This is a genomic window from Roseovarius gahaiensis (assembly GCF_011601345.1).
In the GTDB taxonomy this organism is placed as follows: Bacteria; Pseudomonadota; Alphaproteobacteria; order Rhodobacterales; family Rhodobacteraceae; genus Roseovarius; species Roseovarius gahaiensis.
Genome location: NZ_JAAORB010000003.1, coordinates 167,301 through 222,415, shown reverse-complemented (window position 1 = coordinate 222,415; position 55,115 = coordinate 167,301). Strand labels below are relative to the sequence as shown.

Sequence of the window (55,115 nt, the reverse complement as noted above, 5' to 3'; positions counted from 1 at the left end):
TCTTCACCGACGAGGAATGCTACAACTTCTTCAAGGCAGCAGGATACAAAACCGATTAAACGCGACACGCTCTAAACTCGTGCCAAGTCAGCGACGTTTCGCGGGAAAAAGCGTTACAAATAACGCCCTGCGCGTTGCAAAACCTCAATTTGATAGCCGTCAGGATCGCTAATAAAGAAAAATCTGGCGATCACGTCACCGGCCGGCGCGAAGTCGACAATCTTGCTTGGCGCGAGCCCCGCAGCCTCAAGCCGGGCATGTTCGGCATCAAGGTCATCCACGGAAAACGCAAGATGCCCATATCCATCGCCCAGATCATAAGGCTCGGTGCGCGCCTTGTTGACGGTCAGCTCCAACTCGAATTCCGTCTCCGGGTTGCTCATGTAAATCAGGGTAAACTCTTCAAACGGCAGCCGTTCGGCCACCTCCAGCCCGAACGCCGCTTGGTAAAACGCGACGGAACGCTCCTCGTTCAGAACGCGGATCATACTGTGAATCGCCTTGGCCATGTCGCCTCCTTCAATCCGGTATAGGGGCCGCGCGATGCGCGTCCGTGGCAGATGCTTTCGGTGTCACTCCCACTCCATCTGCTCATAAGTGGTTTGGGCGTTGCGTCCGGCAAGACTGTCGAATTGCTCCAGATACGTCCAGCCGGATTGATCAATCTCAGGCGCATCCATGATGTCGCCGCCGTCTTCGATCAAATCCCCGATCCGGGTGCGCAAGTTGACCAGATAATCATAGGTGTCGGCCTTGGCCTGCTCCAGCGTCGTCGGCTGACCATGGCCCGGCACCACATGCGCGGGATTGAACGCCGCCATCGCCTGATAGGCGTTGATCCAGCTTTTGACATTCGATTGGCCGCCGACACCCAAGATACGCTCAACATAAACGATATCGCCCGTGAACATGACATCGCGCGCCGGCAGCCAGACAAAACTGTCACCTGGCGTATGCGCTTGACCGCGATGCATGATCTCGAAACGCAGACCACCGACCTCAAGCAAATGATCGCTATCAAAGGTGGTGTCGGCATACGACGGCTCGGTGCCTTCCAGCCCCTCTTCGCCAATCAGCTGCCTCAGACCCGTCATCTGCATTGAGCCACGATCCTCGTGATCCGCCACCGCCGCATCCGAGGCAATCACCTCCGCGCCCTGAGCCTGCCAATAGCCATTGCCAAGCCAGCGATGGTCCTGCCCGCCGGTGTTGATCACATGCGTCACCGGCTGATCGGTTATCGTGTCAATCGCCGCGTCGATCATCGCGGCCCCCTTCCATGATCCGCCCGGATCGACCAGAACCACGCCCTCCGGCGTCACCACCACGCCAAATGTGGCATTGTTTCCAAGGTTGTCCGCGTCGCGCTGAACCTTGGGCCCAACAAGCGCCCAGACATCTTGCGCAACGTTTTCGACCTCAAGCGTTTGCGCCGCGACGCTCTGCGGCAGCCCCAAAACAAGAGCCGCAATAAAACACTTCTTTAGCATGGTAATATCCCCCGTCCGGCCATCACCGGTCATTGTGATTGCCACAACAAATACGAAACCGAGAATGTGTTCAAGCGGGCCTTGCGCCGCTCAGGCCCCGGCGGGTTTTAAGCATTTATCCAAACCACCCCTTTGCAAGCCGACCATACGCGCCTATATATCCAGTGTCCCTTCGGGGACTATGGACATAAACGCGCTCGTAATACGCGGATCGGACCCGGGGGCGGTACCCGGCGGCTCCACCAAAAAACCTTTCGTTGAAGGTGGTTATGGGGCCGAAATAGGATCGACGAACGTCTAAAGGGGTTAGCTTTGTCTCGGTGAGATACCACCGTTATCGGTTCGCTAAAGCATAATTGCCAACGACAATAATGCTCCGGTCGCCGTTGCTGCGTAAGCAGTAATAAGACCGAAATCTTAAGCCCAGCCCTCTAGCAAGGTCTGGCGGGGTTCGCAGGCACCTGGCAACAGAAGCCTGCACTTCATACACCCGCGCAAACGTTTGATTTCGTGACATTTTCAAGACAGGCACAAAATCCCTTGAAATGCCGCGCCGGGGTAGTATCACATCCCAATGCGTCCCAGCCTTGCTGATCTTTTCCGCGTTTTCGGCCGTATCGGCTTGCTGTCCTTCGGCGGGCCCGCGGCGCAGATCGCGTTGATGCACACCGAACTGGTAATTCGCCACAAGTGGCTGGAAGAAAAGCAATTTCTGGGCGCGCTGTCGTTTTGCATGCTGCTGCCGGGCCCCGAGGCGATGCAACTGGCCACCTATGCGGGATGGCGTTTGCGCGGGGTGCCCGGCGGACTGATCGCCGGTTTGTTGTTCGTGATCCCCGGCGCGCTGGTTATTCTGGCATTGGCGCTTGGATATGCGCAGTTCGGCCAATTGCCGGTCGTCCAAGCGCTTTTTACCGGCGTAAAGGCCGCCGTGATCATCATCGTCCTACAAGCGCTGTTGTCGCTGGCGCGCCGCGCGCTTACACGTCCGGCCGATTGGGTCTTGGCGCTTTTGTCCTTCGCGGCGATGTTTTTTCTATTGGTTCCGTTTCCACTGATCATCATCACCGCCGCCCTGTGGGGCATATGGTGCGCCGTTCCGGCGTCGGATGATTTGCCGTCCCCCGCGCCGCGCCAACCCCATTTACAGACCCTGCGCACCGTCGCGATCTGGCTGGCACTATGGGCCGCGCCAATCGCCCTGGCATGGATGAGCAACGCAGCGTTTCTGACTGATATTGCTTTATTTTTCTCGAAAATGGCCATCGTCACTTTTGGCGGAGCCTATGCCGTGCTGGCCTATATGACACAAGCTGTGGTCGAAACCCACGGGTGGTTGACGACCGCGCAAATGATCGACGCGCTTGGCCTTGCCGAAACAACGCCGGGCCCGCTGATCCTTGTGACCCAGTTCGTCGGCCTTGTGGCCGGGTTTCAGCAGGGCGGCACGGGGCTGGCCTTGCTGGCCGGGGGTATAACGCTTTGGGTCACGTTCACGCCCTGTTTTTTGTGGATTTTCGCAGGCGCACCGTATGTCGAGGCGTTGCTGGCGCGCCCACGCCTCAAAGGCGCGCTTGCGGGCATTTCCGCCGCCGTCACCGGTGTTATCCTCAACCTATCGGTTTGGTTCGCCCTGCATGTGCTGTTCGACACGGTGTCACGTGGGCCATTTGGCCCGGTGCCCGCGCTTGACAGCCTACAGGCCGTCAACGCCGCTTTGGTTGGCTTGGCGGCGGTTTTGCTGCTTTGGCTGCGGCTTCCGATGGTTGGCGGGCTTGGCCTGATGGCGCTTGCAGGGGCAGGACTTCATGTTGCAACTTGACCCTGCACGAGGGCTCTTTCGTTTTGGATCGAATCCCCTATGCTGACCCCAAGGAGGACAGTCTCACAGATGAACGTTTCGATTGATTATGGAAAACTTATGCATCACGCGATGCGGGGTTTGATCCGCCAAGTGCTGGCCGATGTGCGCGACAATGGCCTGCCCGGTGCCCATCATTTCTTTATCACATTCGACACCCGTCATCCCGATGCCGAGCTGGCCGATTGGTTGCGCGAACGCTATCCCACCGAAATGACCGTCGTGATGCAGCACTGGTATGACAACCTTGAAGTCACCGACGAAGGTTTTGGAATCACGCTGAATTTCGGCGATGCGCCCGAGCCGCTTTATATCCCCTATGACGCAATCAAGACCTTCGTCGATCCTTCCGTGGAATTCGGCCTGCGCTTTGAATCGCAGGATGAAGATGAGGATGCCGATGGCGACGAGCTTGATAGCGCCGCTGACGCGCAGGGCGATGCATCAGACAACGATGACACCCATGATGCCGAGGTGGTTAGCCTCGACAGTTTCCGCAAGTAAAACCCACGCGGTCGGCGCATCCGTCAGCAGCGGTGCACGCCGCGCGATAATGTATTCCATTGCATACAGCATTGATCTTTTTGCTCCAGCCGCTAAGACAGGGCAACCTTTCGCGTAGGAGTATCCGATCATGACCGCTACCCGCCCCGAGACCGACAGCTTCGGCCCACTGGACGTTCCCGCCGACAAATACTGGGGCGCGCAAACACAGCGCTCGATCATGAATTTTCCCATCGGATGGGAGAAACAGCCCGTGGCCATCGTGCGCGCGCTTGGCGTGATCAAAAAGGCCTGTGCGCAGGCCAACAAGGCCAATGGCGATCTTGATCCCAAGCTGGCCGATGCCATCAGTCAGGCCGCCGGAGACGTGATCGAAGGCCGCTTTGACGATAATTTCCCGCTGGTTGTCTGGCAAACCGGATCGGGCACGCAATCCAACATGAACGCGAACGAAGTGATCGCCAATCGCGCCATTGAAATCCTTGGCGGCCAGATCGGCAGCAAAGACCCGGTCCACCCCAATGATCACTGCAACATGGGCCAATCTTCGAACGATACCTTTCCCACAGCCATGCACATCGCCACCGCCATGAGTGTGCGCGACGTGCTGCTGCCCGGCCTCGACAAGCTGCTTGCCGGGCTTGAGGCCAAGGCAGAAGAGTTCAAGGACATCATCAAGATCGGGCGCACCCATACCCAAGATGCCACACCGCTGACCTTGGGGCAGGAATTCTCCGGCTACGCCCAGCAGATCCGCCAAGGCATTGCCCGTATCAAAGCCACCCTGCCCGGCATCTACGAGTTGGCGCAAGGCGGCACAGCCGTGGGCACTGGCCTCAACACCAAGCAGGGCTGGGGCGAACAAGTGGCTGCGAATATGGCCGAAATCACCGGCCTGCCGTTCGTGACCGCCCCCAACAAGTTCGAATCGCTGGCCGCGCATGACGCGATGGTGTTCATGTCCGGGGCCTTGGCCACCGTGGCGGGCAGTTGCTACAAGATTGCCAATGACATCCGGTTTCTGGGCTCTGGCCCACGCTCGGGGCTTGGCGAATTGATCCTGCCGGAAAACGAACCCGGCTCGTCGATCATGCCCGGCAAGGTCAACCCCACGCAGGCCGAGGCGCTGACGCAGGTTGCTGCCCACGTGATGGGCAACGATGCCGCCATCAAGTTTGCCGGCAGTCAGGGCCATTTCGAGTTGAACGTCTACAACCCGATGATGTCCTACAACCTGTTGCAATCCATCCAGCTTTTGGGCGACGCCACCGACAGCTTTACCGAACGGATGCTGAACGGCATTCAGGCCAACGAGGACCGCATCGAGAAACTGATGCGCGAGTCGCTGATGCTGGTCACAGCACTTGCGCCCGAAATCGGCTATGACAATGCCACCAAGGTTGCCAAAACCGCGCACAAGAACGGCACCACGCTCAAGCAAGAGGCCATCGCCCTTGGCTTTGTCGACGAGGCGACATTCGACCGCGTCGTGCGCCCCGAGCAAATGATCGGCCCAAAGGACTGAGCCTGTCATCATAGGCCGTCAACCGGGTGGTCTTGTGGGCCGCCCGGATCACTTGGACTGGACGAATGATAATTTCGGCATATTTTTAACGCATGGGCAACGTCATCAACCTTAACCAGTTCCGCAAGAAAAAAGCCCGCGCTGAACGGCGCGTTCAGGCCGATGAAAACGCCGTGCGCCATGGCCGCAGCAAGGCCGACAAAGACCACGATGCCGCGCAGGCGGAAAAATCCCGCGATCAGCACGAGGCGCACAAGCGCGAAGACGAATGACCGCCCCGCCGCCTTCATTGTTCCCAAAATACTCCGGGGGAGTCGCCGCTTGCGGCGACGGGGGCAGCGCCCCCTGCCCGGCCAGACACTCGCGGCACTGACAATGTCAGGGCGACCCGTCAAACATTCGCTGACCCTGAAGGGTCATCGCACCAGTGTCTCGCTGGAGGATGAGTTCTGGCAGGCGTTTTGCGAGATTGCCCGCCAACAGGAACAACCCATCAATGCGCTTGCCGCGCAGATCGACGAATCCCGCGGCGTTGATATTGGGCTGGCCTCGGCGATCCGCTTGTTTGTTTTGCGCCATTATCGCGACACGGCCACCTAAGCCAAGCGTTGCAGCCGTCGCAGCAAAACCGCGCCAAGGTCAACAGGTGCCGCCGGCCTTGCAAATCTGCCGATACAAATGCCACGTGGCATGGCCCAAAAGTGGCAACACAAGGAACAGGCCCAAAAATCCTGGGATCAGCGCCACGAATGTGGACAGCGCAATAAACGCGGCCCAGACCAGCATCGGGGCCGGGCTGCCCAGAACGGTTTGAAAACTGCTGATCATCGCGGTGACGAAATCCACCTCGCGATCCAGCAACAAGGGCAGCGATACGACGGTGATCATATACAACAACAGCGCAAAGCCCGCGCCCACCGCACTGCCGACCCCCAGCATCATCAGCCCCTCTTGCGTGAGGTAAACATCATAGGACGACGAAATATTGGTCATCGTCGAAAACCCCAAAAACAGCGCAAAGATCATATGCGCCAGAAAGAACCAAAACAGGAACATGATCACGACCACCGCGCAGATCGACGGCAATTGACGCCGCCGTTGATGTGCGATGACACCGAAAACCGCTTTTGGTTCCAGCGGCAGGCCCTGTTCCAGCCGATGGCTGACCTCATACAGCCCCACGGCAGCAAACGGCCCGAACAATGGAAAGCCGACTGCCGCAAAGATCAACCAATAGCTTTGGCCCGTGATCCATGTCACCCAGACCATGAACCAGCCGATGGCCACGTAAACGCCTGAAAAAATCAGTGCATAGCCCGGCGCGCGCTTCATGTCGGCCCAGCCGAGCCGCAACGCCTGTTTCAGCATGTCAAACGTGACCGGCCCCAATTCCGGTGCGCCAAGCGGCTTGCTCTCCTCAATCTCCATCGCGCTGTCTCCTCCCTGTTGGCAAAACCCTAGCCAAACGGGACGGGTGCGCAAAGGTGGAATTCACGATCACATGTTCAACGGGGCGGCGCGGGCCGGTCTATCACTCGTCGCCCTGCGCTTCGGCGCGGGTCTTGCCGCTGACATTCATCGCCAGCGTCGCGGCCATGAATTGATCCAAATCACCATCCAAAACGCCTTTGGTATCGCTGGTTTCGACGCCGGTGCGCAGGTCTTTGACCATCTGGTAGGGCTGCAAGACATAGGATCTGATCTGATTGCCCCAGCCCGCATCGCCCTTGTTGTCATGCGCTTCGTTGATGGCAGCGTTGCGGCGATCAAGTTCTTGCTGATACAGCCGCGATTTCAGGGCCTTCATGGCAATGTCGCGGTTTTGGTGCTGCGACTTCTGGCTGCTGGTCACCACGATCCCTGTGGGGATGTGCGTGATCCTAACCGCCGAGTCGGTGGTGTTAACGTGCTGGCCGCCCGCGCCCGATGACCGGTAGGTGTCGATGCGGATATCGGAGGGGTTCACGTCGATTTCGATATTGTCATCGACCACCGGATACACCCAGACCGACGAAAACGACGTGTGCCGCTTGGCCGCCGAATCAAACGGGGAAATGCGCACCAGCCGGTGCACGCCGGATTCGGATTTCAGCCAACCATAGGCATTGTGGCCGGTGATCTTGTAGGCGGCCGATTTGATCCCGGCCTCGTCGCCGCCGGTTTCTGACTGCAGCTCGACCGTATAGCCGTGCTGCTCCGCCCAGCGGACATACATCCGCGCCAGCATCGACGCCCAATCACAGCTTTCAGTGCCGCCAGCACCGGCGTTGATTTCCAGAAAGGCGTCATTGGCATCCGCTTCGTTGTTCAGCAGGGCCTCAAGCTCTTTGGCGGCGGCCTTTTTGGCAACCGCGCGCAGGGTGTCCTCGGCCTCGGTGATCACGTCTTCGTCGCCTTCCATCTCGCCCATTTCGATCAGTTCGACGTTGTCGCTCAGGTCTTGCTGAATGGAATCGTGGGTGTCCAACGCATCGACAAGGCTTTGACGTTCGCGCATCAGTTTTTGCGCATTGGCCGGATCATCCCACAGCGTCGGGTCTTCGACCCGCGCATTGAATTCCTCAAGCCGGTGCTTGGCGGTCTCCCAGCCCATCCGCTGGCGCAACAACTCCAGCGAGGTTTCGATCTCGGAAACAAGGGTTTGGATTTCGGCACGCATCTTGATGTCCTTGGTCTGGTCAGATGCGGGTGATACCGCAGCGCGCCGGGCCGGGCAAGGTGTGGCAACCGATGCACCGCACGCTTTAATACAAGCCGCCCGAACTCATCGAGCCAAAGCTGGCTTTGCCGCCGACCGTGGCTTTTTCCCCGGTCGAGGTTGTCACCTCTTTCACCTCTTCGCTTTCACCGCGCTCGAACAGCTCGAGGTCGTTGCCCATGGCAAACCCACCTGTCACGCTGAAGCCGAACACAGGCTCTTCACCGTCGCGGAAATACTCGGCCACGACATAATCCCCCTCGGCATCGTCACGCAGGCGTGCGCCTGTAAAGCGGTCGATTTTCAGGAATTGCCCGCCCGGCGGCACTTTGAATGGACCACCGCCGTATTTCTTGATCGCCTCTTGCATGAAGTCCTGAAACACCGGGCCACACATGGAAGACCCATAGGCACCGCGCCCCAAGCCACGGGGCTGGTCGTATCCGATATAGCAGCCTGCAACGATATTGCTGGTAAAGCCGACAAACCAAACGTCGCGCGCATCGTTTGTTGTGCCTGTCTTACCGGCCACAGGCACCGGCAGGTCAATCGCGCCTCTGGCCGTGCCACGATCAACCACGCCTTTCATCATCGACGTCAACTGATAGGCGGTGATCGGATCCATCACCCGTTCACGATCCGATACGATAAGCGGCCCGCGTGTGCTGGGAATGTTCGGATCGTCACACTCGACACAGTCACGCGGGTCATGGGCATAAACCGTCTTGCCATAGCGATCCTGCACGCGATCCACCAATGTCGGCCGCACGCGTTCGCCACCATTGGCAAACATCGCATAGGCCGCCACCATGTTGTAAAGCGTGGTTTCCTCAGACCCGAGCGAGTTGGCAAGAAACCGACCCATATCATCATAGACCCCGAACCGTTCCGCGTAATCCGCGACCACGTCCATACCAACCTCTTGGGCAAGACGGATTGTCATCAGGTTCCGGGACTGCTCGATTCCGGTGCGCAGAGGGGTCGGGCCGTAGAATTTGTTCGACGAGTTGCGCGGCCGCCAAATCCCTTGTGGGGTGTCAATCTCGATCGGGGCGTCGATCACAATCGTCGCCGGGCTATAGCCACTGTCCAACGCCGCGGCAAAAACAAACGGCTTGAAGCTGGAGCCCGGCTGACGTTTGGCTTGGGTGGTGCGGTTGAACACAGAATGCTCGTAGGAAAATCCGCCCTGCATGGCCAAGACCCGGCCAGTGTTGACATCCATTGCCACAAAGCCGCCCTGCACTTCGGGCACCTGCCGCAAGGTCCAACGCAGGAACGCGCCGCTGTCATCGTCCACCATTTTGCGGACCAACACGACCTCGCCGCGTTTGAACGTCTCGAAGAAATCTCCTGGCAGCCATGCAATATCGCTGCGCGGCACCACATGTGGGGCGTTTTCATCCGCGTCTACCCCGTCGATGCCAAGCCGCATTTGCTGGGCTTCGATCTCAAGCACAACCGCCGGGTGCCACTCGCCATCCAGCGTGATATCACGTGGCACGCGGGCCTCGGACAATGCCTTGCGCCACGTCTCTTCGTTTGTCAGGGCCTCTTCGGGCAACACTACGCCGGTGCCACGCCAGCGACCCCGGTCGCGATCGTATTTTTCCAATTGGCGGCGCAGGCCCTCGGCGGCCTCTTCCTGCATCTCGGGGTCGATGGTCGCCCGCACGCTAAACCCGCCGCTGAAAAATTCGCCCTCGCCAAAGTCTTGGCTCAGCTGGCGGCGAATTTCGTCGGTGAAATAGTCGCGTGGCGGAAGGCCCACGCTGAACCGCGTGAAATCGCCATTTTGCACCGAGCGTAGCGGCTGTGCGATCTCGGCCTCATAGGTTGACTGATTGATAAAGCCGTTTTCGAACATCTCTTCGAGGACGAAATCCCGCCGTTGCAGCAACCGGTCACGATTGCGCACCGGGTGGTAATCTGACGGGGCTTTCGGCATTGACGCCAGCATCGCCGCCTCATGCGGGGCCAATTCACGCAGAGATTTGTTGAAGTAGGTTTGCGCCGCCGCCGTCACACCATAGGAATTCTGGCCAAGGAAAATCTCGTTCAGATACAGTTCAAGGATTTTTTCCTTGGTCAGGGTCTCTTCGATCCGGGTGGCAAGAATAATCTCTTTGATCTTTCGTTCGATCCGGCGGTCACCGGACAAAAGAAAGTTTTTCATGACCTGCTGAGTGATCGTCGACGCACCGCGCACGTTTTCCCCGCGCGAGCGGACCGCCTCAAAAATGGCTGCCGCGATGCCGCGCGCATCATAGCCGCCATGCGAATAGAAATTCTTGTCCTCGGCGCTGATAAAAGCCTGCTTGACCAAGTCGGGAATATCGTCGGCCGGTGTGAACAAACGCCGTTCGCGGGAAAATTCGTCGATGATCCGCCCCTCGCTGGAATAAATCCGGCTGATGGTTGGCGGCGTGTAGTTGGCAAGTCTTTCGTGGCTGGGCAAGTCCTGCCCATAGATATGGAAGACCGCAGCGATGCTGAGCGCAATCAACATCAGCCCCAAATTTACAAGGCTGAAGACCGTGCCGAAAAATGTTCCAATAGCCCGTAGCACATCAGCCCCCGTGCGGTTTCACCGTCTCATATAGGCATCTGCGGCAAAACCGTCAAAACACATATTCAATGTTTGTCGTGACCGGCATGTCACTGCCGCACCAGATCGGCGGCGGCGGCATCAGTGATGCGCCATTCGGCCAAAGCATCATGCACCGCCTGCGCCATTTTCGCCCGCCACGCTGGATCGGTCAGATGCGTCAAATCCCGCGGACTGGACATGAACCCCAACTCCAACAGGATCGACGGGATATCAGGCGCTTTGAGCACCGAAAACCCGGCTTGTCGCAAAGGCCGCGAATGCAGCGGCAAGCCGTGATTTGCGATACCTGCGCGGATCGTATCGGCCAGCCGCTCGGCGCGGGGCTGGGTTTCCAGCCGCGCCAGATCCATCAGCACATCGGCCACCACATCATCCTTACCGCGCAGGTCCACCCCGGCCAGCATGTCGGCGCGGTTGTGACGCTCGGCCAAGGCCGCGCTGGCCTTGTCACTGGCGCTGTCGGACAGGGTGTAAACCGTCGCGCCATGCGCGCGCCCCTCGCTTAAGGCGTCGGCATGCAGTGACAGGAACACATCGGCCTGCATCCGGTGTGCCAAGGCCACCCGGCGTTCTAGCGAGACAAAACTGTCGTCCTCACGCGTCAGCGCCACCTCGAACCCACCCGCGCGCAGCAACACCTCCTGCAACTCGCGGGCGAAGGTCAGCATCAGGTCTTTCTCGGCCACTTCGCCAGCCTCGGCCCCGGGATCAATGCCGCCATGACCCGGATCCAAAACCACAACCAGCGGGGCTTCGCCACGCTGGCGGGGACGTTTTTCAGATTTCAGGGAGCGGCCCGGCACAGCCCATCCCGGCAAATCCGGCGCGCCTGCTGATTGCGCGAACGCATCCTGTGTCACAGGCTGCAACTCCAACTCAAGGCGCGCGCGGCCTGTCACCTCGTCAATGCGCAGACCCACCTGCGCCGGGCCCAGTGGCTCGGCCAGATCCAGCACCATCCGCGACCATCCGGGCCGGAACCCACCAACCCGCACGTTCAGCACCTTTTCGCTGCGATTGAGTGCACTTGCGTCCAAACCGCGCCACTCCACTTCGCGGAAGTCCAGCACCAAGCGGCGTGGGTCATCCAGCGTAAAGATCCGGTAAGGCACGCCTTGGCTCAGGCTCAGCCCGATGTCCACATTGCGCCCGCCATCCTCGATGCCGCTGGACTCGGCGTCAAGCCGGGCAAGGCCACTGAAATCGCGATCTTGCGCAACCGCCACCATACCCCACACCGACAGCACCGCCGCCAGAACCACCTTTATCATACCACTCACCCGCTGTTTTGGCCTGCCTTGGTCGTCAGGCTACACCATGGCCGCAGGCAATGCATCAACCCTGCCCGGTCTTCTTGCCATTATAGTCCAACAACGTCCCGTCAAGCCGCGCCACGGTCGCCCATGAACCGCGCCAGCCGCGCCAGACCTTCCTTGATATCCGCTGTGGCACGGGCATAGGAAAACCGGATCGTGCCCGCGCCGCGCACCGGGTCAAAATCCAGCCCCGGCGTCACCGCCACCCCGGCCTTGTCCAGTATCTCGGCGGCAAAGGCGCGGCTGTCATCAGTCAGATGGCTGACATCGGCATAGACATAAAACGCACCATCGGGCGGCGCGATCCGGTCGAACCCGGCCTTGGGCAAGCCGTCCAGCATCAAGGCGCGGTTGGCGCGGTAGACATCCATGTTGGCCTGCAATTCGTCGTGACACTCCATCGCGGCCAAGGCGGCAACCTGACTGGCATGCGGCGGGCAGATGAACAGGTTCTGCGCTAGCCGTTCGATCACGCGCACATGATCCTCGGGCACCACCATCCAGCCCACCCGCCAGCCGGTCATGCTGAAATACTTCGAGAAGGAGTTGATCACATAGGCCTCGTCGGTGATTTCAAGCGCCGTCACCGCCTTGGCCTCGTATTCGATGCCGTGATAAATTTCATCGCTGATGAAACTTGCGCCCTGCGCAGACGCCGCGTCTATCAGGGCCGACATATCATCACGGCCCAGCATGGTGCCCGACGGGTTGGCCGGGCTGGCCACCATCAGCCCTTGCAAGTCCTGCCCGGTCAGATCGGCAGGCACCGGCTGCAGGCGGTTTTCCGCCGCCGTTTCGATATCCACCGGCACAAGATCCAGCGCGCGCAGGATTTGCCGGTAACTGGGATAGCCCGGCGCGCCGATGCCCACCCGGTCGCCCGCATCAAACAGGGCGGTGAACGCCAGAATAAACGCGCCCGAACTGCCCGGTGTGATCACCACACGATCCGAGTTCAGGTCCAAATCATACCATTCACCATACAATTGCGCGATCCGCGCGCGCAGCGCAGGCAGCCCAAGCGCCACGGTATACCCCATCGGCTGATCCGCCATCGCACGCGCCAAAGCATCGCGCGCGCCTTGCGGTGCGGGTGTGCCCGGTTGGCCAACCTCCATGTGGATGATGTCGCGGCCAGCCTCTTCGGCGCGGCGCGCGGCCTCCATGACATCCATCACAATAAAGGGATCGACTTCGGATCGGGTTGAGTTCCGCATCGCTTTGTTCCTAAACTGGTTCTACTATCGGTTCCGTTTCGCCCGGAAAAAGGCCTGCCGTCAATGCACCTTCTTCGCCTTCTTCTTATCAGCGCCCTGATCGGCTTGACGCTGTCCTCCCCGGCGCGGGCGCTGACCCTTTTGCGCGACCCCGATATCGAACACGCCATGAAACAGCTGGCCGCACCGTTGCTGAAAGCGGCCGGGCTTAGCCCGACGCGGGTCGATATCCTGATCATCGACGACCGCAATCTGAATGCGTTTGTCGTCGATCGTGATCATATCTTCATCCACTCGGGGCTGTTGCTGAAAATGGACAATGCGGCGATGCTACAGGCCGTCATCGCGCACGAGGCCGCCCATATCGCCAACGGCCATCTAACGCGCCGAACGCTGAACATGCGCACCGCGCGCAGCGCCGCCGGTTTGGGCGCGGCATTGGCAGCCGCAGCGGCGATCGCGGCCGGTGCTGGCGAGGCGGCGGGCGCAGCCGCCATCGGTGCCTCGAATTCGGCCATGCGAATGTTCATGTCGCACACCCGCGCCGAAGAAAACGCCGCTGACCAATCGGGCCTGCGGTTCATGGCCAATGCCGGGATTGACACACAAGGCGCCGTTGCGGTCATGGATATTTTCCGCGGCCAAGAGGCGCTAAGCCGGTATCGCCAAGACCCCTATGCGCGCACGCACCCGCTGTCGGCGGATCGCTTCCGCGTGGTCCGCCGCCTTGCCGACGCCTATGCCGACAAGGCCCGCGCACAGCCCGTTCATGACTATTGGTTCGCCCGCGCCAAGGGCAAGTTGTCGGCCTTCCAACGCTCGCCGAAATGGACACTGACCCGCGCCGGGGAATCCGGCTATGCCGATATCAAACTGATGCGGCAGGCGGTGGCCCACCACCGACGCTCGCAAACCAACAAGGCGATCCGCGCAATGGACCAAGCCATCGCGCAACGCCCGAATGACCCGTTCCTGCAAGAACTCAAGGGTCAGATCCTGATGGAAAGCCGCAATTTTTCCGCCGCGGTCAACGCCTATGGCCGGGCGGTCAACATGGCCCCCGACAACGCGTTGATCCTTGGCTCTTATGGCCGCGCGCTCATGGCGCAGGGACAAATCGGCAAAGCCCAGCAATATCTTGAAAAGGCCCGTGCACTGGATGGCCGCGACGCGCGGGTGATGCGCGATCTGGCCGCCGCCTACGCCAAACAGGGCGACAAGGGCATGGCCTCGCTTGTCACGTCCGAACGCTACGCCATGATGGGCCGGCTTGAGGATGCCGGGCTACACGCGCAACGTGCATCTGACCTTTTGCCGCGCGGCTCAACCGGCTGGCGCCGAGCGCAAGATGTGTTATCTGCGGCCAAAGCCGCTGAAAAGAAACGGAGATGACCCAAATGAAATTCGCCCCCTTTGCCGCGCTGGCCACAGCCGCTGCGCTGGCCCTTCCCCTGCCCGCGCAGGCGTTTGACCTGACCTCGATGACCGAGGCCGAGCGCGACGCCTTTCACAATGAGATTCGCAATTACCTGATGGAAAACCCGCAGGTGATCATGGAGGCGGTCGCGGTTCTGGAGCAGCGCCAGCAACAGCAGCAGGCGCAAAACGACGTGGCGCTTGTCCAAGACAACGCCGAGGCGCTGTTTAGCGATGATCATTCATGGACCGGCGGCAATCCCGAGGGGGACATCACCCTAGTGGAATTCATGGATTACAAATGCGGTTACTGCAAACGCGCCTTCCCCGAGGTCGAAAGCCTTGTCGAGGCCGATGGCGACATCCGCGTGATCGTCAAAGAATTCCCGATTCTGGGCGAAGAATCGCTGCTGGCAGCGCAGTTTGCCATCGCCACACTGCAAACTGCGGGTGATGAGGCCTACAAACAGGTTCACGATGCGCTGATGACCTTCCAAGGCGACATTTCCGAACCCGCGCTGCGCCGCGTGGCCGAAGGGTTTGACCTCGATGCCGATGCCATCATCGCCCATATGGACAGCGACGAGGTTGGTCAGGTCATCGCCGCTAACCACGCCCTTGGCCAGCGTATGAACATCACCGGAACCCCCACTTTCGTGATGAACGATCAGATGCTGCGCGGCTACGTGCCGCTGGACGTGATGCAGGAAATCGCAGCCGAGATTCGGCAGGAGAGCTGATGCGCCTTGTCTGGCCGTCCTTCAGGGGCCTGCCGCTTGCGGCGGGCCTTATCACCGCGCTGTCCGGTGCAGCGACCGCCGAGACGGATTTTACCGCCCTGACCCCGACAGAACAGGCTATTTTCCATAATGAACTGCGCGAGGTGCTGCTCAGCGTGCCGGGGCTTTTGCCGGATGCGCCCGCGCCGCCGATCAACCCCTATGCCGATGCCATCGCCAATGATCTTGCGCTTTTGTCGGATCGCGAACAGGCGCTTTACGGCCCGCATTTACCGGGTTTTGGCCGCGCCGACGCCGCATTGAAAATCGCCCTGTTCATCACGCCCGATTGCCCGGATTGTGACCTGGCGCAGGACGATCTACGCAAACTGGTCCAAGACTATGACCTGCGCGTCACCCTGATCGACATGATACAGCAGGCCGACCTTGCCCGCGCCTTGGAACTGGATACAGCCCCATCGTACGTGCTGCCCGATAGGATGCTGCGCGGGCATATCCCGCCGATCGTATTGGAACGCTATTTTGAGCAATAAGGCCCTGTCAGACAGTCACCTCAGTCGCTCATCGGCGTCATCAGTTCCACTTCCTCACCATCGCGCACAGCGGTGTAGAAACAACTGCGGCGATTGGTGTGGCAGGCCGGGCCGGTTTGGTTGATCCGCACCAGCAGGCAGTCACGGTCGCAATCGACGCGGAAATCGACCAATTCCTGCACATGGCCCGATGTCTCGCCCTTGATCCAGAACGCCTGCCGCGATCTGCTCCAATACGTTACCTTGCCGGTTTCCAGTGTGCGCGTCACCGCTTGGGCGTTCATCCACGCCATCATCAGAACCTCCCCCGTCTGGGCATCCTGCGCAATGGCAGGAATCAGGCCGCGATCATCGTATTTCAAACTGGCAGGATCGAAGGACATAAGCGAAAACCTTTTGCATCTGGCGTCAGGACTTCTATCTATTGGCCCAAAGACGAAAGGGAAAGTCATGAGCGGCGAAACCGACCTGATCAAGCTGTATTCGGCGCGGATTCTTGAGCTTGCCGCGGATATTCCACATCACGGACGGCTGGAGGCCCCCGAGGCCAGCGTGAAACGCCGCGCGCCGCTTTGCGGCTCGACCGTGACCGTGGATATTTGCACGGAAGACGACACCATCACCGATTACGCGGCCGAGGTGAAAGCCTGCGCACTTGGGCAAGCTGCGGGCAGTATCGTGGGCCAGCACATCATCGGTGCGCGCTTTGATCAGGTTGTCGCCGCGCGCGATGCGCTGAAAGACATGCTCAAAAACGATGGCCCCACGCCAGCGGCCCCCTTTGACGGGCTTGAAGTGCTGCGCCCGGCGCGCGACTACAAAAACCGCCATGCCTCGATCCTGCTGACCCTCGACGCCACGGTCGACGCCATGCAACAGGCCCGCGCGGCCCAACCCTGCGACTAACCCGGCGCGGCGCCCTGTCAGGGGCGACAAGCACCCGGCCAAAAAAAACCGCCGCACACCCGAACGGGTGGCGGCGGAAAGGAAAGCGCGTTCCGAAAGCATCCGTCACAAACCGGGGTAAAGAGGCAGATCACCCCGGGGCACGACTTGGGACAGTCAGTCGGACGCATCATCGACTTGGGGACCGAGATACGTCAGGCGTGACGGACAAGGAACGTCGCAGGCAGAAACTCAGATCAGGCCGGGCAGATAAAGCCCCACGACCAACGTCACCATTAAAGCTGCAGCTCCAACAAAATCTCCAACAAGAGTTTCCGAGGACCGTTCGGCTGTATTTTTAATCTGGCGAAGCATCGGGGGCTCCTTTCCGGTTATCTGTGTTGCCTTTTTGTTCTCATTTTATTAACGCCCTGTAAAGAACTTTATAGGAACATTTGTGAACTTTTTGTTCCCAATATGGACAAGTCATTGTTTTCAATGGTTATTTAAAGAACACGGTCATCCGACCGAAATTAGCCGGATCGCCTGATCCTGTTCCATCAGCCACAACAGCGCCCGCGCGGCCTGCCCACGGGGGCTGTCGAGTGTCGGATCATCGCCCAGCAATTTTCGCGCATCGGTTTGCGCGACGGCCATCAGCGCCGATTGCGCCTCCATATCCGCCACCCGGAACCGCGGCAGACCCGATTGCGCGGTCCCGATCAGATCACCCGCGCCGCGCATTTCCAGATCGACCTCGGCAATCCGAAACCCGTCCTCGGTATCGCGCATGGTGGTCAATCGCCGTTCGCCGCTCTCGCTCAGCGGGGCCTGATACATCAACAGGCAGGTTGAGGCCGCCTCGCCACGCCCGACACGACCCCTTAACTGGTGCAGCTGCGCCAGCCCGAAATATTCGGCCCGTTCGATCACCATGATCGACGCATTGGGCACATCAACCCCCACTTCGATCACCGTGGTCGACACCAGAACCGAAGTTTTGCCCTGTTGAAACGCCGCCATCGCCGCGTCTTTTTCATCGGGGGGCATTTGCCCATGCACCAAGCCCACCACACCTTCACCAAGCGCGGCGCGCAGCCGTGTGAAGCGATCAACCGCACTGGACAGGTCGACCGCCTCGCTTTCCTCGACCAGCGGGCACACCCAATACGCCTGCCGCCCCTCGGCGATGGCGCGGCGCAGATGGTCCACCACCTCGTCCATCCGGGTCATGTTGACCAGCGCGGTCTTGATCGGCTTGCGGCCGGGTGGCTTTTCATCCAGCACGCTGACATCCATGTCGCCATATTGCGCCAAGGCCAGTGACCGCGGGATCGGCGTGGCCGTCATCACCAACACATCGGCCTGCGCGCCCTTCTTGCCCAGTTCCAACCGTTGACGCACGCCAAAGCGGTGCTGCTCATCAACAATGGCCAGCCGCAAATCGCAAAACTCCACGTCCTTTTGAAACACCGCATGGGTGCCCACCAATATCTGGATATCCCCACGCTTGAGCGCGTCCAGTTTGGCCCGCCGCTCCGCCCCCTTGTCGCGCCCGGTCAGAATTTCGATGACCACGCCCGCCGCTTCGGCCAAGGGGCGCAACCCTTGCAAATGTTGCCGCGCCAAGATTTCCGTGGGGGCCATCATAACCCCCTGCCCGCCCGCCTCGACCGCGATCAGCAGCGCCTTGAGCGCAACCAAAGTTTTGCCCGCGCCCACATCGCCCTGCAACAAACGGTTCATCCGGGTGTCTTGCGCCATGTCGGCGGCGATTTCGGCAATGGCACGGGTCTGTGCGCCGGTCAGATCATAGGGCAGCGCGTCCAGCACACGCGCCTGCAACGCACCGCTACCCATGGTTGCGCGCCCCTTGGCCCGGCGCAGGCGCGACCGCGCCAATGCCAGCGTCAACTGATGCGCCATGAACTCATCATAGGCCAGCCGCTCGCGCGCGGGATCCGCCGGTGACAGGTCGCCCATATCCTGCGGGTTGTGCGCCCGTGCCACCGCCTCGGACCAATCGGGCCAGCCGGTTTGCGCCTTTTGCGCGGGGTCGATCCATTCCACCAGATCAGGTGCCCGCGCCACCGCCGCCAAGGCTGCCTTGCGCATCACCTTTTGGGTAACACCGCCGGTCAGCGGGTAGACCGGCTCAAAATTAGGGATCTCACCCACCTCCTCCGGGGGCAAGATGTGATCGGGATGCACCATCTGCGCCATGCCGTCGAACAGTTCAACCTTGCCCGACACCACGCGCCGTGCGCCGGTGGGCAGAATCCGCCGCAAATATTCGTCGCGGGCATGGAAAAAGACCAATTGAAACGCCGTTGCCGCATCTTCGACCGTGATCCGATAGGCCCCGCCGCGCCGTTGCGGCGCGCGGTGTTGTCCGACCGTGACTTCAACCGTCACGACACCGGGCAGATCGGCCCCCTGAACCGTGGGGCGCTTGCGCCGGTCGATGCCGGAATAGGGCAAGGTGAACAGCACGTCGCGCGGCTTTTCGATATGCAGCGCCGCAAGGTTTTGCGCGGTTTTTGGGCCCACGCCCTCTAGCGTGTCCAGCGCCGCGAACAGCGGAAAAAGGGCTTCGGGCCGGCCGCTCATGCGTCCCCGACCAGACGAAGCCAGCCGTCTTCGTCGAGGGTTTCTATCCCCAATTCCGTCGCTTTCTTGGCTTTTGAGCCCGCCCCCGGCCCGGCCACCAGAAGGTCAGTTTTGGCGCTGACGCTGCCCGACACCTTCGCCCCCAAAGCTTCGGCACGCGCCTTGGCCTCGGCGCGGGTCATCTTTTCAAGTGTGCCGGTGAACACCACCGTCAGGCCCGCCACCGGGCTGCCACTGGTATCGGGGCGCTCGGCGTCTTGCACATCCAGATGGCCCACCAGCCTGTCAATGCTGTCGCGTTCCTGCGATTGCGCAAAGGTGGTCACCAAGGATTGCGCCATGACCGTGCCAACGCCATCAATGCCCAGCAAACGCTCCCATTCGGGGCCGTCCATCGCCGCTGCGTCATCCATCGCGGCGGTAAAATCGGCCCAAGTGCCGTAGACCCGCGCCAACATGTTGCTGGCCGCCTCACCGACATGGCGAATGCCAAGCGCGAACAGCAGACGCCCAAACGGAATGACCCGCCGTTCGTCAATCGCATCAAACAGGTTTTGCGCGCTTTTCTCGCCCCAGCCGTCGCGGTTTTTCAACTGTGTCAGACACCCCGGCCCGTAGCGATCTTTCAGGGTAAAGATATCGGCGGGTTCCTTGATCCAACCATCGCGATAAAACTGTTCGACCTGCTTGGCGCCCAGACCTTCGATATCAAACGCCGCACGGCTGACAAAATGCTTGAGCTTTTCCACCGCCTGCGCCGGGCATATCAATCCGCCGGTGCAGCGGCGCACCGCGTCGCCCTCTTCTCGGATGGCCTCACTGCCGCAATCAGGGCAATGGTGTGGAAATTCATAGGGTTGCGCATCCTTCGGTCGTTTGGACAGGTCCACATCCGCCACCTTGGGGATCACATCGCCCGCGCGGTAGATCTGCACCCAGTCACCGATGCGAATATCCTTGCCGTCGCGGATGTCATTGCCCTTGGAATCGAACCCGGCGATATAATCCTCGTTGTGCAGCGTGGCGTTGCTGACCACCACGCCGCCCACCGTGACCGGCTGCAGGCGCGCAACCGGGCTCAGCGCGCCGGTGCGACCCACTTGAATGTCGATGCCGTCCAACCGCGTCCACGCCAGTTCGGCGGGGAACTTGTGGGCAATTGCCCAACGCGGCGTGGTGCTGCGGTAGCCCAGCCGGTGTTGCAACCCAAGGTCGTTGACCTTGTAGACCACCCCGTCAATATCATATCCAAGATCCGCGCGTTTCTGTTCGATCCGGGCGTAATGCGTCAGCATTTCTTGCGGGCCATCGCACAGTTCGGTCAACGGGTTGGTCTGGAACCCAAGGTTGGCCAGACGGTCGATTGCCTGCATCTGGGTGTCGGCCAACGGTTCAGAATGCTGGCCCCACGCATAGGCAAAAAACTTCAACGGGCGGCGCGCGGTCACTTTCGGGTCAAGCTGGCGCAAGCTGCCGGCGGCGGCATTGCGTGGATTGGCGAATGGCTTGTCAGACTTTTCAGCCTGACGCGCGTTCAGCGCCTCGAAATCCGCGTGTGCCATGTACACCTCGCCGCGCACCTCCAAGACCTCGGGCGCGTCTTGCAGGGTCCGCGGAATATCGTCGATGGTGCGCGCATTCGCCGTCACGTTTTCGCCCACGGCCCCATCGCCACGCGTCGCCGCCTGCACCAGCTTGCCCTGCTCATAGCGCAAAGACAGGCTGAGCCCGTCGATCTTTGGCTCACTGGTGTAGGTCAGCGGCGCATCGTCAGCCATGCCCAGATACCGGCGGATGCGGGCATCGAAATCTTTGATTTCTTCTGCCTCGAACGCGTTGCCAAGACTAAGCATGCGCACCGCATGGGTGACCTTTCCGAAGGCTTCGGCAGCCGTAAAACCTACCCTGTCACTGGGGCTGTCGGGGCGTTTTAGATCGGGAAACCGATCTTCGATGGCTTCATTGCGACGAACAAGGGAATCATAGTCGGAATCCGCCATGATCGGCGCATCATCGACGTGATATGCCCGATCGGCACGGGCCAACAGATCAGCCAGACGCGCCAATTCGGCCTTGGCCTGCGCTTGGCTCAATTCCTCAACAGCCTGCTGCGCTGTGTCCGTGGCCATGTCATCCTTGCGCCCTGCACTCATTGCGGCCCTCCGCCTGCGATCCGAGGGGCCAACACGGCCCTGTTTGCTTGGATCAAAGTGATAGGGCGCGCGACGTCCAAGGTCCAGAGGCGCCCATGCAAGAAGGTTGTTGTGCGCCGGACTGTCGGTCTGCCGAATTGTTGGAGTGTCGGGCCGGGGTCAGGCGCCGATGGCCAACCGTTCGCTGTCCATTTGCCGCGGTTCGGGATCGCGCAGAACATAGCCACGGCCCCACACCGTTTCGATATGGCTGTCGCCGCCTGTGGCCTCGGTCAGCTTCTTGCGCAATTTGCAGATGAACACGTCGATGATCTTGAGTTCGGGTTCATCCATGCCGCCGTAGAGGTGGTTCAAGAACATTTCCTTGGTCAGCGTTGTGCCCTTGCGCAGGCTGAGCAATTCCAGCATTTGATATTCCTTGCCGGTCAGGTGCACTGGCTGATTGTCGACATCCACGGTTTTCGCATCAAGGTTGACGTTGATTTTGCCGGTGCGAATGACCGATTGGGAGTGCCCTTTCGAGCGTCGGATGATCGCGTGGATGCGCGCCACCAACTCTTCGCGATGAAACGGTTTGGTTAGATAGTCATCAGCCCCAAAGCCAAATCCCTTGATCTTGTTTTCCGTATCATCGGCCCCGGACAGGATGAGGATCGGCGTTTCGATCCGTGCCAGTCGCAACTGGCGCAACACCTCATGCCCGTTCATATCCGGCAGGCCCAAATCCAGAAGGATCAGATCATAATCATAGAGTTTTGCCAGATCGATCCCTTCTTCGCCCAGATCCGTGGTATACACGTTCAGGTTGGCGTGGGTCAGCATCATCTCGATGCTTTTCGAGGTGGTGGGATCATCCTCTACCAGAAGAACACGCATCACTTTTCTCCGCTAGGTTCCTATTATCTGCACCAACCCTGGCCACAATTGGTTAATCACCAGTTACCAGTCACAAATAAATAGCGGATTCTACCTATGGTTGTCCATCTTCCTTACTTCGCACTGTCGCTTTCAGCCCCTCGGCACCATGTCGGCCAAGGGCGTTCAGCCATTCTTGGAACTCTTCATCGCTCAACTCATACCATTCTAGGGCTTGGGCCCGCGTCAGCAGGCCATGCACAACCCCACGCACCACCGCCCGCTTGCGCGCGGCTGTCCACCGGCGCGTATCACGCGGCGGAAGGTCTGCCCGGCTTAGCACCCGACCATCGGGCAATGTCACGGCCCGCGGCCCATCTACCTTTTTCAAAAACATCACTCTCACCCTTATTAATCACCTATGCCGCAATCTTTTGCCGACAGACTTAACACCCGGTGAAACGCGCCCTTGAGAGTGCTTAGGATTTTCCTATATTCCGCTAGATCAAGGAGACTGCACATGCCCCTCGAAACGCCTCTTAACTCGCTTGGTTTCGCCAAGCCGCCAGCCGACACACGGGTTGTCGTCGCCATGTCGGGCGGCGTCGACAGTTCGGTTGTGGCCGCGCAACTGGCCGAGGAAGGCTATGACGTGGTGGGCGTCACGCTGCAGCTTTATGATCACGGCGCGGCACTGGCCAAGAAAGGTGCGTGCTGCGCAGGCATCGACATCCACGACGCCCGCCGCGTCGCCGAGGATATGGGATTTCCCCATTATGTGCTGGATTACGAAAACATCTTTCGTGACGCGGTGATCGACGAATTTGCCGACAGCTACCTTGGCGGGGCCACGCCGGTGCCCTGTATCCGCTGCAACGAGCGGGTGAAGTTCAAGGACTTGCTGGAAACCGCCAAGGATCTTGACGCCGATTGCATGGCGACCGGTCACTATATCCAACGCAAGATGGGCGCGCATGGCCCCGAACTGCACAGCGCGGCAGATGCAAACCGCGATCAAAGCTATTTCCTGTTCTCGACCACCCCGGAGCAGTTGGATTACCTGCGCTTTCCGCTTGGGCATCTCCCCTCAAAGGATGCCACACGCACGCTGGCCGCACGATACGGCCTGCAAGTCGCCGATAAGCCCGACAGTCAGGACATCTGCTTTGTCCCTGATGGCAACTATGCCTCGGTGATTGAAAAACTGCGCCCCGGTGCCGCCGAACCCGGCGAGATCGTCCATGCCGATGGCCGCGTCCTTGGCACTCATGAGGGCGTGATTCACTACACCATCGGCCAACGCCGCGGCCTTGGTATCGGCGGGCTGAGCGAGCCGCTTTACGTGGTCAAGCTGGACGTGGACAGCAAGCAGGTCGTCGTCGGCCCCAAGGATATGCTGGCCACCCGGATCGTGCCGGTGCGTGAGATTAATTGGCTGGGCGACGTGCCCCTGACATCGCGGCCCGAATGGCATGTCTCGGTCAAGGTCCGCTCAACCCGCCCCCCGCGCGAGGCGATTATTCGCCCCTTGTCCGACACCGAGGCCAACGTCGAACTGCTGACCGCAGAAGAGGGCGTCAGCCCCGGTCAGGCCTGCGTGTTCTATGAAACCGGCGGCAGCCGTATTCTTGGCGGCGGCTGGATCTGGCGCGGCCACTAGGGTTTGCCTGCGGCCGCGACAGGCCGCATGCCACGCGGCTGACCGATATCAAGACCGAGTCACACGCACAGTTCATCCGACTGGACATGCCTAGAATAAGCGCCGGACGTCGCGGCCCCCGGTGGCGTCTAAAAATTGTGCATTGGGTGCCAATGGTCGGTTTGGGTGCCTTTGTAATCCACGGCCAAAACGCGATTTTTTCCAACCTACCAAGACGATAGCAGCCCCGTCGGCATTACGTTAAGACGCGACAAATTTCGCGATGTGGCCCGGAACGGCCATCCCAAAAGCCCCCTTCAAGCATCAGAATCCTGCATGAAAGCCGTAGCGATTTGCATTGCGGGATCATGTGTGAAAATATTTTTGCACCGCGACACAAGAAAGCGCGATATATTTGCGATTATCCAACTGGGAGTTGACATGAAAAAATTTCTGACACTGGCCGCGACTGCGGCACTGGCCTTTGGTGCGGCAACCGCCCAAGCAGAAGACATCGTTGTGGCCACCGACACCGCCTTTGTCCCCTTCGAATTCAAACAAGACGGCGAATACACCGGCTTTGACATCGAAATGTGGCAGGCGATCTCGGAAGAACTGGGCGTCGACTACGAACTGCGCCCGATGGATTTTTCGGGGATCATTCCGGCCCTGCAAACCGGACAGGTCGATGTGGCTTTGGCGGGCATCACCATCAAACCCGAGCGCGAAGAGGTCATCGACTTTTCCGACGGCTACTACGACAGCGGCTTCCGCCTGATGGTGCCTGCCGACAGCGATATCCAAAACTGGGAGGATCTGGCCGGCAAGACAATGGCGGTGAAAACCGGCACCTCTGCCTCGGACTGGGCCGAAGACAACCTGCCCGACACCGAGTTGCGCAAGTTCCCCAACATCGACAACGCCTATCTTGAACTGCGCACCGGCCGGGTTGATGCCGCCATGCACGACACCCCCAACGTTCTGTATTACATCTCCACCGCCGGCAACGGCGAGGTGAAGGCCGTGGGCGATCAGCAGATGGCGCACCAGTATGGCATCGGCTTTCCCAAGGGCAGCGAATTGGTTGAGCCGGTGAACGCGGCGTTGGCCAAGATGCGCGAAGACGGTCGCTATGACGCGATCTATGAAAAGTGGTTCGGCGCATCGAACTGAACCGATTGGCCGGGACGCCCTGTCACAGGCGCGACCCGGCCCCCTTTCCTGACATTTCTGACATACGATAACGGAGGCCTTTCATGGAAACGGACTGGTCCGTGATCGTCGATTTCCTGCCCCAGCTTTTGGAGGGCGCGAAAACGACGGTCTATATTACGGTCGTCGGCCTGATCGGCGGCCTTGTTCTGGGCACGCTGGCGGGGCTGATGCGGGCCTATGGGGGGCACATCCTGAACGGCATTGCCTTCGCCTATATCGAGGTGATCCGCGGCACGCCCATCGTGGTGCAGGTGATGTTTCTATATTTCGCCCTGCCCGTGCTGGCCGATTTGCGAATTGACCCAATGAGCGCGGCAGTGCTGGCCATTATCGTCAACGCCGGGGCCTATATCGCCGAAATCGTGCGCGGGGCGTTCCTGTCGATCGGCAAGGGGTTGACCGAGGCCGGGCTGGCCATCGGCCTGCCACATTGGCAGGTGCTGGTCTATATCGTCGGGCCGCTGGCCTTTCGCCGCCTGATCCCGCCGCTTGGCAACCAGTTCATCGTCAGCCTCAAGGACACGTCGTTGTTCATCGTGATCGGTGTGGGTGAGTTGACCCGCACAGGACAAGAGATCATGGCCTCGAACTTTCGCGCGGTCGAAATCTGGACGGCGGTGGCGATCATCTATCTGGTCATGACCGGCACGCTAAGCCTGATCCTGCGCACCATCGAAAAACGCATGAGGATCCTATGAGCATCATCGAGTTCAAGAACACGTCCAAGCATTTCGGCCCGCTCAAGGTGCTGGACGGGGTTGATCTGTCAATTGACGCAGGCGAGGTGGTGGTGCTGGTCGGCCCGTCCGGGTCGGGCAAGTCCACGCTGCTGCGCTGCATCAACGGGCTTGAAATGATCACCGGGGGCGATCTGATCGTGGACGGGCTCAGCGTGACGGGCAGCACCAAGCAGTTGCGCGAAATCCGGCAAGAGGCCGGGATGGTGTTTCAGCAATTCAACCTGTTTCCGCAACTGACGGCCTTGGAAAACGTGGCCTTCGGCCCCTCCAAAGTGCGCGGGCTCAGCAAGGCCAAAGCCCGCGAAACGGCGCGCGACCTTCTGGACAAGGTCGGGCTGCGGGACAAGGCCGGCCACTACCCGGCGGAACTGTCGGGCGGTAAACAACAGCGCGTGGCAATTGCCCGGGCACTGGCCATCAAACCCAAGGTGATGCTGTTTGATGAGCCGACCTCGGCGCTGGACCCCGAGCTGAAACAAGAAGTTCTGAACGTCATGCGCGCCTTGGCCGAAGAAGGCATGACCATGGTCGTCGTCACGCACGAAATGGGGTTCGCAAAACAGGTCGGCACGCGCCTGATCTTTATGGAGCATGGCCATATCGCCGTCGATGGCAACCCGCGCGAGGTGATCGACACACCGCCCAACGATCGGATGAAGGATTTCCTGCAACATGTCTGATCTAGGCGTTTCTGAACTGGGCCGAGTCACGGCGCGCGGCACCCCGCGCCAAATCGGCCGGACCTTGGGCGAGGCCGGCCGCGACGCCGTGCACGAGGTTCTTCTCAAGGCCGACTATTGGCGCGCGGTGATCAACCCGGCCCATGCGGGCGCGGTCGAGACAATGGCCGTTAATCTGCAAACCCTGTTCCCCGCCATTTGGGAGGAACTGCAAGGCATGGCCGACGAGCTGCACCTGCCGCTGGAACAGGTGGTGGCGTGGAATTGCCGGGGCGACCTGATGTCAAACGTGCCCGATGGCTGCACGACGGTTCAGATTCCCGGCCCGGCCCCCATGATCGGCCATAACGAAGACGGGATGCCCGGCTTTCGCGGTCATGCCTTTCTGGCAGAACTGACGCCGGATGATGGGCCGGCGCTGATGTCTTTTTGCTATCCCGGTTCGATCCCCGGCCACACCTTTGCCACCAATGCCGCAGGGCTGGTGCAAACCGTCAACAACCTGCGCCTGCACAATGTCACCGCCGACCTGCCCCGCATGGGCCTTGGGCGGGCGATCTTGCGCTGTGACACGCTGGACCAGGCGTTAGACCAGTGTCACCGCCATACCGCAAGCGGCGGTTTTCACATGTCGCTGGCTCAGGCCGGAGACCCACGCCTGATGAGTGTTGAATTTGGCGGCGGTCAGTGTTCGGCCCAAGCCATCGAAACCCCGGCTGTTCATGCCAATCATGCGCTGCACATGGGCCAAGGCGCACCGGGCCAAACCATCACCCCCTCGTCCCGAGACCGGCAGGCACGTGGCACACGCCTGTTGGCCGACGGCGTAACCGACCCGCTGCGCATCCTGCGCGATACCGGCGGTGCGGGGCTACCGATTCACCGGGTCCGCGCCGATGACCCCGACCACGAGAATACGCTTGCAACCGCCATATTCCGCGTAGAATTATCGAAGGTGGAATGGAGCGTATATGACCAAACATCACAAGGCCCGGTATTTGCAACCCCCTGAAAACCGACAAGGCGGTCCGGCAACCGCGCCGCGCAATGTAAAGGAATTGCGCGATCTTATGTTGCGCATCGCACGCGGCGACGCCCATCAATCGCTTGGTCCAAAGGCGCAAAAGGCGCTGTCGGATATCCTTGACCTGCGTGGCGACCCCGCCCTGCTGTCAATCACAGCCCTTGCCGAAAAGCTGTCGGTGAACCCTTCGACATTGACCCGGCTGGCCCGAGCGCTTGGATATCCGGGCTTTAGCGCCTTTCAGCAGGTCTTGCTTGATGCGGCCATGTCCGCGCCGGGGGATTTCTACACCCGCCAAGCGCAAACCGCCCTAGCCGGAGAAGGTGCCTCGGGTATGGGTGGCATTGCGCGGCTTTGCCGGGAAAATCAGGCCAATATCGAACGCTTTATCGAAGGCTGCGACATTGGCCAGTTTCAAAAGGCAACCCATCTGATCACCTCGGCCCCGCGCGTGATGGTGCACGGCATCCGGCAATTCCATGCCTTCGCAAGTTTTCTGGTTTACGGTCTGCGGATGATCCGTTCGGATGTGCATATGCTGGATTCCAGCAATCTTGGCATTGCCGAAGGTCTGGCCTCGATGGGGCCGTCGGATGTCTTGATCGCAGCCTCCTGCGCGCCCTATTCGGCTCAGGTGGCCGCCACGGCCCACGCCGCCGCGGAGCACGAGATCGACATCGTCGCCGTCACCGACAGGGCCAGTTCTCCGCTTGCCGCCATCAGCCAAGCGGCCATACTTGTCCCGCATGAAACCAGCTTCTTGTCGAATTCCATGACAACATTCACGCTGGCCGCCGAATGCCTGATCAACGGGTGCGCGGCGGCCTTGCCGGAAGAGGCAAAGCAGGCGCTTTCGGCGCGGGATGACATGATCAAGAAGCTCAACATCGAAATTTGATGCAGATGTGGGCGAAACGGCCCTCAAGACAGCGCCGGTTTCAATAACGTCATGCGTCAAAAATGAAAAACCCCGCTCAAATGGCGGGGTTCGTTAAAGCGCTTGAACAAAGCTGATTATTCAGCCGCTTTTGCGTCATCCGATGGGGTGTCCGCCTTGTTCTGTTCGCCATTGGTATCGTCCGTGGCTTGCGCCCCGCCGCCCTGAGGCGGCTTTTTGGCGCGTGGTTTGCGCGGACGTTTGGGCTTTTCGGTCTTTTGCGTTTCAGGCGTTTCGACCAGCTCGCTTTCACCTTGGGGATCGGCCGGGGCGACATCCGGCTGCGGGGCCGCGGCCGGGTCTGTGCCTTCGCTGGCCTCACGCTTGGCGCGCTCGCGGTCACGTTCGGCCTGACGTTCACGATTTTCGCGTTCCTGCTGTTCGCGGCGCGCGTCCTGTTCTTTCTGCGCGGCGCCTAGCATACGCAGGTAATGCTCGGCATGCTGCTGAAAGTTTTCAGCAGCAACACGGTCATTACTCAACTGCGCATCACGCGTAAGCTGATTGTATTTCTCGATAATCTGCTGCGGCGTACCGCGCACTTTACCTTCCGGGCCCGAACTGTCGAAAACCCGGTTTACGATATTGCCAACCGAACGGTTACGGTTAGACTTATTACGCGGACGTGATTTAGATGATCTCATTGGTTTAGCTGTTTAGCCCTGTGCTCAATGCGTCGTTTGATCCGTGATCGCGCCACACGCGCGCTATAGTTCATTAAGGATCCGACATGTAATGGCTTAGTGTTACAAGGATCGCCCGAAGGCGTTATCGCTGCGTAACGTATATCCAATAAACACGCCAGATCATCGCTGACAAGGGCAAAGCAGCATTTTCGCCAAATTCATCCGTTTTTTTGCGTTCTTACACCAAGATCAGCCACGCCAGACCGCCGCCACAACACGATCATGCCCGGCCAAATCCTTCAAAACACGCAGATCGTCGAATCCGGCTGCCTTGAACATGTCGGCGACGATATCACCTTGCCGCCAGCCTATTTCAACCAAAAGCCGCCCGCCGGGCAGAAGATAATCGGGGGCCTGCGCCGCAATCACGCGGTATGCGCTCAGACCATCCGCTTCATCGGTCAGGGCCTCGCGCGGGTCAAATGCAAGGTCCGGGGCAAGCTCTGACATTTCATCGGCGGCAATATAGGGGGGATTGGAGACAATCAGATCAAACTTGCCCTCCACCGCCTCAAGCCAGTCCGAGCGGCGAAACTCCAGTCCAGACTCCACCCCGATCGCGCGCGCATTCCTGCGCGCGACCTGCAGGGCTTTTTCCGAAATATCGGTGGCCAGAATTGACGCGCCGCCGTTTTGCAAGGCCAATGTGATCGCAATGCATCCCGATCCCGTTCCCAGATCGAGACACCGTGCATAGGGCCGTTGCAACGCCACTTCGATCAACAACTCGGTGTCGGGTCGCGGATCTAGCACGTCGTCGTTGACGTAAAATGTGCTCTCCCAAAAGGCGCGGGTGCCAAGGATTTTCGACACAGGCCGCCCCGCCGCACGCGATTGCAAATCCGTTTGATAGGCTTGCTGACCAGCTTCGGAAAACTCGGTCGCGGTCAACTCACGGTCCATCTGCAAACGCAATGTGCCGGGGTCGGCTTTCAAATGAGACGCTAAAATCAATTGCGCGTCCCGATCTGCGCCCTCAATCCCCGCCTTGCGCAATATCTCGGTGCCAAACCGCCACCACCATCCCACGGAATGTACAGGGGCGTCGGTCATTGCATCTCGGCCAGCATCGCCGCCTGCGCATCGGCAGTTAGCGCGTCGATCACCTCGTCCAGATCGCCCTGCATCACTTGATCCAGTTTATAAAGCGTCAGGTTGATGCGATGATCGGTCATCCGGCCCTGCGGGAAATTGTAGGTACGAATGCGTTCGCTTCTGTCGCCCGATCCGACCTGCGCGGCGCGACTGGCCGAACGTTCTTCGGCGGCGCGCTGCCGTTCCATGTCAAACAGCCGTGTCTTAAGCACCTGCAAGGCAATCTCGCGATTGCGGTGCTGTGACTTTTCCGAGCTGGTCACCACGATGCCGGTTGGCTCATGGGTGATCCGCACGGCAGAATCCGTTGTATTGACGTGCTGCCCCCCGGCGCCCGAACTGCGCATCGTGTCAATGCGCAGGTCATTGGGATCAATCTGAATATCGACATCCGCAGCCTCGGGCAGCACGGCCACGGTGGCCGCCGACGTATGGATGCGCCCGCCGCTTTCGGTTTCGGGCACGCGCTGCACCCTGTGCACGCCAGATTCGAACTTCAGCCGGGCAAATACATGATCCCCGGAAATCCGCGCGACCACCTCTTTCACACCGCCGATCTCGGATTGCGACAGTTCGATGATTTCAAACGCCCACCCCTTGGCCTCGGCATAGCGCTGATACATGCGCAGCAGATCCCCGGCAAACAACGCCGCCTCTTCGCCGCCGGTGCCGGGGCGGATTTCCAAGATCGCGGGCCGCGCATCAGCGGCATCCTTGGGCAACAGCGCCAGTTGCAGTTTGTCTTCCAACTCGGGCAGGCGGGCCTCAAGCTGGGACAGTTCGTCTTGCGCCAGATCGCGCATTTCCGGATCGTCCAGCATGGCCTGTGCCGCCTCGATATCTTCCAGAAATTGCCTGTAGGCGCGAATTTCTGCGACCACGGGGCGCAGTTCGGCGTATTCGCGGCCCAGCTTGGCGATATCCCCGCCGCCCGCAGTCATTTGCGCTTCGAGATACTCGAAGCGCTGCACGATCTCATAAAGTTTGTCCAAAGGCACCATGGTCTGGCATCTGCCCCTTTGTCCCGGTTTGGTCAAGACCTAAGCCTGTGGTATCCTGGTGTCATGAACGCGCTTTGCCCTTTGGCCCTAAGCATCGCCCTGACCGCGCCAGCCCTTGCCGATCAGACCATCGGCGGCAAGGCCGTGGATTGCTATTGTACGGATCCTAACGGAACCCGCGTGGAAATGGGCGAGATGATCTGCCTGCATGTCGGCGGCCGTAGCTTCATGGCGCAATGCCAAATGTCGCTGAACGTGCCGATGTGGCGCGAAATATCGGCCGGGTGCCTGTCGTCATCCCTGCGCGAAAGAGTGCAACCAACCGTCGATGCGCGCCGCGTTCACCCCAAGATCTGAGCCCCCAAACCGCAGCCGACCATAGATTTCCAGTTGCGGACCAGCCTGCCGAACCGTGGTGTAATCGGGAAAGCCGAACACGCGCGAGCGTGTGACATAGGTGATCATCCCTTCCTCGACCGATCCGGCCAGCACCTGTGTGCGCGGCGTGGCGCGGATGATCTTGTTTAGTCGCGCCAGCCCGTCCTGCCCCGCGCCAACCACCCGCATCGCCCCGCCGCTGGTATCCCGGTTGGTCACCGCGGCGGGCATGCTGTGCCACCGATCGGGGTCGCTTGGGGTCAGTCGGACATACGCACTGATCGCAACAGCAATAAGCCCCAAAACCCCAAGGCCGATCAGAAAAATTTTCATCGCGTCTGTCCTCTTACTTGGGCGGCAAATACCACTCTAGCCGGTTTTGTCAGGGCGTCGTGTCCAGCCCCAAAGGCAGATCAATTCCATCGCCACATGCGCGCCCGCAATGGCCGTGGCACCAGTGCTGTCAAACGGCGGCGACACCTCGACAACGTCGCCGCCCACCATGTTGATCCCGGCCAGATCGCGCAGGATGATGGCGGCTTGCGCGCTGCTTAACCCACCCCAAACAGGCGTGCCGGTGCCGGGCGCAAAAGCCGGATCAAGGCAGTCGATGTCAAACGTCACATAGACCTGAGCATCGCCCAGTATCTCTTTGATTTTACGTGCGGTTTCAGCCGGTCCACGCTCGTGCACCTCGCGCGCGTCAATCGTCGGCACGCCCAGATTGTCGGCGTTGACGGTGCGAATGCCGACCTGAACGGAACGTTTGGGATCAATCAAACCTTCCTTCACCGCTTTGTAAAACATCGTGCCATGGTCGACGCGGCTCATGTCATCATCGGCCCATGTATCCGAATGGGCATCGAATTGCAGCAGTGATAGTGGCCCGAACCTTTCCGCGTAAGCCCTTAGAATCGGGAACGAAATGTAATGATCGCCACCCAAGGCGATACTGCCGGCACCGGCGGCCAGAATGCCACGAATATGATCCGTCAGCGCGCCGGGAAAGGCCGGGACATTGGCGTAATCAAAGGCCAGATCGCCATAATCGACGATATCGAACTCTTCCAGCGGGCTGAACCCGTCCCACCCATAAGGCGGATCGAACACTTGCAAGGTGCTGGCTTCGCGCAGCGCCCGTGGACCCAACCGTGTGCCCGGACGGTTCGTGACCGCCTGATCGAACGGCACGCCGGTGATCGCCAGATCAACCCCTTGCAAATCCTTACTGTACCGCCGCCGCAGAAATGACAGGGCACCACCAAAGCTGTTCTCATAGCTCAAGCCACGTGAGCTTTGTTTCGTAAAAGACTGATCTACTTGATTTTTTGCATCCTCAAGGGCCATGCTGCGCGTTCCTTTCTTTAGGCGGGGCGACCAAGATCATCCGCCTGTTGCGTGATCTTTGTCGGTAATGCACACCGGATGCAAGCCCATGCCACGGGTGGACTTAGCGACATCCGCGCGGCACGGTACCAATCAGTCAACAGAAGGACAGACCCGATGCCACAAGACCCGGCGTTGAACACGCCTGAGGATGCGATGCCCCGGTTGCTGGACATCATGCGCCGCCTGCGCGACCCTGACGCGGGCTGCCCGTGGGACATCGAACAGGATTTCACAACCATCGCACCCTACACCATCGAAGAAGCCTATGAGGTGGCCGACGCCATCGAACGCGCCGATTGGGGCGACTTGCGCGATGAATTGGGCGATTTGCTGTTGCAGGTGGTGTTTCACGCACAGATTGCCGACGATCAGGCCCTGTTTTGCTTTGACGATGTAGCCCGCGCGATTGCCGACAAGATGGTGGCCCGCCATCCGCATGTGTTCGGCTCCGAAAGCCGCGATAAATCGGCGGCGCAACAAACCCGCGATTGGGAGGCGATCAAGGCCGCCGAACGCGCGCAAAAAGCACAAACCGGCGTGCTGGACGGGGTTGCTGTTGGCCTGCCCGCCCTGTTGCGGGCGGTGAAGCTGCAAAAACGCGCCGCGCGCGTCGGGTTTGACTGGCCGGAAACGACACAGGTGCTGGACAAACTGGCCGAGGAATCCGCCGAATTGGTGCAAGCGGCCGAGGGCCTAAGCCATGATGAGATCGAGGATGAAATGGGCGATCTGCTGTTTGTTATGGCCAATCTTGCCCGGCACCTGAAGGTCGATCCCGAATCCGCCCTGCGCCGGACAAACGCCAAGTTCACACGGCGTTTCGCGTTGATCGAAAAGTGGCTGGCCGAGGACGGAAAAACCCCGGACCAATCCGATCTGGCCGAAATGGATGCCCTATGGACCCGCGCCAAGATGCACGAGAAAGCGGGCGGTTAACCGGTTTCAGCCGCAAGTGGCAAAACCGCGCCGACACCGCCAGATGAGTGGTGGACATTCCCGGCCCCACGCTTCACGGTCAGCCCCGTCAATCCGATCACAAGAATGGTTTCCCATTGCCTCATCTGACCCTTGCCAAACCAGACGACCTTGATCGTCTTGACACTCTGGTTGCCTCGCATCACGCCGAAATGGAAATTGCGCAGGATGCCCAAACGCGGCGCGCGGCGCTTGGCGCATTGCTGGACGGGGCGCCGCATGGCGCGGCCTATCTGATCGGGCCTGTGCGTGCGCCGATCGGCTATGTTGTGTTATCCTTCGGCTGGTCGATCCGCCAAGGTGGCATGACCGCGACGCTGGATGAGGTGTTCATCAGGCCGGGCGTGCGCAATCGCGGCATCGGGGCCGAGGTGCTGACCAGCCTGCCCAAAGCCCTGAAAGGCGCAGGCCTGAAGGCGCTGCATGTCGAAACCCCGCGCGCGGCGACGCGGCCGCAGTCGCTGTATCGCCGTATGCGGTTTCATCCCCGCGATGAAGTGCTGATCCTGACCCGCGAGGTCTAGCATTCCATCTGCCAGATACTAGGTTTATGGAATGAGCTTGCACATTCCCCTTGAAAACAGCTACGCCCGCCTGCCCGACAGGTTTTTCAGCCGCATGCTGCCGGTTCCCGTCAAGGCACCGACCCTTTTGGCCTTCAATCACGGGTTGGCCAAGGAGTTGGGGATCAAGCCCGGCCCTGACGATGTGATGGCGCAGGTCTTTGGCGGCAATACGCCCCCCGAGGGGGCCGAGCCGCTGGCGCAGGTCTATGCCGGGCATCAGTTTGGTGGGTTTTCGCCGCAACTTGGCGACGGGCGCGCGCATTTACTGGGCGAGATCGTCACGCCGGGTGGCGCGCGCGTTGATCTGCAACTCAAGGGCTCGGGCCCGACACCTTATAGCCGTATGGGCGATGGCCGCGCGTGGCTTGGCCCGGTGCTGCGCGAATACGTGGTGTCCGAGGCGATGCATGCGCTTGGCATTCCCACCAGCCGCGCGCTGGCAGCCGTGGCCACCGGCGAATCTGTCTATCGTGACACAGGGGCAATGCCCGGCGCGGTGCTGACCCGTGTGGCGACCAGCCATTTGCGCGTTGGCACCTTCCAATATTTCGCCGCCCGGCGCGATATGCCCGGCCTCAAGGCCTTGTTCGACTATGCCGCTCAGCGCCACGCCCCCGAGGCCGAAACCCCGGCAGACCTGTTGGAAACGGTGATAGATCGGCAGGCGCAGCTGGTGGCGCAGTGGATGTCCGTGGGGTTCATCCACGGTGTGATGAATACAGACAACACCAGCATTTCGGGCGAAACCATTGATTACGGCCCCTGTGCCTTCATGGATGGGTTCCACCCCGATACGGTGTTCAGCTCGATTGATGCGCAGGGGCGCTATGCGTTCTCCAATCAGCCCAACGTTATTGTCTGGAACATGGCGCAACTGGCGACGGCCTTGGTGGGGTTGATGCCTAATCAAGACGCCGCAGTGTCCGAGTTTACCCAACTGGTGCATGCCATGCCGGACCGTATACATGCCCATTGGCTGGCGGCCTATGGGCGCAAGATCGGTATCGCGCAGGCAACGCCCGAGGACGAAACCCTGATCACCGATCTTTTGCAAGCGATGGCTGAAAATGATGCCGATTTCACCAACACGTTCCGCGCGCTTGTCGACGGCACCGCGCGTGATCACTTCACAGACCCCGCTGCTTTTGACCGGTGGGCACCAAGCTGGCAAGACAGGATCAAGTCCGAGGCTGCACCGTTTGAGACGATGCGCGCCGCAAACCCGGTCTACATTCCGCGCAATCACCAAGTGGAACACATGATCCAAGCCGCCGTATCCGGCGATTTCCGCCCCTTTGACCGCCTGATGCGCGTGCTGTCCGATCCGTTCACTAGGCAGGACGGTGCCGACGACCTGACGCGCCCGCCCGGCCCGTCAGAGGTTGTTCATCGCACGTTCTGTGGAACCTGACAGATTTATTTGCGCCAGCGTTTGAACAGCCTTGGATTGCGCTTGACGAATTCGTCGATCATTTGCTGGACACCGCCACGCGCTTGCCCCTTCAGGTAGGCAAACCCGGATGCCGCGCCAATGACGGCCCCCAATGTGTTGACAATCAAATCGCCCATCGTGTCGTCAAGGCCGGTTTTTTGCATATTCATGCCAAATATTTGGTCCATGCCAAACTCGAAAATTTCCCAGACGGCGCCGATGGTCATGGCAAAGCAAAATGCGAAAAACGCCATTGCTATGGGCGGGGCGGCAAACCGATCCCCTTGGAACATAATGAAGACCAGCACAAACCCGACAAGGCCAAAACCCACCGCCGAACTGGCATGCATGGCGATATCCCACCACCAGAACCGTTCATAAAAATCAAAGACTTCGCCCAGAAACAAAGTTGCGGCGACGAAAAACACCACAGCCGCGATAAAACTGGGCGGCACTTGGACATCGGCCCATTTCGCGGCAAGAACCGGCACGACAAACACCGCCAGCGTCCCCAAGGCCACGAATGCCAGCTCTAACTGCCATTCCAACAAAGCCCACAGCGCCACCGCGAACAAGGATAGCCAAATCAGCCGCGCCAGCCATGTTTGTTCGGAAAACACCGGGTGACAACCTCGCTATTATTGCCTTTATTGGGGGTCATGAAGGCATCCGGGCTAAGAATTGCAACCTATAACCTGCAAAAATGCGTCGGTCTGGACTTGCGCCGCAGGCCCGACCGCAGCCTGAATGTCCTTAATGCACTTGGGGCTGATATCGCCGTCTTGCAAGAGGCCGACAAGCGCCTGCCGCCACGGCCTGCCGCCCTGCCCCACGACATGATCGAAGAAGACGGCTGGACCATTCTGCCCTTCGGGGCGCCCGGCGGATCCTTGGGTTGGCATGGCAATGCAATGCTGATCCGCGGCGATATTACCTCTTCGACAACCGCGCATATCGACTTGCCGGGGCTTGAGCCGCGCGGCGCGGTCCGGGCTGATTTGCAAACACCGATTGGCCCGTTGCGCGTGGTGGGGCTGCATCTTGGCTTGGTTCGGCGCTATCGTTTGCTGCAAGTGGCCGCGGTCTGCCGGGCCTTGCAGGACTTGCCCATGCTGCCAACGGTCTTTGCCGGGGATTTCAACGAATGGGGCAAGGGGCTGGCCTTGGATGCGGCGATCAAACACCTGCAGTTTTTGCCGGCCCGCCCGTCTTTTCCCGCGCTGCGGCCTGTGGCCCCTTTGGACCGCATCGCGCTGAGCCCCGACCTATTGGCGCAGCAAACGGGGGTGCATACGCGGCAACCGGCGCATATCGCCTCGGATCACCTGCCGGTATGGGCTGACGTGACGCTGAAATGAAAATTGCAACAGACGCGCGTCGGCGGGCCGCGGCGCGGCGATCCAAAGCGTGCTCAATGGCACTTTATCCCAGCCAAATCCGCAAAACCTTTGAGTGCGGCACCCAGCTTTGCCAAATCGCCGTGCCGGGGGGCGGCCCGGCGATGCGCGGCGGCCTTCGGCCTTGAATCCGCGCTGGAACGTCTTGATCAAATGCCCCGAGAGCGGTCATTGCGCTCCGCGCCCTTGAGGATCATTTAAAACATGTACTGCAAGGCCCGCCCCCTTGGGGGCAGGCCATGTTGGAAAGGTATCAGGCCGCTTGCCGGGCCTGTCCGCCTCTGCGACGGCGTGCTCCGCCTTGTGGTTTGCCGGGCTGTCCGCCACCACCATTTCCGCGACGCGGGCCGCCACGGCCCTTCGGTTTGGCCTTGGGGTCAGGCAAATCGGCCCACGGACGGCCAGACGCGACAGGGATCGTGATCCCCATGGCTTTCTGGATGTCCTTCAGCTCGCCCATTTCATCCGGAGCGCAAAAGGCAATGGCTGCCCCGTCACGCCCGGCCCGCGCAGTCCGGCCAATCCGGTGCACATAGTTTTCGGCGACATTGGGCAGCTCGTAGTTGTAGACGTGCTTGACGTCCGGAATATCCAGCCCGCGCGCGGCCACATCGGTGGCAACCAAGACCTGCACTTCGCCCGCGCGGAATGCTTTCAGGGCGCGTTCGCGCTGTCCTTGGCTTTTGTTGCCGTGGATCGCAGCCACCTCGAACCCTGCGGCCTGCAAACGCTTGGCCAGCTTGTCCGACCCGTGCTTGGTGCGGCCAAAGACCAGCGCCAATTCCTCGCGGTGGCCCTTCAGCAATTCGATCAGCAAATCGGGCTTTTCGGATTTCGCGATAAAATGCACCGATTGCGTAATCTTGTCTGCGGCCTTGCCCGGCGGGTTAACCTGAACCCGCTTGGGGTGGGTCAGATAGCTGCCGGCGATTTCTTCCATCTGCTTGGGCATGGTGGCCGAAAACAGCATGGTCTGACGCTCGGCAGGCAACAGCCCCGAGATTTTGCGCAGCGCGTGGATAAAGCCCAGATCAAGCATCTGATCGGCCTCGTCCAGCACCAGAAAGCGCGTCGCGCTCAGTGTCAGCGCGCGACGATCCAACAGGTCCAGCAGGCGTCCGGGGGTGGCGACCAAAATATCGGTGCCACGTTCCAAACGCTTGATCTGCGGATTGATCGACGCGCCGCCCACAACCAGCCCGACCTTGATCGGCGAGTCTTTGACCAGCGGCACAAGCGTGTCGCGGATTTGGCCAGCCAATTCGCGGGTGGGCGCAAGGATCAGGCTGCGCACGGCTTTCGGCTCGGGCTTGCCCGGCTCTTCCATCAGCTTGGTCAAAAGCGGCAGGCCAAAGGCCGCGGTTTTGCCGGTGCCGGTCTGCGCCAGCCCCATGACATCGTGCCCATCCAACGCGAAGGGGATCGCGCGTTCCTGAATGGGGGTGGGGTCGGTGATGCCCATGGCGGCCAGTTTTTTGACCAGCGGGCCGGGCAGGCCCATTTCCTGAAACAGGTTCATTCATTTCCTTTCGGGCATCGCACATGCACATGCCGCACCCTGCCCGATAGGGGCCGGGATTTCGTGGTGACACCAAGGCCCATGCCCGGCCTCTTGCCAGTCATCGCCATGATGGTTCGGACCCACGCGTGATTTTGGGAACTTTCCACGATGTTTCATGTTGGGTATGGCCAAGGGCCGCCCGGCTGCTCACGCGGCAGGAAACATCGGTTGGATGGCGAATGCACCTTTGCCAGCCCAAAGTCAAGCACCAGCACTAGAAACGGCTGGATTCAATTTGACGTAAAAGCTATCCACCGCCACAAAGACGACAGGGGAACGGCATGTCCGACACCATCATATCGCGTTGCGAGGCCAAGGGGCTGCGCATGACAGACCAGCGCCGCACCATCGCATCGGTGCTGGAGACCTCGGACGATCACCCGGATGTCGAGGAGCTATATGCCCGCGCCTCGGCCATTGATCCGCGCATTTCGATCGCCACGGTGTATCGCACCGTCAAACTGTTCGAAGAAGCGGGCATTTTGGACAAGCTTGAGTTTGGCGACGGGCGCGCCCGCTATGAAGACGCCGAGCGCGACCATCACGACCACCTGATCGACATGCAAAGCGGCGAGGTGATCGAATTTGTCGACCCCGAGATCGAAGCCTTGCAGGAAAAGATCGCGGAAAAGCTGGGCTATCGGCTGAAAGGCCATAGGCTGGAACTATATGGCGTGCCGATCAAGAAATAGCATGGCCCTGCCGCAGCTTGCAAAGCCACCAAGACAGGCATAGGCAGATCAGGACGCGAACGACCCTCCGAGGCCACAGAATGGAAAACCTGCGCGGCAGTGCGCTGATGGTGCTGGCGATGGCCGGCTTTGCGCTTGAGGACATGTTCGTCAAGCGGCTGTCCTATGATTTGCCTGTCGGTCAGATCCTTGTGTTTCTGGGCGCAGGCGGGGCCGTGATGTTTGGCGCCATTGCAGTCGGGCGCGGCCATCGGCTGTTTTCACGCGATTTGATCACAACCCCGGTGATGTTGCGCAATCTGGGCGAATTGATCGGCACCTTGGGGTTTGTCACGGCCATCGCGCTGACGCCTCTGGCGTCGGCCTCGGCCATTTTGCAGGCCACGCCACTGGCTGTGACCTTGGGCGCGGCGCTGTTTCTGGGCGAAGACGTGGGCTGGCGCCGCTGGAGCGCCATTCTGGTTGGCTTTGCCGGCGTTTTGATGGTGATCCGCCCCGGTTTAGCGGGTTTTGAGCCCGCCTCGCTGTTTGCGGTTCAGGCGGTCTTTGGCTTGGCCCTGCGGGATCTGGCCACGCGCGCGGTGCCGCGCACGGTCACGTCAATGCAGTTGTCATGCTATGGCTTCGCTACCATCGTGCCCGCCGGGTTGATCATGGTCTGGATCAGTGGCGGCGCGGTCAACCCTGACGCCACACAATGGCGCGACATCGGTCTTGCCCTGATCCTCGGTGTTGCCGGGTATTATGCGATTGTCGCCGCGATGCGGGTGGGCGAGGTGTCGTTTGTCACGCCGTTTCGCTATTCGCGCCTGATCTTTGCATTGATCATCGCTGTCACCTTGTTTGACGAACGCCCCGACGCCCTGACCCTGATCGGGGCCAGTATAATCATCTCTTCGGGGCTTTACACGTTGCTGCGCGAACGCCGCCTGCGCCGCCGTCTGGCGCGCGGCAGACCCGGCCCAAACTGACCAAGCCCAGTTGTATTCCGCGGTAGAATTGATATGCCAAGCGCAACCATTTTTATCCCGAGGGACAGCCAATGAGCATCATCATCGACATTCACGCACGCGAAATTCTGGACAGCCGGGGCAACCCGACCGTCGAAGTCGACATCTTTCTGGAAGACGGCACAATGGGCCGCGCCGCTGTGCCGTCGGGCGCATCTACGGGTGCGCATGAAGCGGTTGAAAAACGCGACGGCGACAAGGCCCGCTATATGGGCAAGGGCGTGCTTGAGGCCGTGGCGGCGGTGAATGGCGAGATCGCCGAGGAACTGGTGGGCATGGACGCCACCGAACAGGTCGAAATCGACATGGCGATGATCGAGCTGGACGGCACCCCCAACAAGGGCCGCCTTGGCGCGAATGCGATTTTGGGTGTCTCACTAGCGGTGGCCAAGGCTGCGGCGGATTTCACCACGCAGCCGCTGTATCGCTATGTCGGCGGCACCTCGGCCCGCGTTCTGCCGGTGCCAATGATGAACATCATCAATGGTGGCGAACATGCCGACAACCCGATCGACATTCAGGAATTCATGATCATGCCGGTCAGCGCGGGCAATATCCGCGATGCTGTCCGCATGGGTTCGGAAGTGTTCCACACCCTGAAAAAAGAGATGACGGCCAAAGGCCTGTCCACCGGATTGGGCGACGAAGGCGGCTTTGCCCCCGAACTGGGATCAACCCGCGAGGCGCTTGACCTGATCCTGGCCTCAATCGAAAAGGCCGGATACAAACCGGGGCAGGATATTTATTTGGCGTTGGATTGTGCGGCGACAGAATATTACAAAGATGACAAATATGAATTTTCCGGCGAAGGCAAAAGCCTGACAAGCGCCGAGAATGTTGATTATTTGAAATCGCTTTGTGACGACTATCCGATCATTTCCATCGAAGACGGCATGTCAGAGGATGATTGGGACGGTTGGGTCGCCCTGACCCAAGCCATCGGCGACAAGGTGCAACTTGTGGGTGATGATCTGTTCGTGACCAACCCCGCACGTCTGGCCGATGGCATTGCACGCGGCGCGGCAAATTCGATGCTGGTCAAGGTCAACCAGATCGGCACCCTGACCGAAACGCTGAAAGCGGTGGACATGGCGCACCGCGCGCGGATGACCAACGTGATGTCACACCGTTCGGGCGAGACCGAGGACGCCACCATCGCCGATCTGGCGGTGGCCACCAATTGCGGCCAGATCAAAACCGGCAGTCTTGCGCGCTCGGACCGGTTGGCGAAATACAACCAGCTAATCCGCATCGAGGAAATGCTGGGCGACACCGCCGAATATGCGGGCCGTTCGATCCTCAAGTGATGAAAACCGCCCGCGCCTTGATGCCGGTCAACGCAAGGCGCGGGCGAGATTGCTAGGCTTACCCCGCAACCAGCCAATTCCGGCTTTAGCGATACGAGGTAAGCATGAATATCCTATTGAAAATTTTTGCCATTGTGATGATCCCTGCGTTCTTGGCGGGATGCGAGTATGACAACACCTACCCTGTCAGCGGCGAAGAATGCGCGCCCGGCGATCCGGTGCAGGATATGGATGCGGCGGAATTGGACTGCGTGCCGCCGGCGGGCTGACCTGAAAGGCGACCTACATCGTCAGTCGAAATGCTGACGTGCATAGGCCACCAAGGCGCGGGTTGAGCCATCTTTGCCCGCGCCGTCTGCGTCGCCGCTCAGGATCGGTTCCAACTCGGTGGCCAGAACTTTGCCCAGTTCCACGCCCCATTGATCGAAGGAGTTGATCCCAAGGATCGCCCCTTCGACGAAGACCCGATGTTCATAGAGCGCAATGATCTGCCCCAAGCGGCGCGGGCTAAGGTGATCGTAGATCAATGTGGTCGAGGGGCGGTTGCCCGGAAACACCCGATGCGCGGCTTGACGGTGCAGTTCGTCGCCCTCAAACCCGGCCTTGCGCATAAGCGCCAACGCCTCGTCCATGGACCGGCCCCGCATAAGGGCCTCGGATTGGGCAAGGCAATTGGCCACCAGTAAGCGGTGATGGTGGGCCAGATGCGGCTCGTGCCCCTTGGCCGCGACCATGAATTCACACGGCACGATCTGGCTGCCTTGGTGAATCAATTGGTAAAACGCGTGCTGGCCGTTTGTGCCCGGCTCTCCCCATACGATGGGGCCGGTCGCCCCGTGCAGCGCGGTCCCGCCCATCGTAACGCGTTTGCCATTCGATTCCATTTCCAGTTGCTGCAAATAGGCGGGCAGCCGTGCCAGACGTTGATCATAGGGCAACACCGCGCGCGTCGGGTATCCGCAGACCTGATGATGCCACAGCCCGACCAGCGCCAGCATGACCGGCATGTTGCGATCCAAAGGGGTGTGTTGGAAATGCGTGTCCATCGCCTCGGCCCCGGCCAGAAATACGCGAAACTGATCCGCGCCGATGGCGATCATCAAAGGCAGGCCAATCGGCCCCCAGATCGAATAGCGCCCGCCAACCCAATCGGCAAAACCAAACACTCGCTCCGGCGGGATGCCAAACTGGGCGGTTTTGTCCTGTGCGGTGGACACAGCCACGAATTGCGCGGCCGGATCGCTGACCTCGCCCGCCATCCACGCTCGTGCCGTTTCGGCATTTGTCATGGTTTCGATCGTGGTAAAGGTTTTCGAGGCGACAACGACCAAGGTCGTCGTCGGATCAAGCCCCGCCAAGGTATCGGTGATATCCGCCCCATCCACGTTTGACACGAAATGACAGCGCGGCCCGTCATGATAGGGGCGCAGCCCCAAACAAGCCATCTCTGGCCCTAGGTGTGAGCCGCCAATTCCGATATTCACAACATCGGTGATCGCCCCGCCCTGCCCTTTGAACCGCCCGCTGCGCACGTCTTCGGCAAAACTCTCTAGCCACGCGAGCGTGTGCAAGACATCGGGCATCACATCCTGGCCCTCGACCAGCACCGGCCCACCGTCCAGATTGCGCAACGCGGTGTGCAGAACCGCGCGATCCTCGGTTTCATTGATGGCCTGCCCCGCGAACATTGCGTCCCGCTTGGCAGCCACGTCGCAAGATTGCGCCAGATCCAACAACGCGGTGCGGACATCGGCGGTGATCCGGGTCTTTGCGTAATCCAGCACCATATCATCAAAACCGACCGAAAACTTTTCGGCGCGGGTGGCATCCTGCGCGAACAAGTCAACAATATCACGCCCGGCCAAATCAGCGGCGATAGACTTTAGCTTTTCAAACATCGTTACCTCTTACGCAGTCCAATGAACCACCATATCATCCAACACGGCGCAAATCGGGGCTTCAAGCCGGGTGTGGCTTTGCGCCCGGTCAAGCGCGGCCCGCTTGGCCTTGCCGGTAATCAGCAAGTGTTTGGCCATGGCATCGTTCAACACATGCGCCGAAAGGCTTACCCGAATGTCGGGCTGATCCGGGGTTTCCATCGACACCAGAACCGGGGCCTCATCGGACATCGCCATCTCAATGTTGTTGCCTTTTGGAAACAGCGACGCCGTATGCATATCGGCCCCCATGCCAAGCAACAAAACTGATATCGGCAGTCGTGGCACGATATTGGCCTCAAGCTCGGCCAGAACATCATCGGGATGCGCAGCCTTCGCATAAAGCGGCAAAAAGCGCGCCGCGGCCGCGCGTCCGACCAACAGCCGCTCGCGGATCATCCGGGTGTTCGAGCGCACATGCACCTCGGGCACCCACCGTTCATCGCTAAGCATGACATCCACCCGCGACCAATCCAGCGTGGCATCGCACAGCGTGTCAAACACAGGGCCCGGGCTGCTGCCACCGGGCACCACGAACAACACGCGATCCTCATGATTGAGGGCCGATTTCAACTGTCCGGCCAGCACATTGGCCAGATCAATGGCCAACATCTCTTCGTCAGCATACTCCAGAAATTTCATGCCTTGATCTCCCTCCAGCGGCGGCCATCGCGATGCATCAGCATCAGCGCGTCATCGGGGCCTGCACTGCCCGATGCATACGGGATCGGCGTCTCTCCGCCCTCCTCCCAGACCTGAATGACCGGATCCGCCCATTGCCAAGCGGCCTCAACCTCATCCCCGCGCATGAACAATGTCTGATTCCCACGGATCACGTCCATGATCAAACGCTCGTAGGCGTCGGGAAAATCAGGGCCGTCCTCTCCAAGCGCCTCGGCAAAGGTCATATCCAGCGGCACATCCAGCAGACGCATCCCGCCCGGTCCCGGCTCTTTGATGGTGACGCCCAATTCGATGCCTTCATTGGGCTGCAATTTAATCGTCAGGATGTTGCGATGGCGTCCGGCCTCGGCCCCGAAAATCGAATGCGGGGCTTCTTTGAAGACCACCGCGATTTCACTGGCCCGGTCCTTCAACCGCTTGCCCGTCCGCAAATAAAACGGCGTCCCGGCCCAACGCCAGTTGCTGATATGGGCCTTCAGGGCCACGAAACTTTCGGTGCGGCTGTCTGGTGTTTCAACCTGCGTGCGGTAATCCGGCGCGTCGCCATCCGCCTCGTATTGGCCGCGCACCACATTATCCGGCGCAACCGGATCCAGTGCCCGGATCACCTTGAGCTTTTCATCGCGCACCGCATCGGGATCGAACTTGGCCGGGGGTTCCATCGCGATCAGGCACAAAAGCTGCATCAGGTGATTTTGCATCATGTCCCGCATGGCACCGGCGCGATCATAGTAATCACCACGCCCGCCGACACCCACGCTTTCGGCCACGGTGATTTGAATGTGATCCACGTATTGGCTGTTCCAAAGCGGCTCGAACAGCATATTGCCGAACCGCACTGCCATCAGGTTTTGCACGGTTTCTTTGCCAAGGTAGTGGTCGATCCGGTACACTTGGTGTTCATCGAAATGCTGCGCCAAAACACGGTTGAGATCTCGGGCACTGGCCAAATCATGACCAAAGGGTTTCTCGACCACGATCCGACTGTTGGCATCGGCCATGCCATAGGTATGCAGACGCTGTGCCAGATCGCCAAACAGCCCCGGACCAACCGAAAAGTAATAGGCATGCACCCGACCTTTTTGCACCGTTGCGGCCAGCTTGTCCCACCCGGCGTCGCCTTTGGCGTCCAGCACGACGTAGCTCACATTGGCCAGAAAACTGTCCAGATGATCCTTGTGGCGCGCGGCGTCCGGGTCAAACTCGGCAATCGCATCCGAGACAAAGCTGCGATAGCCCGCGTCGTCCATATCCGCGCGGGCCGCGCCGATCACGCGCGCATTGGCGCCCATCTGACCGGCGCAAAAACGCCGAAACAATGCCGGAAGGATCTTGCGTCGCGCCAGATCCCCCGTGCCGCCGAAAACGACAAGGTCGAACGGGTCAACCGGGATCACACGTGAAACCATCGAAATCCTCCTGTCGTCTTCTTCGCTTGCCGTGTTAGCGTTAACAGGCGCAGGCTTATACTCGCCTCGCGTTTAAGTCTACCATGCACTGCGACGTTCACAATGGTGTCAGCCCGGCTATCGCGGGTTTCTTTCCGTATCCCGCTTCGCTACCTGTTTTCAGACACAAAAAACGGGGCCCCGATGAAAGACGCCAACCTGCACGAAACGACTGCCGAAAAATTCGCCGATCCGACGACCACGGCCGATGGCCAACCGCGCGCGACGGTCGCCCTGTCCCATCCCGAAACGCTTTGGTTCAACACCGGCACGCTGTGCAACATCACCTGCGCCAACTGCTATATCGAAAGCTCACCAACAAATGATCGGCTGGTCTATATCACCGAAGACGAAGTGCGGGACTATCTTGACCAAATCAAAGAGCGCAACTGGCCGATCACCGAAATCGGTTTCACTGGCGGTGAGCCGTTCATGAACCCGCACATGATCGGCATGGCGCGCGCAGCACTAGAGCGGGGCTATCAGGTGCTGATCCTGACCAACGCCATGCGCCCGATGATGCGCAAAACCATGCAGCAGGGCCTGCTGGATTTGACAGCCCAATGGCGCGATCGGCTGACCTTGCGCATTTCGGTCGATCACTGGTCGCAAGACTTGCACGACCAAGAGCGCGGCAAAGGTGCCTTTGAAAAGACGCTGCAAGGCATGTCTTGGCTGCGCGACAATCGCATCAAGATGAGCGTCGCCGGGCGCACCGTTTGGGGCGAAACCGATGCCGCGTCGCGCGATGGCTATGCGCGTCTCTACGCACAGCACGGCTTTGAAATCGACGCCCACGATCCGGCGCAAACGGTTCTGTTTCCGGAAATGGACGCATCCGTCGAGGTGCCCGAAATCACAACCGCCTGCTGGTCCATTCTAGGTAAATCACCCGATGACGTGATGTGCGCCTCCTCGCGGATGGTGGTCAAACGGCGCGGAGCGGATCGCCCGGCGGTTCTGGCGTGTACGCTTTTGCCCTATTCGCCCGAGTTTGAACTGGGCAACACGCTGGAACAGGCCGAACGCGACGTTGCGCTCAACCATCCCCATTGCGCAAAGTTCTGTGTCCTGGGTGGCGCAAGCTGCTCGGCCTGAACTGTGCGCTTGCCCCAGACCGGCGGCTGCCCCATATACCCATCATGATCCGCTTCACGCCCATCCTGCTGGCCATTCTTTACGCCGTCGTCATGTATCGCTTTTCGGTCTGGCGCACGCGGCGCGAATTGGATTCCCGCTCGACCGAGCTGGCCGACCCGCGCCTGAAAGACATGACCGATCGCTTGGCCCGCGCGCTTGACCTGCCGCGCATCCGCGTCAACATTTACGAAATTGACCCGGTCAATGGGCTGGCGGCGCCCGACGGGCGTATTTTCATCACCCGTGGTTTCTATCGCAAATTCCAACAGGGCGAGGTCACCGCCGAGGAACTGGCCAGCGTGATCGCCCATGAACTGGGCCACGTCGCCCTTGGCCATGCCCGCCGCCGGGTGATCGACTTTTCCGGCCAAAACGCCCTGCGCACGGCGCTTGCCATGATCCTGTCGCGGTTCTTGCCGGGCATCGGCGTCTGGATCGCCAACGGGCTGACCACGCTTTTGGCCGCACGGCTGTCGCGCGGCGATGAATACGAGGCCGATGAATACGCCGCCGCCCTGCTGACCAAGGCCGGCATCGGCACAGCAGCACAGAAATCCCTGTTTGAAAAACTCGAAGCCCTCACGCAATCGCGCGCCGGGGCCGCCCCCGCATGGCTGATGAGCCACCCCAAAACCGCCGACCGTATCGCCGCCATCGCGAAACTCGAAGACAAATGGGCGGTCAACAACTGACCACCACCTTCATTGTTCCAAAAATACTCCGGGGGAGTCGTCGCTTGCGACGACGGGGGCAGCGCCCCCATCTACGGCAGCAATCCGGACATCACCCGGAGCTACGACAACGCCTTGGCCAAACGCGGCAACCGCGCCTTTTTCAGCAAGGGCCGCATCTGCCACTCTTTGCCGGACAATCGGATCGCCTCCGCTAAAACTTCTTCGGCCACCGCCTGCACCAGATCCGGCTGCGCCTGCCAGAGCCCATGCAAGAAACTGTCGGGATCGGCGCGGCTGATCCCCTCTTCGGCCAGAATGTTGCGTGGGAAATCCTTGACGTTCAGCGTTATGATCACATCCGCCGACCCGGAAATGGCTGCCGCCAGCACGTGAATATCCGCCGCGTCGGGCAGCCATAACTGCGCCTCAAGTGAGGGCGGATACTCCACGTCCGCATCTGGCCAGCGACCCGCCAGCAAGGCCGCTTCAGCGCGCGCTTGCGCCACGCCGTCGGGCCCCAGTTTTTCCGCCGCCCTAAGCCATTCGCCGATAATGCGCTTGGACCACAGCGGCGTGAAAACGCCGCGCGCCGCCACCCCCAGCAAAACTTGCCGCATCACCGTGGGGTAAATCACGCAGGTATCCAGCAGCACTTTCATCGCAGGCGGAAAAACAAGGCTTTAAGGTATCCGCTTTCGGCCAATTGCGGATGCAGCGGATGATCCGGCCCGGCAAAGCCCGTGTGTATCAATTGCGCCTGTCGCCCGGCCCGCCCGATACCGCGCACCGATGCGCCGCGGAACCTAGCCAGATCAACGGCATGCGAACACGAACACAGCCCCAGATACCCGCCATCGGCCACCAGCGCCGCCGCCATACGCGCCACGCGCTCATAAGCCCGCAGCCCGGCCTCCACTGCCTTTTTTGACGGGGCAAAGGCTGGCGGGTCGCAGATCACAACGTCGAACTGTGCGCCCTCTTCGGCCAACTGCGCCAAAGCCTCGAAGGCATCGCCCTTGCGCGTGGAAAACCTTTCGCCAAGCCCCATCTGTGCCGCGCCTTCGGTGGCCAGATCCAACGCCGCTTGCGATCCGTCCACCGCCATCGCTTGGTCTGCGCCACCGGCCAGCGCCGCCAGTGAAAATCCGCCAACATGGGAAAACACGTCCAGCACCCTTGCGCCACGGCTTAGGCCTGCGGCAAAGGCGTGATTGGGGCGCTGATCGAAAAACAACCCGGTTTTCTGCCCGCCCACAAGATCGGCCATATAGGTCGCGCCATTCATCGGCACCGGCAACGGCGCAGACGGCGCTTGGCCACGCAGCACGGCGTTTTGATCGTCGAGGCCTTCCAACACCCGCGCCCGTCCGCTGGCGTTTTTCAAAACGTTTTTCACACCGGTCACCGCCATCACCGCATCGGTCAGGTCGCCCAGCAAGGTCTCGGCCCATGCCGCATTGGGCTGGATCACAGCCGTGTCACCAAACCGGTCGATGATCACCCCCGGCAGCCCGTCCGCCTCGGCATGCACCAGCCGGTAGAACGGCGCATCATACAGCCGGTCGCGCAGAACCAACGCCTGTGTCAGCCGTTGGCGCAGCCAATCGGCGTCAATGCGGGCTGTGCAGTCGCGCTCCAAAACCCGCGCGATAATCCGCGACTTGGGATTGACCGCGACCAAGGCCACGGGCGTTCGCTCGGCATCTTCAAGCTGCGCGATGGTGCCGGGCGTCAGGGCCTTGCTGCGCCTGTCGGTGACCAGTTCATTGTCATAAACCCAAGGAAACCCATGCCGGATGGCACGGGCCTGCGCCTTGGGACGAAGGCGGATGATCGGAAAAGGGGACGGTGTCATGCCATCCCCTTAAGCCGTTTCACTGAGATCGAAAAGATCAGAGTTGATTGATCGCGCCCATCATCCCCAGAAACGCCGCCTTGTAGCCTTCGGGGTCGGTCAGTTCGGTCTTGATGACCTGCGCCAGATGGTTGGTGATGCGGTATTTCTGAGTGATTCCCTGACGTTCGGCCTTGATCGCCGCAGCTCCGCCAAGCGCGCGGAAGTCGGCTTTGACAAAATGCGGCTCGCCATAGACTTGCCCGGTTTCCGGGTTGCGCATCTGCATTTTGAATTGCAACGCGTGCACGCCGCCAATGGTGTAGCGGGCTTTTTCCGTCAGCGCGTGAAAGCGCGTGACTTCGACGTCAAGGATCACGGGCACATGGCCGGGGTCAAGCTCGCTCACGCCTTGTTCAAAGGCCGTTTCGAAGATCGCTTTGACTTGGGCATAGCGGTCGCCCCGCGGATCTTCGCGCCAAACGATATCGCCGCCGGGGTAATAGCGGTTGGCCTCGGACACGCGCAGAGTTTCGGGCACCGAAACGCGGATCTCCTTGACGTCAAACGACGGCGGCGCGGCCTGCATCTGCGGCGCATCCAGCGGCGCGTTGCGGGTGGCTGTCTCGACCGAAGCACAGCCCGATACGGCCAGCCCCATGAAAATCACAGCAATAAAACGAAACGGGTTCATGGCATCCTCCTGAGGGCCTGTTGCCCTTGGTTGTCTGATGCCACTCTCGCCCGGAAATACGGCGCAATTTCGTCAAATGCCGTACATTACGGTGAATTAAACATGTCTGAAACCGCCACCCTGCGCCCGGATGCCGCCCTGTCAGTCCCGCGATCGCGCGCGCCAGCCGCCGCGCCGGCGCGGTTGCTCAAGCACGGTCAGCCCGTCTTGCAGCACCTGTGTCATCGGGTGCGCTTGGTACTCTAGGCCGTAACGATCCAATAGGGTCGTGATGGCCTGCTGCTGGTCCATCTCTGGCGGCAAGGACAAGGCCCAATCCAGAAAGATGGATCGGCATTCGGCCGCCGTGATGCCCTCGATGCGATAGGCCTCTTGGATCAGGCCCTTGTGGTCAATCGGATCGCGTTCCATTTTCATATCCCTTCGGGCGAGCGCCTTAACGCTGCATCTATCACTTTTGCGGCCCCTGTTGTGGACTGTTCCAATTCGCGCTGCAAACCCGCCAGTGTGTCATGCCCGGTTTCACGCAGCACGAACCCGGCACCGCCCTCGCCCAGATTGGCCGGATCAAGCGGCCGGTCACTCAGAAGGCGCGCGGCCTGCAAGATGTCCCAACAAAGCCTGTAGGCGCGCGACAGCGCCTCTTTGTCCGCGTCGCTTAACCAGCCGATTGCGACACCGGCCTGCAATCCTTGTTCAACTGTGCGACCGGCGTCGCCCGCCATCAAAGCCCCGGCTTGCGCCAGCAATTCGATCTCTTGCATGCGGCCCGGCCCAAGCTTGGTATCCCACGGCCCGGCGGGGGCCTTGGCGTCGGCAATACGGCGGCGCATCGCCGCGACCTCCTGCAGCACTTTGTCAGGCGCGCCTTTATCGGCCAACAGAGCGACGCGAAACGCCTCGACATCGCTGGCAAGGTTCTGCGGCCCGGCAATCACCCGCGCGCGGGTCAGCGCCAGATGTTCCCACACCCAAGCCTCGTGTCTTTGATACTCTTGAAAAGAAGGCCAGCCCGTCGCCACCGGCCCCTGATTGCCCGATGGGCGCAGCCGCATATCAACCTCATATAACCGCCCCTCGGACATGGGCGCGGTCAAGGCGGTGATCATGGCTTGTGTCAGGCGCGCATAATAGGGCCGTGTGCCCAACGGCCGCCGCCCGTCAGACCCTTCGACGCCGTCCGCATCGTAAATCACGATCAAATCCAGATCGGATTCGGCGTTCAACCGCTTGGCCCCGACCGAGCCCATCCCGATCACAACCGCGCCCCGGCCCGGTGGGGCCCCGTGTTTTTCGGCAAACTGCGCCACCACATGTGGCCAGATCGCGGCAATTACCGCACTTGCCAGATCCGCATATTGCACCCCGGCCAAATCAGCACCAATCAAGCCGCGCAGGTGATGCACGCCAACCCTAAAATGCCATTCTTTCATCCAGCGTCGGGCGGTATCCAGTTTGCGCTCGTAATCGCTTTCCGTGTCCAGCCGCGCGGCCAAATCAGCCTGCAACGCGTCCCGGCCCGGCCACGGCGCAAAGAAATCCCCGGCGATCACGGCGTCAAACACACTGGCATGACGCGACAGATGCGCCGCCAGTTTCGGCGAGGTGCCTGCGATATCCACCAGCAGATCAACAAGTTGCGGGTTGGCCTCGAACAGCGAAAACACCTGAACCCCGGCGGGCAAGCCCGCCAGAAAACCATCAAACGCCAAAAGCGCCTCGGCGGGATGCGATGTTTTGGCCAGACGGGACAGGATATCGGGCTTCAGCCGGTTGAATATATCCACCGCCCGCCCCGACCGCAGCGCCGGGTAGCCGGGCCAGCGGCTGATGATTTCATCATCAAAGACCTCTGCGGCCTCTTCGGGCACAGGCTCGGGGCCTTCGGGGGCAAAAAAGCCCTCGATCAGATCATGCACTTCGGTCAGCCGGTTCGTCAGATCGGCCTTCAAGTCATCAGGTTCGCGGCCCATGAAGGCGGCCAGCCGGTCAAATTCATCCTCGGATGTGGGCAAATCATGAGTTTGCGCATCCCGCAGCATTTGCAAGCGATGCTCGACCTCGCGGTGAAAGCGGTAGTGCCGGGTCAAAACCTGCGCGGCCTCTTCGGGAATCCAGCCTTTCTCGGCCAGTCGCGCAAGTCCCTCGACCGTGCCACGCACGCGCAAATCCGGGTCGCGACCGCCTGCGATGATCTGCCGGGTCTGGGTGAAAAACTCGATCTCGCGAATGCCGCCGCGGCCAAGCTTCATGTTATGACCGGGCAGCGCCAATTGCCCGCCAAGCCCTTTGTGTTCGCGGATTCGCAAGCGCATGTTGTGCGCGTCCTCAATCGCAGCGAAATCCAGATGCTTGCGCCACACGAAAGGGCGCAACGTATCCAGAAAGGATTGCCCGGCGGCCAGATCACCCGCACAGGGCCGCGCCTTGATATAGGCCGCGCGTTCCCATGTGCGGCCAAGGCTTTCGTAGTAAGTTTCCGCCGCCGCCATAGCCATGCAGACCGGCGTCACGCTTGGATCTGGGCGCAGGCGTAAATCGGTGCGGAACACATAGCCTTCGGCGGTGCGGTCATTCAGCATCGCGGCCATCTTGCGGGTGGCCCGCACGAACGAGGCCCGCGCGTCGTGGTAATCGTCTTCGTCAAACTGCGTTTCATCAAACAGGCAGATCAGGTCGATATCCGAGCTGTAGTTCAATTCGCCCGCGCCCATCTTGCCCATGGCCAAGGCCACCATGCCGCCGGCGGTGGCGATATCGTCCTCGGTTTTTCCGGGCAGTTTGCCGCGTTTGATTTCCGCCGCAACGCAGGCTTTCATCGCCAGATCACACGACAGATCGGCGTAGTCGGTCAAGCGCCCTGTCACATCCTCCAGCGGCCAGACCCCGGCCAGATCGGCCAGCCCGGTCAGCAACGCGACCCGCCGCTTGGCCTGCCGCAAGGCGGCGGGCAGATCCGCGTGATCCACATCCGGCAAATCAGACAGCACCCGGTCGAAAGCGGCCTCTGGCGCTTGCAGCGCAGGCTCCAGCCAGTCGCGTTCTTTCTCGATCAGGGATTTAAGATAGGGGCTGCTGCCTGCAGCGCCGTCGATCAAATCGGCCAACTGATCTGGCAGGTCAGGAAACAGCGCACGGGCCTCCCGGCCCTGTTCGGGGTCATGGGCGCGCGGCAAACGGGTGATGCGTGACAAAAAATCCATGGCCCTACTGATACCCGTGCGTCGGGTCTGGTCAATGGGGCGCGCACTTGGAATACTGCGCCAACACCAACGCGGACACAGAAAATGAGCAAAAGCCTTAAAAGGGTGATGCAGGCCCTAGAAAACGCCGGATGCCCCGCCCTGCCAGTTGAAGTGGGCCAAGCCACCACAGCCCGCATGGCCGCCGATCTGGTCGGCTGCGATGTCGATCAAATCGCAAAATCAATCATCTTTCGCGGCGACATGTCAGGCGAGGCCATTCTTTTCATCACCGCCGGTGGCAATCAGGTTGCGGCCGATCGCGCGGCTACGCTTGCGGGCGAACCCTTGGGCAAGGCCGATGCCGCGCTGATCCGGGCGCAAACCGGCTTTGCCATTGGCGGGGTGTCTCCAGTCGGGCATCTGACCCCACCACGGGCGTTTTTTGATCCGCGCTTGTTGGAGTCTGACACAGTCTGGGCCGCAGCGGGCACCCCGCGCCACCTTTTCGCAATCAGTCCGGTTGAGCTTCAGGCCCTTTCCGGGGCCACGGTTGGCGCTTTCACCCAATGACAGCGGTGCCGCGCACCACCCGCGCGCCTCGGTCGGGCTTTTACCGCGCCACAGACGTGCTTATATGGCTTCTGCGATGACCGAAATCTCTTGGCATATCCCCGACCCGGCCACACAACCCGAATTTTATTCGGATGTTGTGGCCAAGCGCCTGTTGGCGTGGATCATCGACACGGTTCTGATCGTCCTGATCTGCCTTCTGATCGTGCCGTTCACAGCGTTTACAGGCCTGTTTTTCTTTCCCTTTTTGCTGCTCACAGTGGGCTTTGCCTATCGCGTCATCACCATCGCACGGGGATCAGCGACATGGGGTATGCGGGTGGTGGCCCTTGAATTTCGCAAGATGAACGGCCATCGGTTTGATCTGGCTATGGCGTTTTTGCACACATTGGGCCTGACCGTTTCGTTTGGCCTGCCAGTGCTGCAAGTGATTTCAATCGTTTTGATGCTGACCACCGAACGCCGCCAAGGCCTGAGCGATCACCTGCTTGGCACGGTTGCGCTGAACCGTCGCGCAAGCGTCTGATGCCAAGTTAGTTTTTTAACGCAGCGCGCCGCACGCTATTGACTCTTGGCGCGCCCGGACAAGGTTGTTACCGTAACGAAAGGAATGGAAAAAGCCCGGCCTGATGCGTCATACATTACCAATTGCCCCCCAGTTCTATGTCACCGCCCCGCAGCCCTGTCCGTATCTGCCGGGTCGGATGGAGCGGAAATTGTTCACCGCCCTGCAAGGCGACGGGGCTCAAAAGTTGAATGACACATTGTCGAAACAGGGCTTTCGCCGGTCTCAGAACGTCCTCTATAGACC

58 protein-coding genes and 1 other RNA gene (1 of these 59 only partly in view) are annotated in these 55,115 nt (G+C 60.3%); 30 read left to right on the top strand and 29 right to left on the bottom strand.

What is annotated here, in order from left to right; translation table 11 throughout:
- Positions 1-113: 113 nt before the first annotated feature.
- Complete coding sequence (locus tag HAT86_RS03515) at positions 114-509, bottom strand: VOC family protein (protein WP_167193444.1); 396 nt, start codon at positions 507-509, stop codon at positions 114-116.
- Between the two features lie 63 nt (positions 510-572).
- Entirely contained in the window at positions 573-1,535 is a 963-nt protein-coding gene (locus HAT86_RS03510; RefSeq protein ID WP_167193442.1) for an MBL fold metallo-hydrolase, read from the bottom strand.
- Between the two features lie 82 nt (positions 1,536-1,617).
- On the opposite strand from HAT86_RS03510, the gene ssrA reads away from it, so the two are divergent.
- The 6 genes from ssrA to HAT86_RS03480 all read left to right on the top strand — a co-directional run bounded on the left by ssrA (position 1,618) and on the right by HAT86_RS03480 (position 5,980).
- Positions 1,618-1,972, top strand: a transfer-messenger RNA (tmRNA) gene (gene ssrA / locus HAT86_RS03505).
- Between the two features lie 92 nt (positions 1,973-2,064).
- Positions 2,065-3,312 carry a chromate efflux transporter gene (chrA, locus tag HAT86_RS03500; RefSeq protein ID WP_167193440.1) on the top strand — a complete coding sequence of 416 codons (1,248 nt, stop codon included), beginning with the start codon at positions 2,065-2,067 and terminating at the stop codon, positions 3,310-3,312.
- A gap of 69 nt (positions 3,313-3,381) precedes the next feature.
- Entirely contained in the window at positions 3,382-3,855 is a 474-nt protein-coding gene (locus HAT86_RS03495; protein WP_167193438.1) for an SspB family protein, read from the top strand.
- 130 nt (positions 3,856-3,985) lie between these two features.
- Positions 3,986-5,380 (top strand): class II fumarate hydratase, encoded by a 1,395-nt coding sequence (gene fumC, locus HAT86_RS03490; RefSeq protein WP_167193436.1) that lies wholly within the window; start codon positions 3,986-3,988, stop codon positions 5,378-5,380.
- 92 nt (positions 5,381-5,472) lie between these two features.
- Positions 5,473-5,652, top strand: a complete 180-nt coding sequence (locus HAT86_RS03485; RefSeq protein ID WP_167193434.1) for a DUF4169 family protein — start codon at positions 5,473-5,475, stop codon at positions 5,650-5,652.
- A 103-nt stretch (positions 5,653-5,755) separates the two neighbouring features.
- Positions 5,756-5,980 (top strand): ribbon-helix-helix domain-containing protein, encoded by a 225-nt coding sequence (locus tag HAT86_RS03480; protein WP_167193432.1) that lies wholly within the window; start codon positions 5,756-5,758, stop codon positions 5,978-5,980.
- 39 nt (positions 5,981-6,019) lie between these two features.
- On the opposite strand, the gene HAT86_RS03475 is transcribed toward HAT86_RS03480, so the two are convergent.
- From HAT86_RS03475 to HAT86_RS03455, 5 genes are all read right to left on the bottom strand, one after another.
- A complete protein-coding gene (locus HAT86_RS03475) occupies positions 6,020-6,808 on the bottom strand; it encodes a DUF2189 domain-containing protein (RefSeq protein ID WP_167193430.1) in 789 nt (262 codons plus the stop codon).
- Between the two features lie 103 nt (positions 6,809-6,911).
- On the bottom strand, positions 6,912-8,039 hold the full coding sequence (prfB, locus tag HAT86_RS03470; protein ID WP_167193427.1) for a peptide chain release factor 2: 1,128 nt from the start codon (positions 8,037-8,039) through the stop codon (positions 6,912-6,914).
- A gap of 85 nt (positions 8,040-8,124) precedes the next feature.
- Positions 8,125-10,587 (bottom strand): penicillin-binding protein 1A, encoded by a 2,463-nt coding sequence (locus HAT86_RS03465; protein WP_196780491.1) that lies wholly within the window; start codon positions 10,585-10,587, stop codon positions 8,125-8,127.
- A gap of 149 nt (positions 10,588-10,736) precedes the next feature.
- Entirely contained in the window at positions 10,737-11,960 is a 1,224-nt protein-coding gene (locus HAT86_RS03460; protein ID WP_167193465.1) for an N-acetylmuramoyl-L-alanine amidase, read from the bottom strand.
- A gap of 110 nt (positions 11,961-12,070) precedes the next feature.
- Complete coding sequence (locus tag HAT86_RS03455) at positions 12,071-13,222, bottom strand: pyridoxal phosphate-dependent aminotransferase (protein WP_167193423.1); 1,152 nt, start codon at positions 13,220-13,222, stop codon at positions 12,071-12,073.
- Between the two features lie 63 nt (positions 13,223-13,285).
- Here HAT86_RS03455 and HAT86_RS03450 point away from each other — a divergent pair, with 63 nt between their 5' ends.
- The 3 genes from HAT86_RS03450 to HAT86_RS03440 are packed head-to-tail and all read left to right on the top strand — an operon-like array spanning position 13,286 to position 15,911.
- On the top strand, positions 13,286-14,614 hold the full coding sequence (locus HAT86_RS03450) for a M48 family metalloprotease (RefSeq protein WP_167193421.1): 1,329 nt from the start codon (positions 13,286-13,288) through the stop codon (positions 14,612-14,614).
- A gap of 5 nt (positions 14,615-14,619) precedes the next feature.
- Positions 14,620-15,378: a DsbA family protein gene (locus tag HAT86_RS03445; protein WP_167193419.1), complete on the top strand. Its 759-nt coding sequence runs from the start codon at positions 14,620-14,622 to the stop codon at positions 15,376-15,378.
- Positions 15,378-15,911, top strand: coding sequence for a thioredoxin domain-containing protein (locus HAT86_RS03440; protein WP_167193417.1), 534 nt, complete (start codon positions 15,378-15,380; stop codon positions 15,909-15,911). The genes HAT86_RS03445 and HAT86_RS03440 overlap by 1 nt, the downstream gene beginning before the upstream one ends.
- Before the next feature lie 20 nt (positions 15,912-15,931).
- Here the strand turns inward: HAT86_RS03440 and hisI are convergent, their stop codons facing one another.
- Positions 15,932-16,294 (bottom strand): phosphoribosyl-AMP cyclohydrolase, encoded by a 363-nt coding sequence (gene hisI / locus HAT86_RS03435; protein ID WP_167193415.1) that lies wholly within the window; start codon positions 16,292-16,294, stop codon positions 15,932-15,934.
- Positions 16,295-16,361: 67 nt separating this feature from the next.
- On the opposite strand from hisI, the gene HAT86_RS03430 reads away from it, so the two are divergent.
- Positions 16,362-16,817, top strand: coding sequence for an iron-sulfur cluster assembly scaffold protein (locus HAT86_RS03430; RefSeq protein ID WP_167193413.1), 456 nt, complete (start codon positions 16,362-16,364; stop codon positions 16,815-16,817).
- A 231-nt stretch (positions 16,818-17,048) separates the two neighbouring features.
- On the opposite strand, the gene HAT86_RS16985 is transcribed toward HAT86_RS03430, so the two are convergent.
- The 5 genes from HAT86_RS16985 to sciP all read right to left on the bottom strand — a co-directional run bounded on the left by HAT86_RS16985 (position 17,049) and on the right by sciP (position 22,811).
- Positions 17,049-17,171 (bottom strand): hypothetical protein, encoded by a 123-nt coding sequence (locus HAT86_RS16985; protein ID WP_269204296.1) that lies wholly within the window; start codon positions 17,169-17,171, stop codon positions 17,049-17,051.
- 144 nt (positions 17,172-17,315) lie between these two features.
- Positions 17,316-19,406, bottom strand: a complete 2,091-nt coding sequence (gene recG / locus HAT86_RS03425) for an ATP-dependent DNA helicase RecG (RefSeq protein WP_167193411.1) — start codon at positions 19,404-19,406, stop codon at positions 17,316-17,318.
- Entirely contained in the window at positions 19,403-21,559 is a 2,157-nt protein-coding gene (gene ligA / locus HAT86_RS03420) for an NAD-dependent DNA ligase LigA (RefSeq protein WP_196780490.1), read from the bottom strand. The genes recG and ligA overlap by 4 nt, the downstream gene beginning before the upstream one ends.
- A 159-nt stretch (positions 21,560-21,718) precedes the next feature.
- Positions 21,719-22,435, bottom strand: a complete 717-nt coding sequence (gene ctrA, locus HAT86_RS03415; RefSeq protein WP_167193409.1) for a response regulator transcription factor CtrA — start codon at positions 22,433-22,435, stop codon at positions 21,719-21,721.
- Between the two features lie 94 nt (positions 22,436-22,529).
- Complete coding sequence (gene sciP, locus HAT86_RS03410) at positions 22,530-22,811, bottom strand: CtrA inhibitor SciP (protein WP_167193407.1); 282 nt, start codon at positions 22,809-22,811, stop codon at positions 22,530-22,532.
- A gap of 123 nt (positions 22,812-22,934) precedes the next feature.
- Between sciP and mnmA the strand changes: the two genes are divergently transcribed.
- The 6 genes from mnmA to HAT86_RS03380 all read left to right on the top strand — a co-directional run bounded on the left by mnmA (position 22,935) and on the right by HAT86_RS03380 (position 28,610).
- Entirely contained in the window at positions 22,935-24,074 is a 1,140-nt protein-coding gene (gene mnmA / locus HAT86_RS03405) for a tRNA 2-thiouridine(34) synthase MnmA (RefSeq protein ID WP_167193405.1), read from the top strand.
- Between the two features lie 420 nt (positions 24,075-24,494).
- A complete protein-coding gene (gene glnH, locus HAT86_RS03400) occupies positions 24,495-25,226 on the top strand; it encodes a glutamine ABC transporter substrate-binding protein GlnH (RefSeq protein WP_167193403.1) in 732 nt (243 codons plus the stop codon).
- A gap of 83 nt (positions 25,227-25,309) precedes the next feature.
- On the top strand, positions 25,310-25,966 hold the full coding sequence (glnP, locus tag HAT86_RS03395; protein ID WP_167193401.1) for a glutamine ABC transporter permease GlnP: 657 nt from the start codon (positions 25,310-25,312) through the stop codon (positions 25,964-25,966).
- On the top strand, positions 25,963-26,688 hold the full coding sequence (gene glnQ / locus HAT86_RS03390; protein WP_167193399.1) for a glutamine ABC transporter ATP-binding protein GlnQ: 726 nt from the start codon (positions 25,963-25,965) through the stop codon (positions 26,686-26,688). Before glnP ends, glnQ begins: the two co-directional genes overlap by 4 nt.
- Entirely contained in the window at positions 26,681-27,700 is a 1,020-nt protein-coding gene (locus HAT86_RS03385) for a C45 family autoproteolytic acyltransferase/hydolase (protein WP_167193397.1), read from the top strand. The genes glnQ and HAT86_RS03385 overlap by 8 nt, the downstream gene beginning before the upstream one ends.
- Complete coding sequence (locus HAT86_RS03380) at positions 27,660-28,610, top strand: MurR/RpiR family transcriptional regulator (RefSeq protein WP_196780489.1); 951 nt, start codon at positions 27,660-27,662, stop codon at positions 28,608-28,610. Before HAT86_RS03385 ends, HAT86_RS03380 begins: the two co-directional genes overlap by 41 nt.
- Before the next feature lie 116 nt (positions 28,611-28,726).
- Here HAT86_RS03380 and HAT86_RS03375 read toward each other — a convergent pair whose 3' ends face one another.
- The 3 genes from HAT86_RS03375 to prfA form a co-directional block, all read right to left on the bottom strand.
- A complete protein-coding gene (locus HAT86_RS03375) occupies positions 28,727-29,293 on the bottom strand; it encodes a DUF4167 domain-containing protein (protein WP_167193395.1) in 567 nt (188 codons plus the stop codon).
- 231 nt (positions 29,294-29,524) lie between these two features.
- On the bottom strand, positions 29,525-30,388 hold the full coding sequence (gene prmC / locus HAT86_RS03370; protein WP_167193393.1) for a peptide chain release factor N(5)-glutamine methyltransferase: 864 nt from the start codon (positions 30,386-30,388) through the stop codon (positions 29,525-29,527).
- Positions 30,385-31,431 (bottom strand): peptide chain release factor 1, encoded by a 1,047-nt coding sequence (prfA, locus tag HAT86_RS03365; protein WP_167193391.1) that lies wholly within the window; start codon positions 31,429-31,431, stop codon positions 30,385-30,387. Before prfA ends, prmC begins: the two co-directional genes overlap by 4 nt.
- A gap of 63 nt (positions 31,432-31,494) precedes the next feature.
- Here prfA and HAT86_RS03360 point away from each other — a divergent pair, with 63 nt between their 5' ends.
- Positions 31,495-31,788 (top strand): hypothetical protein, encoded by a 294-nt coding sequence (locus HAT86_RS03360; RefSeq protein WP_167193388.1) that lies wholly within the window; start codon positions 31,495-31,497, stop codon positions 31,786-31,788.
- Here HAT86_RS03360 and HAT86_RS03355 read toward each other — a convergent pair.
- Together HAT86_RS03355 and speB are read right to left on the bottom strand one after the other, a co-directional pair.
- Positions 31,726-32,142 carry a DUF1499 domain-containing protein gene (locus HAT86_RS03355; protein ID WP_167193386.1) on the bottom strand — a complete coding sequence of 139 codons (417 nt, stop codon included), beginning with the start codon at positions 32,140-32,142 and terminating at the stop codon, positions 31,726-31,728. The two genes, HAT86_RS03360 and HAT86_RS03355, sit on opposite strands and share 63 nt — an antisense overlap.
- 36 nt (positions 32,143-32,178) lie before the next feature.
- Positions 32,179-33,156, bottom strand: a complete 978-nt coding sequence (gene speB / locus HAT86_RS03350) for an agmatinase (RefSeq protein ID WP_167193384.1) — start codon at positions 33,154-33,156, stop codon at positions 32,179-32,181.
- A gap of 156 nt (positions 33,157-33,312) precedes the next feature.
- Here speB and mazG point away from each other — a divergent pair, with 156 nt between their 5' ends.
- Positions 33,313-34,134: a nucleoside triphosphate pyrophosphohydrolase gene (gene mazG / locus HAT86_RS03345; protein ID WP_167193382.1), complete on the top strand. Its 822-nt coding sequence runs from the start codon at positions 33,313-33,315 to the stop codon at positions 34,132-34,134.
- On the opposite strand, the gene HAT86_RS03340 is transcribed toward mazG, so the two are convergent.
- Positions 34,131-34,316 carry a hypothetical protein gene (locus HAT86_RS03340; protein ID WP_167193380.1) on the bottom strand — a complete coding sequence of 62 codons (186 nt, stop codon included), beginning with the start codon at positions 34,314-34,316 and terminating at the stop codon, positions 34,131-34,133. The genes mazG and HAT86_RS03340 overlap by 4 nt on opposite strands.
- Before the next feature lie 9 nt (positions 34,317-34,325).
- Here HAT86_RS03340 and HAT86_RS03335 point away from each other — a divergent pair, with 9 nt between their 5' ends.
- Entirely contained in the window at positions 34,326-34,697 is a 372-nt protein-coding gene (locus HAT86_RS03335; RefSeq protein ID WP_167193378.1) for a GNAT family N-acetyltransferase, read from the top strand.
- A 31-nt stretch (positions 34,698-34,728) separates the two neighbouring features.
- Positions 34,729-36,150, top strand: a complete 1,422-nt coding sequence (locus tag HAT86_RS03330) for a protein adenylyltransferase SelO (RefSeq protein ID WP_167193376.1) — start codon at positions 34,729-34,731, stop codon at positions 36,148-36,150.
- Positions 36,151-36,155: 5 nt separating this feature from the next.
- On the opposite strand, the gene HAT86_RS03325 is transcribed toward HAT86_RS03330, so the two are convergent.
- On the bottom strand, positions 36,156-36,791 hold the full coding sequence (locus HAT86_RS03325; RefSeq protein WP_167193374.1) for a hypothetical protein: 636 nt from the start codon (positions 36,789-36,791) through the stop codon (positions 36,156-36,158).
- A gap of 39 nt (positions 36,792-36,830) precedes the next feature.
- Here HAT86_RS03325 and HAT86_RS03320 point away from each other — a divergent pair, with 39 nt between their 5' ends.
- A complete protein-coding gene (locus HAT86_RS03320; RefSeq protein ID WP_167193372.1) occupies positions 36,831-37,529 on the top strand; it encodes an endonuclease/exonuclease/phosphatase family protein in 699 nt (232 codons plus the stop codon).
- A gap of 292 nt (positions 37,530-37,821) precedes the next feature.
- On the opposite strand, the gene HAT86_RS03315 is transcribed toward HAT86_RS03320, so the two are convergent.
- Positions 37,822-39,087 carry a DEAD/DEAH box helicase gene (locus HAT86_RS03315; protein ID WP_167193369.1) on the bottom strand — a complete coding sequence of 422 codons (1,266 nt, stop codon included), beginning with the start codon at positions 39,085-39,087 and terminating at the stop codon, positions 37,822-37,824.
- A gap of 323 nt (positions 39,088-39,410) precedes the next feature.
- Here HAT86_RS03315 and HAT86_RS03310 point away from each other — a divergent pair, with 323 nt between their 5' ends.
- The 4 genes from HAT86_RS03310 to HAT86_RS16980 all read left to right on the top strand — a co-directional run bounded on the left by HAT86_RS03310 (position 39,411) and on the right by HAT86_RS16980 (position 42,407).
- Positions 39,411-39,821 (top strand): Fur family transcriptional regulator, encoded by a 411-nt coding sequence (locus tag HAT86_RS03310; protein WP_167193367.1) that lies wholly within the window; start codon positions 39,411-39,413, stop codon positions 39,819-39,821.
- Positions 39,822-39,901: 80 nt separating this feature from the next.
- The gene (locus HAT86_RS03305) at positions 39,902-40,792 is read left to right on the top strand and encodes a DMT family transporter (protein ID WP_167193365.1); all 891 of its coding nucleotides are present in this window, start codon (positions 39,902-39,904) and stop codon (positions 40,790-40,792) included.
- A 71-nt stretch (positions 40,793-40,863) separates the two neighbouring features.
- Complete coding sequence (gene eno / locus HAT86_RS03300) at positions 40,864-42,138, top strand: phosphopyruvate hydratase (RefSeq protein WP_167193363.1); 1,275 nt, start codon at positions 40,864-40,866, stop codon at positions 42,136-42,138.
- Between the two features lie 137 nt (positions 42,139-42,275).
- Positions 42,276-42,407: a hypothetical protein gene (locus HAT86_RS16980; protein ID WP_269204295.1), complete on the top strand. Its 132-nt coding sequence runs from the start codon at positions 42,276-42,278 to the stop codon at positions 42,405-42,407.
- A gap of 21 nt (positions 42,408-42,428) precedes the next feature.
- Here HAT86_RS16980 and pgi read toward each other — a convergent pair whose 3' ends face one another.
- From pgi to zwf, 3 genes are read right to left on the bottom strand one after another with little or no spacing between them, the layout of a single operon-like run.
- The gene (gene pgi, locus HAT86_RS03295; RefSeq protein ID WP_167193362.1) at positions 42,429-44,036 is read right to left on the bottom strand and encodes a glucose-6-phosphate isomerase; all 1,608 of its coding nucleotides are present in this window, start codon (positions 44,034-44,036) and stop codon (positions 42,429-42,431) included.
- A gap of 9 nt (positions 44,037-44,045) precedes the next feature.
- Positions 44,046-44,717: a 6-phosphogluconolactonase gene (pgl, locus tag HAT86_RS03290; RefSeq protein WP_167193360.1), complete on the bottom strand. Its 672-nt coding sequence runs from the start codon at positions 44,715-44,717 to the stop codon at positions 44,046-44,048.
- Positions 44,714-46,168, bottom strand: coding sequence for a glucose-6-phosphate dehydrogenase (zwf, locus tag HAT86_RS03285; protein ID WP_167193358.1), 1,455 nt, complete (start codon positions 46,166-46,168; stop codon positions 44,714-44,716). The genes pgl and zwf overlap by 4 nt, the downstream gene beginning before the upstream one ends.
- Before the next feature lie 183 nt (positions 46,169-46,351).
- On the opposite strand from zwf, the gene HAT86_RS03280 reads away from it, so the two are divergent.
- Both HAT86_RS03280 and HAT86_RS03275 read left to right on the top strand, forming a co-directional pair.
- Positions 46,352-47,305: a radical SAM protein gene (locus tag HAT86_RS03280; RefSeq protein WP_167193356.1), complete on the top strand. Its 954-nt coding sequence runs from the start codon at positions 46,352-46,354 to the stop codon at positions 47,303-47,305.
- A gap of 44 nt (positions 47,306-47,349) precedes the next feature.
- A complete protein-coding gene (locus HAT86_RS03275) occupies positions 47,350-48,039 on the top strand; it encodes a M48 family metallopeptidase (protein ID WP_167193353.1) in 690 nt (229 codons plus the stop codon).
- A 101-nt stretch (positions 48,040-48,140) separates the two neighbouring features.
- Here HAT86_RS03275 and HAT86_RS03270 read toward each other — a convergent pair whose 3' ends face one another.
- From HAT86_RS03270 to HAT86_RS03250, 5 genes are all read right to left on the bottom strand, one after another.
- Positions 48,141-48,680: an RSP_2648 family PIN domain-containing protein gene (locus tag HAT86_RS03270; protein ID WP_167193351.1), complete on the bottom strand. Its 540-nt coding sequence runs from the start codon at positions 48,678-48,680 to the stop codon at positions 48,141-48,143.
- Entirely contained in the window at positions 48,677-49,876 is a 1,200-nt protein-coding gene (locus tag HAT86_RS03265) for an RSP_2647 family RNA methyltransferase (protein WP_167193349.1), read from the bottom strand. Before HAT86_RS03265 ends, HAT86_RS03270 begins: the two co-directional genes overlap by 4 nt.
- Before the next feature lie 37 nt (positions 49,877-49,913).
- A complete protein-coding gene (locus HAT86_RS03260) occupies positions 49,914-50,549 on the bottom strand; it encodes a DUF6778 family protein (protein WP_167193347.1) in 636 nt (211 codons plus the stop codon).
- Between the two features lie 141 nt (positions 50,550-50,690).
- A complete protein-coding gene (locus HAT86_RS03255; protein ID WP_167193345.1) occupies positions 50,691-50,960 on the bottom strand; it encodes a hypothetical protein in 270 nt (89 codons plus the stop codon).
- A gap of 2 nt (positions 50,961-50,962) precedes the next feature.
- Positions 50,963-53,752, bottom strand: coding sequence for a [protein-PII] uridylyltransferase family protein (locus HAT86_RS03250; RefSeq protein ID WP_167193343.1), 2,790 nt, complete (start codon positions 53,750-53,752; stop codon positions 50,963-50,965).
- Between the two features lie 84 nt (positions 53,753-53,836).
- On the opposite strand from HAT86_RS03250, the gene HAT86_RS03245 reads away from it, so the two are divergent.
- From HAT86_RS03245 to HAT86_RS03235, 3 genes are all read left to right on the top strand, one after another.
- Entirely contained in the window at positions 53,837-54,304 is a 468-nt protein-coding gene (locus HAT86_RS03245; protein ID WP_167193341.1) for a YbaK/EbsC family protein, read from the top strand.
- A 76-nt stretch (positions 54,305-54,380) separates the two neighbouring features.
- Entirely contained in the window at positions 54,381-54,830 is a 450-nt protein-coding gene (locus tag HAT86_RS03240; RefSeq protein ID WP_167193339.1) for an RDD family protein, read from the top strand.
- Positions 54,831-54,933: 103 nt separating this feature from the next.
- Positions 54,934-55,115, top strand: partial view of an arginyltransferase gene (locus tag HAT86_RS03235; protein WP_167193337.1) — the start only. It continues 649 nt past the right edge of the window; 182 of the gene's 831 nt are visible here — the first part of the coding sequence; its start codon is at positions 54,934-54,936; its stop codon lies off the right edge, out of view.

Excerpts from the sequence above, each read along its gene's own strand:
- HAT86_RS03515 (WP_167193444.1), bottom strand. The coding sequence starts at position 509 with ATGGCCAAGGCGATTCACAGTATGATCCGCGTTCTGAACGAGGAGCGT.
- chrA (WP_167193440.1), top strand. The coding sequence starts at position 2,065 with ATGCGTCCCAGCCTTGCTGATCTTTTCCGCGTTTTCGGCCGTATCGGC.
- HAT86_RS03495 (WP_167193438.1), top strand. The coding sequence starts at position 3,382 with ATGAACGTTTCGATTGATTATGGAAAACTTATGCATCACGCGATGCGG.
- fumC (WP_167193436.1), top strand. The coding sequence starts at position 3,986 with ATGACCGCTACCCGCCCCGAGACCGACAGCTTCGGCCCACTGGACGTT.
- HAT86_RS03485 (WP_167193434.1), top strand. The coding sequence starts at position 5,473 with ATGGGCAACGTCATCAACCTTAACCAGTTCCGCAAGAAAAAAGCCCGC.
- HAT86_RS03480 (WP_167193432.1), top strand. The coding sequence starts at position 5,756 with ATGTCAGGGCGACCCGTCAAACATTCGCTGACCCTGAAGGGTCATCGC.
- HAT86_RS03475 (WP_167193430.1), bottom strand. The coding sequence starts at position 6,808 with ATGGAGATTGAGGAGAGCAAGCCGCTTGGCGCACCGGAATTGGGGCCG.
- prfB (WP_167193427.1), bottom strand. The coding sequence starts at position 8,039 with ATGCGTGCCGAAATCCAAACCCTTGTTTCCGAGATCGAAACCTCGCTG.
- HAT86_RS03465 (WP_196780491.1), bottom strand. The coding sequence starts at position 10,587 with ATGTTGATTGCGCTCAGCATCGCTGCGGTCTTCCATATCTATGGGCAG.
- HAT86_RS03460 (WP_167193465.1), bottom strand. The coding sequence starts at position 11,960 with ATGATAAAGGTGGTTCTGGCGGCGGTGCTGTCGGTGTGGGGTATGGTG.
- HAT86_RS03455 (WP_167193423.1), bottom strand. The coding sequence starts at position 13,222 with ATGCGGAACTCAACCCGATCCGAAGTCGATCCCTTTATTGTGATGGAT.
- HAT86_RS03450 (WP_167193421.1), top strand. The coding sequence starts at position 13,286 with ATGCACCTTCTTCGCCTTCTTCTTATCAGCGCCCTGATCGGCTTGACG.
- HAT86_RS03445 (WP_167193419.1), top strand. The coding sequence starts at position 14,620 with ATGAAATTCGCCCCCTTTGCCGCGCTGGCCACAGCCGCTGCGCTGGCC.
- HAT86_RS03440 (WP_167193417.1), top strand. The coding sequence starts at position 15,378 with ATGCGCCTTGTCTGGCCGTCCTTCAGGGGCCTGCCGCTTGCGGCGGGC.
- hisI (WP_167193415.1), bottom strand. The coding sequence starts at position 16,294 with ATGTCCTTCGATCCTGCCAGTTTGAAATACGATGATCGCGGCCTGATT.
- HAT86_RS03430 (WP_167193413.1), top strand. The coding sequence starts at position 16,362 with ATGAGCGGCGAAACCGACCTGATCAAGCTGTATTCGGCGCGGATTCTT.
- HAT86_RS16985 (WP_269204296.1), bottom strand. The coding sequence starts at position 17,171 with ATGCTTCGCCAGATTAAAAATACAGCCGAACGGTCCTCGGAAACTCTT.
- recG (WP_167193411.1), bottom strand. The coding sequence starts at position 19,406 with ATGAGCGGCCGGCCCGAAGCCCTTTTTCCGCTGTTCGCGGCGCTGGAC.
- ligA (WP_196780490.1), bottom strand. The coding sequence starts at position 21,559 with ATGAGTGCAGGGCGCAAGGATGACATGGCCACGGACACAGCGCAGCAG.
- ctrA (WP_167193409.1), bottom strand. The coding sequence starts at position 22,435 with ATGCGTGTTCTTCTGGTAGAGGATGATCCCACCACCTCGAAAAGCATC.
- sciP (WP_167193407.1), bottom strand. The coding sequence starts at position 22,811 with ATGTTTTTGAAAAAGGTAGATGGGCCGCGGGCCGTGACATTGCCCGAT.
- mnmA (WP_167193405.1), top strand. The coding sequence starts at position 22,935 with ATGCCCCTCGAAACGCCTCTTAACTCGCTTGGTTTCGCCAAGCCGCCA.
- glnH (WP_167193403.1), top strand. The coding sequence starts at position 24,495 with ATGAAAAAATTTCTGACACTGGCCGCGACTGCGGCACTGGCCTTTGGT.
- glnP (WP_167193401.1), top strand. The coding sequence starts at position 25,310 with ATGGAAACGGACTGGTCCGTGATCGTCGATTTCCTGCCCCAGCTTTTG.
- glnQ (WP_167193399.1), top strand. The coding sequence starts at position 25,963 with ATGAGCATCATCGAGTTCAAGAACACGTCCAAGCATTTCGGCCCGCTC.
- HAT86_RS03385 (WP_167193397.1), top strand. The coding sequence starts at position 26,681 with ATGTCTGATCTAGGCGTTTCTGAACTGGGCCGAGTCACGGCGCGCGGC.
- HAT86_RS03380 (WP_196780489.1), top strand. The coding sequence starts at position 27,660 with ATGACCAAACATCACAAGGCCCGGTATTTGCAACCCCCTGAAAACCGA.
- HAT86_RS03375 (WP_167193395.1), bottom strand. The coding sequence starts at position 29,293 with ATGAGATCATCTAAATCACGTCCGCGTAATAAGTCTAACCGTAACCGT.
- prmC (WP_167193393.1), bottom strand. The coding sequence starts at position 30,388 with ATGACCGACGCCCCTGTACATTCCGTGGGATGGTGGTGGCGGTTTGGC.
- prfA (WP_167193391.1), bottom strand. The coding sequence starts at position 31,431 with ATGGTGCCTTTGGACAAACTTTATGAGATCGTGCAGCGCTTCGAGTAT.
- HAT86_RS03360 (WP_167193388.1), top strand. The coding sequence starts at position 31,495 with ATGAACGCGCTTTGCCCTTTGGCCCTAAGCATCGCCCTGACCGCGCCA.
- HAT86_RS03355 (WP_167193386.1), bottom strand. The coding sequence starts at position 32,142 with ATGAAAATTTTTCTGATCGGCCTTGGGGTTTTGGGGCTTATTGCTGTT.
- speB (WP_167193384.1), bottom strand. The coding sequence starts at position 33,156 with ATGGCCCTTGAGGATGCAAAAAATCAAGTAGATCAGTCTTTTACGAAA.
- mazG (WP_167193382.1), top strand. The coding sequence starts at position 33,313 with ATGCCACAAGACCCGGCGTTGAACACGCCTGAGGATGCGATGCCCCGG.
- HAT86_RS03340 (WP_167193380.1), bottom strand. The coding sequence starts at position 34,316 with ATGCGAGGCAACCAGAGTGTCAAGACGATCAAGGTCGTCTGGTTTGGC.
- HAT86_RS03335 (WP_167193378.1), top strand. The coding sequence starts at position 34,326 with ATGGAAATTGCGCAGGATGCCCAAACGCGGCGCGCGGCGCTTGGCGCA.
- HAT86_RS03330 (WP_167193376.1), top strand. The coding sequence starts at position 34,729 with ATGAGCTTGCACATTCCCCTTGAAAACAGCTACGCCCGCCTGCCCGAC.
- HAT86_RS03320 (WP_167193372.1), top strand. The coding sequence starts at position 36,831 with ATGAAGGCATCCGGGCTAAGAATTGCAACCTATAACCTGCAAAAATGC.
- HAT86_RS03315 (WP_167193369.1), bottom strand. The coding sequence starts at position 39,087 with ATGAACCTGTTTCAGGAAATGGGCCTGCCCGGCCCGCTGGTCAAAAAA.
- HAT86_RS03310 (WP_167193367.1), top strand. The coding sequence starts at position 39,411 with ATGTCCGACACCATCATATCGCGTTGCGAGGCCAAGGGGCTGCGCATG.
- HAT86_RS03305 (WP_167193365.1), top strand. The coding sequence starts at position 39,902 with ATGGAAAACCTGCGCGGCAGTGCGCTGATGGTGCTGGCGATGGCCGGC.
- eno (WP_167193363.1), top strand. The coding sequence starts at position 40,864 with ATGAGCATCATCATCGACATTCACGCACGCGAAATTCTGGACAGCCGG.
- HAT86_RS16980 (WP_269204295.1), top strand. The coding sequence starts at position 42,276 with ATGATCCCTGCGTTCTTGGCGGGATGCGAGTATGACAACACCTACCCT.
- pgi (WP_167193362.1), bottom strand. The coding sequence starts at position 44,036 with ATGTTTGAAAAGCTAAAGTCTATCGCCGCTGATTTGGCCGGGCGTGAT.
- pgl (WP_167193360.1), bottom strand. The coding sequence starts at position 44,717 with ATGAAATTTCTGGAGTATGCTGACGAAGAGATGTTGGCCATTGATCTG.
- zwf (WP_167193358.1), bottom strand. The coding sequence starts at position 46,168 with ATGGTTTCACGTGTGATCCCGGTTGACCCGTTCGACCTTGTCGTTTTC.
- HAT86_RS03280 (WP_167193356.1), top strand. The coding sequence starts at position 46,352 with ATGAAAGACGCCAACCTGCACGAAACGACTGCCGAAAAATTCGCCGAT.
- HAT86_RS03275 (WP_167193353.1), top strand. The coding sequence starts at position 47,350 with ATGATCCGCTTCACGCCCATCCTGCTGGCCATTCTTTACGCCGTCGTC.
- HAT86_RS03270 (WP_167193351.1), bottom strand. The coding sequence starts at position 48,680 with ATGAAAGTGCTGCTGGATACCTGCGTGATTTACCCCACGGTGATGCGG.
- HAT86_RS03265 (WP_167193349.1), bottom strand. The coding sequence starts at position 49,876 with ATGACACCGTCCCCTTTTCCGATCATCCGCCTTCGTCCCAAGGCGCAG.
- HAT86_RS03260 (WP_167193347.1), bottom strand. The coding sequence starts at position 50,549 with ATGAACCCGTTTCGTTTTATTGCTGTGATTTTCATGGGGCTGGCCGTA.
- HAT86_RS03255 (WP_167193345.1), bottom strand. The coding sequence starts at position 50,960 with ATGGAACGCGATCCGATTGACCACAAGGGCCTGATCCAAGAGGCCTAT.
- HAT86_RS03250 (WP_167193343.1), bottom strand. The coding sequence starts at position 53,752 with ATGGATTTTTTGTCACGCATCACCCGTTTGCCGCGCGCCCATGACCCC.
- HAT86_RS03245 (WP_167193341.1), top strand. The coding sequence starts at position 53,837 with ATGAGCAAAAGCCTTAAAAGGGTGATGCAGGCCCTAGAAAACGCCGGA.
- HAT86_RS03240 (WP_167193339.1), top strand. The coding sequence starts at position 54,381 with ATGACCGAAATCTCTTGGCATATCCCCGACCCGGCCACACAACCCGAA.